The sequence below is a fragment of the Luteimonas sp. MC1895 genome (genome assembly GCF_016457215.1).
Taxonomy (GTDB): domain Bacteria; phylum Pseudomonadota; class Gammaproteobacteria; order Xanthomonadales; family Xanthomonadaceae; genus Luteimonas.
Genome location: NZ_JAEMDY010000003.1, coordinates 338,056 through 392,476 on the forward strand (window position 1 = coordinate 338,056; position 54,421 = coordinate 392,476).

52 protein-coding genes, 9 tRNA genes and 1 other RNA gene (2 of these 62 running past the window's edge) are annotated in these 54,421 nt (G+C 71.2%); 28 read left to right on the forward strand and 34 right to left on the reverse strand.

The window, feature by feature from the left end:
* The 11 genes from JG616_RS09585 to JG616_RS09635 all read right to left on the reverse strand — a co-directional run.
* Positions 1-840: the 5' portion of a DNA polymerase III subunit delta' gene (locus tag JG616_RS09585; protein WP_199359940.1), read on the reverse strand. Its footprint begins 204 nt before the window's first position; only the first 840 of its 1,044 coding nucleotides appear in the window; its start codon is at positions 838-840; its stop codon lies beyond the left edge, outside the window.
* A complete protein-coding gene (gene tmk / locus JG616_RS09590; protein WP_199392437.1) occupies positions 837-1,493 on the reverse strand; it encodes a dTMP kinase in 657 nt (218 codons plus the stop codon). Before tmk ends, JG616_RS09585 begins: the two co-directional genes overlap by 4 nt.
* Positions 1,490-2,536 (reverse strand): endolytic transglycosylase MltG, encoded by a 1,047-nt coding sequence (mltG, locus tag JG616_RS09595; protein ID WP_199392438.1) that lies wholly within the window; start codon positions 2,534-2,536, stop codon positions 1,490-1,492. Before mltG ends, tmk begins: the two co-directional genes overlap by 4 nt.
* A gap of 75 nt (positions 2,537-2,611) precedes the next feature.
* Positions 2,612-4,057 carry an aminodeoxychorismate synthase component I gene (locus JG616_RS09600; RefSeq protein ID WP_199392439.1) on the reverse strand — a complete coding sequence of 482 codons (1,446 nt, stop codon included), beginning with the start codon at positions 4,055-4,057 and terminating at the stop codon, positions 2,612-2,614.
* A gap of 37 nt (positions 4,058-4,094) precedes the next feature.
* On the reverse strand, positions 4,095-5,330 hold the full coding sequence (gene fabF / locus JG616_RS09605; RefSeq protein WP_199392440.1) for a beta-ketoacyl-ACP synthase II: 1,236 nt from the start codon (positions 5,328-5,330) through the stop codon (positions 4,095-4,097).
* 123 nt (positions 5,331-5,453) lie between these two features.
* The gene (gene acpP / locus JG616_RS09610; protein ID WP_133000863.1) at positions 5,454-5,693 is read right to left on the reverse strand and encodes an acyl carrier protein; all 240 of its coding nucleotides are present in this window, start codon (positions 5,691-5,693) and stop codon (positions 5,454-5,456) included.
* A gap of 111 nt (positions 5,694-5,804) precedes the next feature.
* A complete protein-coding gene (gene fabG / locus JG616_RS09615) occupies positions 5,805-6,548 on the reverse strand; it encodes a 3-oxoacyl-ACP reductase FabG (RefSeq protein ID WP_199359935.1) in 744 nt (247 codons plus the stop codon).
* Positions 6,549-6,604: 56 nt separating this feature from the next.
* Positions 6,605-7,549: an ACP S-malonyltransferase gene (fabD, locus tag JG616_RS09620; RefSeq protein ID WP_199392441.1), complete on the reverse strand. Its 945-nt coding sequence runs from the start codon at positions 7,547-7,549 to the stop codon at positions 6,605-6,607.
* A 188-nt stretch (positions 7,550-7,737) separates the two neighbouring features.
* On the reverse strand, positions 7,738-8,730 hold the full coding sequence (locus tag JG616_RS09625; protein WP_199359933.1) for a beta-ketoacyl-ACP synthase III: 993 nt from the start codon (positions 8,728-8,730) through the stop codon (positions 7,738-7,740).
* 108 nt (positions 8,731-8,838) lie between these two features.
* Positions 8,839-9,033 (reverse strand): 50S ribosomal protein L32, encoded by a 195-nt coding sequence (gene rpmF, locus JG616_RS09630; protein WP_199359932.1) that lies wholly within the window; start codon positions 9,031-9,033, stop codon positions 8,839-8,841.
* A 43-nt stretch (positions 9,034-9,076) separates the two neighbouring features.
* Positions 9,077-9,604, reverse strand: coding sequence for a YceD family protein (locus JG616_RS09635; protein WP_199392442.1), 528 nt, complete (start codon positions 9,602-9,604; stop codon positions 9,077-9,079).
* Between the two features lie 135 nt (positions 9,605-9,739).
* Between JG616_RS09635 and JG616_RS09640 the strand changes: the two genes are divergently transcribed.
* Positions 9,740-10,102, forward strand: a complete 363-nt coding sequence (locus tag JG616_RS09640) for a hypothetical protein (RefSeq protein ID WP_199359930.1) — start codon at positions 9,740-9,742, stop codon at positions 10,100-10,102.
* Positions 10,099-10,680 (forward strand): Maf family nucleotide pyrophosphatase, encoded by a 582-nt coding sequence (locus tag JG616_RS09645; protein WP_199359929.1) that lies wholly within the window; start codon positions 10,099-10,101, stop codon positions 10,678-10,680. Before JG616_RS09640 ends, JG616_RS09645 begins: the two co-directional genes overlap by 4 nt.
* Positions 10,681-10,684: 4 nt before the next feature.
* Here JG616_RS09645 and JG616_RS09650 read toward each other — a convergent pair whose 3' ends face one another.
* Complete coding sequence (locus tag JG616_RS09650; protein ID WP_199359928.1) at positions 10,685-12,538, reverse strand: glycosyltransferase family 39 protein; 1,854 nt, start codon at positions 12,536-12,538, stop codon at positions 10,685-10,687.
* 47 nt (positions 12,539-12,585) lie between these two features.
* Here JG616_RS09650 and JG616_RS09655 point away from each other — a divergent pair, with 47 nt between their 5' ends.
* From JG616_RS09655 to JG616_RS09670, 4 genes are read left to right on the forward strand one after another with little or no spacing between them, the layout of a single operon-like run.
* Positions 12,586-13,539 carry an AAA family ATPase gene (locus JG616_RS09655; protein WP_199359927.1) on the forward strand — a complete coding sequence of 318 codons (954 nt, stop codon included), beginning with the start codon at positions 12,586-12,588 and terminating at the stop codon, positions 13,537-13,539.
* A gap of 47 nt (positions 13,540-13,586) precedes the next feature.
* A complete protein-coding gene (locus JG616_RS09660; RefSeq protein WP_199392528.1) occupies positions 13,587-14,549 on the forward strand; it encodes a DUF58 domain-containing protein in 963 nt (320 codons plus the stop codon).
* Positions 14,542-16,488 carry a DUF3488 and transglutaminase-like domain-containing protein gene (locus JG616_RS09665; RefSeq protein WP_199392443.1) on the forward strand — a complete coding sequence of 649 codons (1,947 nt, stop codon included), beginning with the start codon at positions 14,542-14,544 and terminating at the stop codon, positions 16,486-16,488. Before JG616_RS09660 ends, JG616_RS09665 begins: the two co-directional genes overlap by 8 nt.
* Before the next feature lie 34 nt (positions 16,489-16,522).
* Positions 16,523-17,002 carry a Slp family lipoprotein gene (locus tag JG616_RS09670; protein ID WP_199392444.1) on the forward strand — a complete coding sequence of 160 codons (480 nt, stop codon included), beginning with the start codon at positions 16,523-16,525 and terminating at the stop codon, positions 17,000-17,002.
* A 3-nt stretch (positions 17,003-17,005) separates the two neighbouring features.
* On the opposite strand, the gene JG616_RS09675 is transcribed toward JG616_RS09670, so the two are convergent.
* From JG616_RS09675 to dnaX, 4 genes are all read right to left on the reverse strand, one after another.
* Positions 17,006-17,362 (reverse strand): histidine triad nucleotide-binding protein, encoded by a 357-nt coding sequence (locus tag JG616_RS09675; protein ID WP_199392445.1) that lies wholly within the window; start codon positions 17,360-17,362, stop codon positions 17,006-17,008.
* Between the two features lie 76 nt (positions 17,363-17,438).
* Positions 17,439-18,035, reverse strand: coding sequence for a recombination mediator RecR (gene recR, locus JG616_RS09680; RefSeq protein ID WP_199359924.1), 597 nt, complete (start codon positions 18,033-18,035; stop codon positions 17,439-17,441).
* Between the two features lie 28 nt (positions 18,036-18,063).
* Complete coding sequence (locus JG616_RS09685) at positions 18,064-18,384, reverse strand: YbaB/EbfC family nucleoid-associated protein (protein WP_199359923.1); 321 nt, start codon at positions 18,382-18,384, stop codon at positions 18,064-18,066.
* Position 18,385: 1 nt separating this feature from the next.
* The gene (gene dnaX / locus JG616_RS09690) at positions 18,386-20,413 is read right to left on the reverse strand and encodes a DNA polymerase III subunit gamma/tau (RefSeq protein WP_199392446.1); all 2,028 of its coding nucleotides are present in this window, start codon (positions 20,411-20,413) and stop codon (positions 18,386-18,388) included.
* A 144-nt stretch (positions 20,414-20,557) separates the two neighbouring features.
* On the opposite strand from dnaX, the gene JG616_RS09695 reads away from it, so the two are divergent.
* The 3 genes from JG616_RS09695 to ffs all read left to right on the forward strand — a co-directional run bounded on the left by JG616_RS09695 (position 20,558) and on the right by ffs (position 21,889).
* Positions 20,558-20,650 (forward strand) — tRNA-Ser (locus JG616_RS09695).
* A 347-nt stretch (positions 20,651-20,997) separates the two neighbouring features.
* Positions 20,998-21,696 carry an EAL domain-containing protein gene (locus JG616_RS09700; RefSeq protein WP_199392529.1) on the forward strand — a complete coding sequence of 233 codons (699 nt, stop codon included), beginning with the start codon at positions 20,998-21,000 and terminating at the stop codon, positions 21,694-21,696.
* A gap of 96 nt (positions 21,697-21,792) precedes the next feature.
* An RNA gene (gene ffs / locus JG616_RS09705) (signal recognition particle sRNA small type) lies at positions 21,793-21,889 on the forward strand.
* Between the two features lie 35 nt (positions 21,890-21,924).
* Here the strand turns inward: ffs and JG616_RS09710 are convergent.
* The gene (locus JG616_RS09710) at positions 21,925-22,683 is read right to left on the reverse strand and encodes an MBL fold metallo-hydrolase (protein WP_199392447.1); all 759 of its coding nucleotides are present in this window, start codon (positions 22,681-22,683) and stop codon (positions 21,925-21,927) included.
* A 2-nt stretch (positions 22,684-22,685) separates the two neighbouring features.
* Positions 22,686-23,447, reverse strand: coding sequence for a 3-deoxy-D-manno-octulosonic acid kinase (locus JG616_RS09715; protein ID WP_199359920.1), 762 nt, complete (start codon positions 23,445-23,447; stop codon positions 22,686-22,688).
* 19 nt (positions 23,448-23,466) lie between these two features.
* Between JG616_RS09715 and JG616_RS09720 the strand changes: the two genes are divergently transcribed.
* Positions 23,467-24,561, forward strand: coding sequence for a glycosyltransferase family 9 protein (locus tag JG616_RS09720; RefSeq protein WP_207748986.1), 1,095 nt, complete (start codon positions 23,467-23,469; stop codon positions 24,559-24,561).
* Here the strand turns inward: JG616_RS09720 and JG616_RS09725 are convergent.
* Positions 24,537-24,944 (reverse strand): DUF6165 family protein, encoded by a 408-nt coding sequence (locus tag JG616_RS09725; protein ID WP_199392448.1) that lies wholly within the window; start codon positions 24,942-24,944, stop codon positions 24,537-24,539. The two genes, JG616_RS09720 and JG616_RS09725, sit on opposite strands and share 25 nt — an antisense overlap.
* A gap of 109 nt (positions 24,945-25,053) precedes the next feature.
* Here JG616_RS09725 and JG616_RS09730 point away from each other — a divergent pair.
* Together JG616_RS09730 and JG616_RS09735 are read left to right on the forward strand one after the other, a co-directional pair.
* A tRNA-Ser gene (locus JG616_RS09730) sits at positions 25,054-25,144 on the forward strand.
* Between the two features lie 341 nt (positions 25,145-25,485).
* Positions 25,486-26,190, forward strand: a complete 705-nt coding sequence (locus tag JG616_RS09735; RefSeq protein ID WP_199359918.1) for a protein phosphatase 2C domain-containing protein — start codon at positions 25,486-25,488, stop codon at positions 26,188-26,190.
* Between the two features lie 69 nt (positions 26,191-26,259).
* Here the strand turns inward: JG616_RS09735 and dnaQ are convergent, their stop codons facing one another.
* The 3 genes from dnaQ to JG616_RS09750 are packed head-to-tail and all read right to left on the reverse strand — an operon-like array spanning position 26,260 to position 28,123.
* Positions 26,260-26,991 carry a DNA polymerase III subunit epsilon gene (gene dnaQ / locus JG616_RS09740; protein WP_199392449.1) on the reverse strand — a complete coding sequence of 244 codons (732 nt, stop codon included), beginning with the start codon at positions 26,989-26,991 and terminating at the stop codon, positions 26,260-26,262.
* Positions 26,992-27,026: 35 nt separating this feature from the next.
* Positions 27,027-27,473 (reverse strand): ribonuclease HI, encoded by a 447-nt coding sequence (gene rnhA, locus JG616_RS09745; protein ID WP_199392450.1) that lies wholly within the window; start codon positions 27,471-27,473, stop codon positions 27,027-27,029.
* Positions 27,470-28,123 carry a hypothetical protein gene (locus JG616_RS09750; protein WP_199359915.1) on the reverse strand — a complete coding sequence of 218 codons (654 nt, stop codon included), beginning with the start codon at positions 28,121-28,123 and terminating at the stop codon, positions 27,470-27,472. The genes rnhA and JG616_RS09750 overlap by 4 nt, the downstream gene beginning before the upstream one ends.
* A 43-nt stretch (positions 28,124-28,166) precedes the next feature.
* On the opposite strand from JG616_RS09750, the gene gloB reads away from it, so the two are divergent.
* The 3 genes from gloB to JG616_RS09765 are packed head-to-tail and all read left to right on the forward strand — an operon-like array spanning position 28,167 to position 30,825.
* Positions 28,167-28,937 (forward strand): hydroxyacylglutathione hydrolase, encoded by a 771-nt coding sequence (gene gloB / locus JG616_RS09755; protein WP_199392451.1) that lies wholly within the window; start codon positions 28,167-28,169, stop codon positions 28,935-28,937.
* Positions 28,934-29,980, forward strand: a complete 1,047-nt coding sequence (locus tag JG616_RS09760) for a lytic transglycosylase domain-containing protein (protein ID WP_199392452.1) — start codon at positions 28,934-28,936, stop codon at positions 29,978-29,980. Before gloB ends, JG616_RS09760 begins: the two co-directional genes overlap by 4 nt.
* Positions 29,981-30,009: 29 nt before the next feature.
* Entirely contained in the window at positions 30,010-30,825 is an 816-nt protein-coding gene (locus JG616_RS09765) for an enoyl-ACP reductase (protein WP_199392453.1), read from the forward strand.
* 134 nt (positions 30,826-30,959) lie between these two features.
* Here JG616_RS09765 and JG616_RS09770 read toward each other — a convergent pair whose 3' ends face one another.
* From JG616_RS09770 to tig, 8 genes are all read right to left on the reverse strand, one after another.
* Positions 30,960-32,939 (reverse strand): SurA N-terminal domain-containing protein, encoded by a 1,980-nt coding sequence (locus JG616_RS09770; RefSeq protein ID WP_199392454.1) that lies wholly within the window; start codon positions 32,937-32,939, stop codon positions 30,960-30,962.
* Positions 32,940-33,050: 111 nt separating this feature from the next.
* Positions 33,051-33,127 (reverse strand) — tRNA-Asp (locus JG616_RS09775).
* A gap of 32 nt (positions 33,128-33,159) precedes the next feature.
* Positions 33,160-33,234, reverse strand: a tRNA-Val gene (locus JG616_RS09780).
* A gap of 11 nt (positions 33,235-33,245) precedes the next feature.
* Positions 33,246-33,518, reverse strand: a complete 273-nt coding sequence (locus tag JG616_RS09785; RefSeq protein ID WP_191728308.1) for an HU family DNA-binding protein — start codon at positions 33,516-33,518, stop codon at positions 33,246-33,248.
* A gap of 164 nt (positions 33,519-33,682) precedes the next feature.
* Positions 33,683-36,109 (reverse strand): endopeptidase La, encoded by a 2,427-nt coding sequence (gene lon / locus JG616_RS09790; RefSeq protein ID WP_199392455.1) that lies wholly within the window; start codon positions 36,107-36,109, stop codon positions 33,683-33,685.
* Between the two features lie 296 nt (positions 36,110-36,405).
* A complete protein-coding gene (gene clpX, locus JG616_RS09795) occupies positions 36,406-37,695 on the reverse strand; it encodes an ATP-dependent Clp protease ATP-binding subunit ClpX (protein WP_199359909.1) in 1,290 nt (429 codons plus the stop codon).
* Between the two features lie 126 nt (positions 37,696-37,821).
* On the reverse strand, positions 37,822-38,448 hold the full coding sequence (clpP, locus tag JG616_RS09800; RefSeq protein ID WP_199359908.1) for an ATP-dependent Clp endopeptidase proteolytic subunit ClpP: 627 nt from the start codon (positions 38,446-38,448) through the stop codon (positions 37,822-37,824).
* Positions 38,449-38,472: 24 nt separating this feature from the next.
* A complete protein-coding gene (gene tig, locus JG616_RS09805; RefSeq protein WP_199392456.1) occupies positions 38,473-39,771 on the reverse strand; it encodes a trigger factor in 1,299 nt (432 codons plus the stop codon).
* Positions 39,772-39,974: 203 nt separating this feature from the next.
* Between tig and JG616_RS09810 the strand changes: the two genes are divergently transcribed.
* The 6 genes from JG616_RS09810 (at position 39,975) to JG616_RS09835 (ending at position 41,412) form a co-directional block, all read left to right on the forward strand.
* A tRNA-Pro gene (locus JG616_RS09810) sits at positions 39,975-40,051 on the forward strand.
* A gap of 4 nt (positions 40,052-40,055) precedes the next feature.
* Positions 40,056-40,132 (forward strand) — tRNA-Arg (locus JG616_RS09815).
* Between the two features lie 81 nt (positions 40,133-40,213).
* A tRNA-His gene (locus tag JG616_RS09820) sits at positions 40,214-40,290 on the forward strand.
* A gap of 66 nt (positions 40,291-40,356) precedes the next feature.
* Positions 40,357-40,432: transfer RNA gene (locus tag JG616_RS09825), tRNA-Lys, on the forward strand.
* 60 nt (positions 40,433-40,492) lie between these two features.
* Positions 40,493-40,577 (forward strand) — tRNA-Leu (locus JG616_RS09830).
* A gap of 73 nt (positions 40,578-40,650) precedes the next feature.
* A complete protein-coding gene (locus JG616_RS09835; RefSeq protein ID WP_199392530.1) occupies positions 40,651-41,412 on the forward strand; it encodes a Bax inhibitor-1/YccA family protein in 762 nt (253 codons plus the stop codon).
* Positions 41,413-41,663: 251 nt separating this feature from the next.
* On the opposite strand, the gene JG616_RS09840 is transcribed toward JG616_RS09835, so the two are convergent.
* From JG616_RS09840 to grxC, 4 genes are all read right to left on the reverse strand, one after another.
* Positions 41,664-42,998 (reverse strand): Na+/H+ antiporter NhaC family protein, encoded by a 1,335-nt coding sequence (locus JG616_RS09840; RefSeq protein WP_199359906.1) that lies wholly within the window; start codon positions 42,996-42,998, stop codon positions 41,664-41,666.
* Positions 42,999-43,225: 227 nt separating this feature from the next.
* Positions 43,226-44,239, reverse strand: coding sequence for an isocitrate dehydrogenase (locus JG616_RS09845; protein WP_199392457.1), 1,014 nt, complete (start codon positions 44,237-44,239; stop codon positions 43,226-43,228).
* Between the two features lie 212 nt (positions 44,240-44,451).
* On the reverse strand, positions 44,452-44,838 hold the full coding sequence (locus JG616_RS09850; RefSeq protein WP_199359904.1) for a carboxymuconolactone decarboxylase family protein: 387 nt from the start codon (positions 44,836-44,838) through the stop codon (positions 44,452-44,454).
* The gene (gene grxC / locus JG616_RS09855) at positions 44,835-45,110 is read right to left on the reverse strand and encodes a glutaredoxin 3 (protein ID WP_234446493.1); all 276 of its coding nucleotides are present in this window, start codon (positions 45,108-45,110) and stop codon (positions 44,835-44,837) included. Before grxC ends, JG616_RS09850 begins: the two co-directional genes overlap by 4 nt.
* Positions 45,111-45,291: 181 nt before the next feature.
* Here grxC and JG616_RS09860 point away from each other — a divergent pair, with 181 nt between their 5' ends.
* From JG616_RS09860 to JG616_RS09890, 7 genes are all read left to right on the forward strand, one after another.
* On the forward strand, positions 45,292-46,881 hold the full coding sequence (locus JG616_RS09860) for a M48 family metalloprotease (protein ID WP_199392458.1): 1,590 nt from the start codon (positions 45,292-45,294) through the stop codon (positions 46,879-46,881).
* Positions 46,882-46,968: 87 nt separating this feature from the next.
* A complete protein-coding gene (gene phoB / locus JG616_RS09865; RefSeq protein WP_199359902.1) occupies positions 46,969-47,658 on the forward strand; it encodes a phosphate regulon transcriptional regulator PhoB in 690 nt (229 codons plus the stop codon).
* A 9-nt stretch (positions 47,659-47,667) separates the two neighbouring features.
* Positions 47,668-49,026 carry a phosphate regulon sensor histidine kinase PhoR gene (gene phoR / locus JG616_RS09870; RefSeq protein WP_199392459.1) on the forward strand — a complete coding sequence of 453 codons (1,359 nt, stop codon included), beginning with the start codon at positions 47,668-47,670 and terminating at the stop codon, positions 49,024-49,026.
* Complete coding sequence (ppk1, locus tag JG616_RS09875; RefSeq protein ID WP_199392460.1) at positions 48,983-51,145, forward strand: polyphosphate kinase 1; 2,163 nt, start codon at positions 48,983-48,985, stop codon at positions 51,143-51,145. Before phoR ends, ppk1 begins: the two co-directional genes overlap by 44 nt.
* Positions 51,146-51,195: 50 nt before the next feature.
* The gene (locus JG616_RS09880; RefSeq protein ID WP_199392531.1) at positions 51,196-52,671 is read left to right on the forward strand and encodes a Ppx/GppA phosphatase family protein; all 1,476 of its coding nucleotides are present in this window, start codon (positions 51,196-51,198) and stop codon (positions 52,669-52,671) included.
* A gap of 71 nt (positions 52,672-52,742) precedes the next feature.
* Positions 52,743-53,222 (forward strand): LEA type 2 family protein, encoded by a 480-nt coding sequence (locus JG616_RS09885; RefSeq protein ID WP_199359899.1) that lies wholly within the window; start codon positions 52,743-52,745, stop codon positions 53,220-53,222.
* Between the two features lie 40 nt (positions 53,223-53,262).
* Positions 53,263-54,421 carry the 5' portion of an acyl-CoA dehydrogenase C-terminal domain-containing protein gene (locus JG616_RS09890; RefSeq protein ID WP_199392461.1) on the forward strand. 629 nt of this gene lie beyond the right edge of the window, so the window shows 1,159 of its 1,788 coding nt (coding positions 1-1,159); it begins with the start codon at positions 53,263-53,265; the stop codon falls past the right edge of the window.

Sequence of the window (54,421 nt, forward strand, 5' to 3'; positions counted from 1 at the left end):
CAGGCGCTGCAAGGCCTGTTCGTCGCCGCTCCAGGCCTTGGCGACCTCCAGCGGCGAGGCCGTGTGCGCGGCCAGCCGCGCCATGTCGCCGGCCACCTCGCGGCGCAGCGCCATGCCACCGTCGCGCAGCCAGGCATCGGCGAGGCCGGGGTGGCCGCGCGCGGCGGCCAGCGCCTCGGCGGCAGGCGCATCGGCGTGGCCCTGCCCGCGCAGCCAGGCGACCGCCTCGTCCGCGGGCGGCAGCCGGAACTCGAGGCGCTGGCAGCGGCTGCGGATCGTCGCCGGCAGCCGCGCGGGGTTGGCGCTCAGCAGCCACAGGTAGCGGCCCGGCACCGGCTCCTCCAGCGTCTTCAGCAGCGCGTTGGCGGCGGCGTCGTTCATGTCGTCGGCCGGATCGATGATCGCCACCTTGGCGCTGCCGTACTGCGGCGTGGTCGACAGGCGCGTCGACAGTTCGCGTACCTGGTCGACCGGCACGACGGTGAGCTGGCGCGGCGGCGACGGCGTCATGCGCCAGGCATGGCCGACGAAGATCGCGTCGGGGTGCCCGGGGTGGCCCCAGGGATGCGAGGGCGAACCATCGGGACGCTGCTCGACGGGATCCTTCTGCGATCGCGAGTGGTACAGCACGCAGGCGCGGCACTGGCCGCAGGGGCGCGCGGCGGGATCCGTCGACAGGCACAGCACGCGCTGCGCCAGGCGTTCGGCGACCAGGCGCTTGCCCAGCATCGGCGGGCCGCAGAACAGCAGCGCGTGGCCCATGCGGCCGCCGTCGATCGCGGCGGCCGCGTGGTCGTGCATGCGCTGCTGCCAGGGCGCCAGGGTGATGTCGAGGCTCATGCCGCCCCCGCGAAGGCCCGGAGCCGGGCGACCGCCTCGGCGACCACTTCGTCGACGGTGCGCGACGCGTCGATGACGCGGAAACGCCGCGGCTCGGCGGCCGCGCGGGCGAGGAAGGCCTGGCGCACGCGTTCGAAGAACGCCCCGCGCTCGCGCTCGATGCGGTCGGGATGCGGATCGCGGCTTTCGATGCGCGCGCGTCCCTGGGCGACGTCGAGGTCGAGCAGGAGGGTGAGGCCAGGTCGCAGGCCGACCACGCGCTGCTCCAGGACGTCGATGAAGGCCGGATCGAGCCCGCGCCCGCCGCCCTGGTAGGCGTAGCTGGAATCGGTGAAGCGGTCGCACAGCACCCACGCGCCGCGCTCGAGCGCGGGCAGGATCGTCGCCCGCACATGCTGGGCGCGCGCGGCGAACATCAGCATCAGCTCGGTCTCGGCCGCCAGCGCCTCCTCGCCCGGATGCAGCAGCAGCGCGCGGATCTTCTCGGCCAGCGGCGTACCGCCGGGCTCGCGGGTGACGACGACCTCGCTGCCGGCCGCTTTGTCGCCGGCCGCCTCGAGCGCCGCGCGCAGCGCAGCCAGCACCGTGGTCTTTCCGGCGCCCTCGCCGCCTTCCAGCGACACGAAGCGCGGATGCAGGGGCAGCGCGCTCATCGCGGCCCGTGCCGTTCGCGATAGCGCTGCACGTACTGGCGCACGGCGGCGTTGTGCGCGTCCAGCGAGGGCGAGAAGACGTGCCGTCCGCTGCCGTCGCCGACCGCCACGAAGTACAGCGCCTCGCCCTCGTCGGGGCGGGTCGCGGCGCGCAGCGCGTCGACGCCGGCCATCGCGATCGGCGTGGGCGGCAGGCCATCGCGGGTATAGGTGTTGTAGGGCGTATCGGTGGTGAGGTCGCTGCGGCGGATGTTGCCGGCGTAGGCGCTGCCCATGCCGTAGATCACCGTCGGGTCGGTCTGCAGGCGCATGCCGATGCGCAGGCGGCGGGTGAAGACGCCGGCGATCAGCGGCCGCTCCTCGGCGATGCCGGTCTCCTTCTCCACGATCGAGGCCAGCACCAGGGCCTCCTCCGCGGTGTCGATCGGCAGGTCGTCCGCGCGCGCCTCCCAGGCGGCGGCCAGCGCGCGGTCGAGATCGCCGGCGGCGCGGCGCAGCAGGTCGACGTCGGTGTCGCCGCGGTCGTAGGCGTAGGTCTCGGGCAGGAAGCGGCCCTCCGGATGCAGGCCCTCGCGGCCGAGCATCGCCATCAGCGCAGCGTCGTCGACCTCGTGCAGGGTCTGGACCAGCGGCGTCACGCGTGCCAGCGCGGCGCGCAGCTCGCGGATGTTCCAGCCTTCGACGATGGTGAAGTGGTGGCGCACGACCTTGCCGTCGCGCATGTGCTGCAGCAGCTGGCTCGCCGTGAGGCCGGGCTCGAGCGCGTACTCGCCGACCTGGATGCGGCCCCCGGTGCCGAGCTGGCGCGCCAGCAGCCGCCACTCGAGGCCACGGCCGGCGTCGATGCCCTGGGCGCGCAGGCGGGTCACCACGCTGCGCAGCGTGTCGCCGCGCTCCACCACCAGGCTGTCACCGGCTTCCACGCCCGGCAGGGGCGCATTGGCGAAGCGCTGGTAACCGCTCCAGGCCCACCAGCCGGCGGCGCCGGCGGCCAGCGCCGAGAGCAGGAACAGGGCGAGGACGATCCGCTTGAGCGCCCTCATGGCGCGCGCCGCGCGCGGTTGGAACCGGGAATCAGGTGCATGCGCCGAAGGATACCGTGCCCGCCGCGGCGCCGGTCAGGCTCCGATCGCCTGCAGCATGCCGCGGGCCTTGGCGCGCGTCTCGTCGAGTTCGGCCGCCGGGTCGGAATCGGCCACGATCCCGGCGCCGGTGCGGAAGCGCAGCGTGTCGCCGGCCACCTCCGCGCTGCGGATGAGGATGTTGAGGTCGAGGTCGCCGCTGCGGTCGAGCCAACCCATCGCACCGGTGTAGGCGCCGCGCCCGACCCCTTCCAGCTCGGCGATGATCTCCATGCAGCGCACCTTGGGCGCGCCGGTGATCGTGCCGCCGGGGAATACCGCGCGCAGCACCGCGCCCGGCGTCGCGTCCTCGCGCAGGCGGCCGCGCACGTTGCTGACGATGTGGTGCACGTGCGCATAGCTCTCGACCACCATCAGCTCGTCGACCTCGACGCTCCCCCCGCGGCAGACCCGTCCGAGGTCGTTGCGCTCGAGGTCGACCAGCATCACGTGCTCGGCGCGCTCCTTGGCATGGCCGATCAGTTCGCGGATGCGCCCGGCGTCGTCTTCGCCCGGCAGTCGCGGACGGGTGCCGGCGATGGGGCGCGTCTCGACCAGGTCGCCACGCACCGAGACCAGCCGCTCAGGCGAGGCGCTGACCACCGCGCCGGCGTCGCCGAGGTCGAAGAGTCCGGCGAACGGCGCCGGGTTGGCGCGGCGCAGGCGTGCGTACAGAGCGGCGGGCGGCAGCGGCGAGTCGAAGCGGACTTCCCAGCCGCGCGACAGGTTCACCTGGAAGACGTCGCCGGCGCGGATGTAGTCCAGCGCGCGGGCGGCGGCGGCGAGATAGGCGTCGCTTGGGGCTTCGGCGCATTCGCGCAGGTTCGGCCAGGACATGGCGCTGGCGGCGCTGTCTTCGCTGACCGCGATATCCGCCATGCCGCCGGTGTCGGCGCTGTCGGCGATGTCCTCGATGTCGGCGATGTCGGCGAGCAGCGCTTCGAGCAGCGCCTCCGCGCCCGCCTCGGCCACCGCGACCATCCCGCCGCTCGCGCGGTCGCGCAGGACCGCGGCCGGACAGCGGCAGGCCACGGCGACCGGCAGCGCGCCGGGCGGCATGGGCAGCCGCAGCACGGGCTCCACCTGCGCGGCCAGCTCGTAGCCCAGCAGCAGTGCCCAGCCGCCGCGGAAGGGCCACGGCGACACCGCGGCCGGCCGGCGGACAGCCTGCCATTCCGCGTCGAGCGCGCGCAGGAAGTCGTCGTCGATCGCGGTGGCATCGTGCGGCGCGGGGGCATCCACGCCGGCACTCGCGCCCTCACGTCGCGTGCGCCCGTCGCGGCCCAGCACCAGCCGGCGGCCATCGGCGGCCAGCAGCATGTCCCAGCGCCCGTGCGCCGTGCCCGAAGCCACCGATTCGAGCAGCAGCGGATAGCGCGCGGGCGCCCGCTGCTGCAGCGCGAGCAGGTCGAAGCCGGGCGCGAGCGCGCGGACGTGGGTCATGTGCGGGCCTCGCCGCCCCGCGGGGCGGCGCCGTGGATCAGACGCGGCGGAAGACCAGGCTGCCGTTGGTGCCGCCGAAGCCGAACGAGTTCGACATCGCGACATCGACCTGCGCTTCGCGCGCGGTGTGCGGCACGTAGTCGAGGTCGCAGCCCTCGGACGGATTGTCGAGGTTGATCGTCGGCGGGATGACGCCGGTGTGCAGCGCCATCGCCGAGAACACCGCCTCGACGCCGCCCGCCGCGCCCAGCAGGTGGCCGGTCATCGACTTGGTCGAGCTGACCATCACCTTGCGCGCATGCGCGCCGAGCACGCTCTTGATGCCCATGGTTTCGGCGAGGTCGCCGGCCGGGGTCGAAGTGCCGTGCGCGTTGATGTAGCCGACCTCGGACGGGTCCATGCCGGCGTCGCGGATCGCGGCCACCATGCAGCGCGCGCCGCCCTCGCCGTTCTCGCTCGGCGCGGTCATGTGGTAGGCGTCGCCGCTCATGCCGAAGCCGGCGAGCTCGGCGTAGATACGCGCACCACGCGCCTTCGCGCGCTCGTACTCCTCGACGACGAGGATGCCGGCGCCATCGCCCATGACGAAGCCGTCGCGGCCCTCGTCCCAGGGGCGCGAGGCGCGCTGCGGGTCGTCGTTGCGGGTCGACAGTGCCTTCATCGCGCAGAAGCCGCCCAGCGACGTCGGGGTGGTCGCGAACTCGGCGCCGCCGGCGATCATCGCGTCGGCGTCGCCGTACTGGATCATGCGCATCGCCAGGCCGATGTTGTGGGTGGCCGTGGTGCAGGCGGTGACCGCGGCAATGTTCGGGCCCTTGGCGCCGGTCATCATCGAGACCTGTCCGGCGATCATGTTGATGATGGTGCTCGGCACGTAGAACGGCGAGATCTTGCGCGGGCCGCTCTCGTGGTACTTGATCGAGGTTTCCTCGATGCCCTTCAGGCCGCCGATGCCGGCGCCGATGGCCACGCCGATGCGCTCGGGGTCGGCGGCGACGTCGAGCCCCGCGTCCTGCAGCGCCATCATCGAGGCGGCGACGCCGTAATGGACGAAGGGGTCCATCTTCTTGACGTCCTTGGCCGGGATCCACTGCGCGGGATCGAAGCCCTTGACCTCGCCGGCGATGCGGGTGGCGAACGCCGACGCGTCGAAATTGGTGATCGGGCCGATGCCCGAACGGCCGTCCACGATGCCCTGCCAGGACGAGGCCAGGTCATTGCCGAGAGGCGACAGGATGCCGAGGCCGGTGATGACGACGCGACGCTTGGACATGGGAACTCCGGACGGTTGTGCGTGCTGTGCGGTGCGCGCCGATGTGGCGCGCCGGAAACGCCCGAGGCCGCATCAGCGGCCCCGGGTTGTACATTCGATGCGGCGCTTCCGCGCCGGCTGCGATCAGGCCTTGACGTGGGCCTTGATGTAGTCGATCGCCTGCTGCACCGAAGTGATCTTCTCGGCTTCCTCGTCGGGGATCTCGCACTCGAACTCTTCTTCGAGGGCCATCACCAGCTCGACGGTGTCGAGGGAATCCGCACCCAGGTCGTCGACGAAGGAGGCGCTTGCGCTGACCTCGTCTTCCTTGACGCCCAGTTGTTCGACGACGATCTTCTTGACGCGCTCTTCGATGCTGCTCATTGGTTGTTGGCTCCGGTGGAGGCTGTTGCGGTGGGTAGTGTAAGGGATTCGGCCGGGGCTGGTATGGCCCGCCCGCCCCCTTTCGATTCAAGGGCTTGGCGCCCGGGTGCATTACGGCATGTACATGCCGCCGTTGACGTGCAGGGTCTCGCCGGTGATGTAGCCGGCGTCCGGGCCGGCCAGGAAGGCGACGGCGCGGGCGATGTCGGTGGACTCGCCCAGGCGGCCGAGCGCGATCTGCTGCGCCATCGCCGCCTTGGCGTCTTCGGGGAGGTCACGGGTCATGTCGGTGGCGATGAAGCCCGGCGCGACCACGTTGACGGTCACGCCGCGGCTGCCGATCTCCTTCGCCAGCGACTTGGAGAAGGCGATGACGCCGGCCTTGGCCGCCGCGTAGTTCGCCTGGCCGGCGTTGCCGGTCACGCCGACGACCGATGCGATGTTGATGATGCGGCCGCGGCGGGCCTTCATCATCCCGCGCATCACCGCCTTGCTGCTGCGATAGACGCTGGTCAGGTTGGTGTCGAGGATCGCCTGCCAGTCCGCGTCCTTCATCCGCATCAGCAGGTTGTCGCGGGTGATGCCGGCGTTGTTGACCAGGATCGAGATCGCGCCGATGTCGGTGCCGATCGCCTCGATCAGCGCCTCGATCGCGCCGGGTTCGGAGACATCGAGCACGCGCCCATGGCCGCCCTGCGCGGCAAGCCGGTCACCGACCGCCTTCGCGCCGGCCTCGCTGGTCGCGGTGCCGACGACCGTCGCGCCGCGCGCGGCCAGTTCGTCGGCAATCGCGGCACCGATGCCACGGCTGGCGCCGGTCACCAGCGCGATCTCGCCTTTCAGTTCGTGGGTCATTTCGTTTTTGCCTGTGTCAGTTCAAAAGCTTTGCCACGGATCTACGCGGCAAAAAATCAGCTCTTCCATTCCGCCAAGGTGGCGTCGAAGTCAGCGGCGGTGCCGAGGGCGCGGGCGTCGAGGATTTTGTCGATGCGCTTCGCCAGGCCGGTGAGGACCTTGCCGGGGCCGCATTCGGCGATGCGCGAGGCGCCGCGCGCGGCGAGCGCCTGCATGCAGCCGGTCCACTGCACCGGCAGGTAGAGCTGGCGCACCAGCGCGTCGCGGATCGCGTGCACGCCGTCGTGCACTTCGGCATCGACGTTCTGCACCACCGGCAGCGACGGCCTGCTCCAGGCCAGGCCGGACATCGCTTCCGACAGGCGATTGGCGGCTTCGCGCATCAGCGGCGTATGCGAGGGCACGCTCACCGCGAGCTTGACCACCTTGCGCACGCCCTTACCCGCCAGCAGCTCGAGTGCACGATCGACCGCCGCGGCATGGCCGCCAATGACGATCTGGCCGGGGGAATTGAAGTTGGCCGGCACCACCACGTCGTCGGACGAGGCCTCGGCGCAGGTCTCGCGCACCAGCGCATCCTCGGCACCGATGACCGCGGCCATCGCACCGGTGCCCGCGGGTGCGGCGTCCTGCATCAGCTGTCCGCGCAGGCGCACCAGTCGCGCGCCATCGACCAGCGGCAACGCACCGGCCGCGACCAGCGCGGAATACTCGCCCAGGCTGTGCCCGGCCAGCAGCGCCGGCATCGCACCGCCGGCGGCCTGCCACGCCCTCCACGTCGCCACGCCCGCGGCGAGCAGCGCCGGCTGGGTGAATTCGGTGCGGTCGAGGCGTCCGTCGGCCGCGTCCTGCGACAGCGCCCAGAGATCGACGCCGGCGCCGTCCGACGCCTCGGCGAAGGTCTCGCGGACCACGGCATGCGCATCGGCCAGGTCGGCCAGCATGCCCGGCGACTGCGAGCCCTGTCCGGGGAACACGAATGCGAGGTTGGGAACGGTCACGCGCACGTCCAATCGAAAAAAGCCGGGCGATGATAAGCGCGAACCCGCGGCTTCGTCTGTACCCGCCCGTATTGAGGCGCATCGCCAGGGATGACGCGCTGGACCAGGCAGCAGGACAAAGCGTTTGCCACGGATGAACGCAAAGGGCCGCGACGTGCGCGGCCCTTGCGTGGTGCGGTGCGGGTGACTCAGTAGCGCAGCAGCGCCGAGCCCCAGGTGAAGCCGCCGCCGAAGGCTTCCAGCAGCAGCAGCTGGCCGCGTTCGACCTTGCCCGAGCGCACCGCTTCGTCCAGCGCCAGCGGCACCGAGCCCGACGAGGTGTTGCCGTGGCGGTCGACGGTGACGATCACCCGGTCCATCGGCATGTCCAGGCGCTTGGCCGTGGCTTCGATGATGCGCAGGTTGGCCTGGTGCGGGATCAGCCAGTCGATCTCGTGGCGGTCGATGCCGTTGGCCTCGAGCGTCTCCTCGACGATCGAATCCAGCGCCTTGACCGCGTGCTTGAAGACGTCGCTGCCGGCCATGTTGATGCGCACGCCGGCGTTCTTTTCGCCTTCCTTGAAGCCGACCGACACGCCGACCGGGTTCCACAGCAGTTCCTTCTTTGCGCCGTCGGCGTGCAGGTGGGTGCTGAGGATGCCGGTTTCGGTATCGGCCTTGAGGACCACCGCGCCGGCGCCGTCGCCGAACAGCACGCAGGTGGTGCGCTCGCTCCAGTCGACCATGCGCGTGAGGGTCTCGGAGCCGATCACCAGCGCCGTCTTCACCGAACCCGAGGCGATGAACTTCTCGGCCACGCTGAGCGCGTAGATGAAGCCCGAGCACGCGGCGTTGACGTCGAACGCCGGGCAGCCGGCGATGCCCAGCCGCGCCTGGATCAGGCAGGCGGTGGACGGGAACACCAGGTCGGGCGTGGTCGTGCCGACCACGATGAGCTCGATCTCGGAGGCATCGGTGCCCGCCGCTTCCAGCGCGCGGAGCGCGGCGCGCAGGCCGAGGTCACCGGTGGTCTCGCCTTCGGCGGCCACGTGGCGCTGGCGGATGCCGGTGCGCGACGCGATCCACTCGTCGGAGGTGTCGACGAACTCGGCCAGGTCGGCGTTGGTCAGGACCTTGGCCGGCAGGTAGCTGCCGGTTCCGGCAATGCGCGCATAGACGCGCGGTGCGGAAGACTCGCTCATTTCGCTGACGGACCTCGCGTGTGCAGGGCGCCCATCATGGCGCCAGTGGCCGTACCGCGCACGGGCGCGGCGGCCAGGACATCGCCCGCCGAAGGGCGGGCGCGCGGATCAGTCTTCTTCGACGACGCGGGTCTTCGGCACGATGACCTGGCGGCCACGGTAGAAGCCGTCGGCGGTCATGTGGTGGCGGATGTGGGTCTCGCCCGAGGTCGGGTCGGTCGACAGCTGCTTGGCGCACAGCGCATCGTGGGCGCGACGCATGCCGCGGCGGGAGGGGGAGACGCGGGACTTCTGAACAGCCATGGGATTGCTCCAGCAACGAATTCGGGTGATCGGGACGATCAGGTCAATCGGTTTTCTTCTTCAGCGCCGCCAGTGCCGCGAACGGGTTGGCCTGCGCCTCCTCGTCGGCGGTGACCGGCCAGTCGCGCTCGACGCTTTCCGAGCCCGGCGACACCGGAACCACCGGCACCGCCAGGATCAGCTCATCTTCCACCAGGTCCAGGGGGCGGATGGCACCGTCCTCGCCCACCTCGAGGGCTTCATAGCCCTCCGGCAGCGCGGCCTCGGCAACCTCGGCCTCCTCTTCCCCGGCACGCAGCAATCCCAGCCGCTGCACCACGCTGACCGGAAACACGAAGCGCTGCAGCGTGCGCTGGCAGAGCAGCGGCAGCTGCGCCTCGATCCCCAGTTCCACATAGGGCACCCGCAGCGCGTCGCGGTCGAAGGACAGCGTGAACGCCACGTCGCCCTCCGCGTCGACCAGCACGTCGCGCAGGCGCGACAGGGCGGACAGCGGCAGCCGGCCGGCGAACTCGCGACGGGCTGAAACCATGCGCCAGGCGTCGAGTACTTCGGGCACGTCTGCGGACATAAGCCGCGGAATGTTATGCCTCGGACCGCCCGGTGTCAAACCCGGCCCCGCCGGCCAAACCCTTGCCGCGGCGGGCAATTTGCCACCCGCGGCGCTTCGGCGGCAGACTGCGGGCCCGTTCACGAGGCGTCCCGCTTGACCCCGATCCTGCTGCTGATCGCAACCGCCGCGGCCCTGGTGGCCTGGCTGATTCTACGCCGTCGCGGCGGACACGCGCGGCACCGCCAGGCGATGGCCGGCGTGCTCGACGCGGCCGACGCGCTGGAGGCCCGCCTGCGCACCGCGCGCAGCGAGATCGAGGCCGTGGCCGGCGAAGGCGCCGATCCGGTGCGCGACGCCATGCAGGAAATGCTCCGCCAGCGCCTGTGGCTGCAGCAGCATGGCGCCGCGGCCTCCGCCATCCAGCTGGAGGCGGTGCGCGCCTCGATCGACCAGGCGCGCGGGCGGATCGAGCAGCAGCTCGGCCGGATCGAGCGCGCGCGGGCACCGCTGTCGTGAACCCCGCGCCCGGCCTGGTCCTGGCCTCGACCTCGCCCTACCGTCGCGAGCTGCTGGCGCGGCTGCGCCTGCCCTTCGAGACCGTCCGTCCCGAGGTCGACGAAAGCCCGCGCCCCGGCGAGCCGCCGCTGGCCCTGGCCCTCCGGCTGGCCGAAGCCAAGGCCGCCGCCGTGGCCCGCCTGCACCCGGCCGCGCGCGTGATCGGGTCCGACCAGGTCGCGGACCTTGATGGCACGCCGCTCGGCAAGCCGGGGGGGCACGAGGCGGCGATCGCGCAGCTGCTGGCGATGTCCGGGCGCAGCGTGGCCTTCCGCACCGCGGTGGCGGTGGCCGTGGGCGGGGACGTCTTCAGCGCGGCCGACACCACCCTGGTGCGCTTCCGCCGCCTGGAGCGTGGGGAGATCGAGCGTTACGTCGACCTCGAACGGCCCTTCGACTGCGCCGGCAGCTTCAAGTGCGAGGGCTTGGGCATCGCGCTGTTCGAGGCGATCGAGACCACCGATCCGACGGCCCTGGTCGGCCTGCCACTGATCGCGACCGCAGGCCTGCTGCGCCGGTCGGGCCTCGCCCTGCCCTGAGGCCTCAGCGCGCAGGCGCGGCCACTTCGATCCGCTGCTCCGACCAGTCCTCGACGCTGCCGTCGCGCCCGTGCAGGCGCAGGCCCAGCCAGTGCGTGCCGCCGCTGTCCGCCGGCAGCTCCACCTCCGCCGAGAAACCGACCCGTGGATGCCCCGGATCGGTCGAGATCTTCCAGAAATGCGCGACCCCCGGGCTCGGGATGCCGTAGTCGGCCTCGGCGACCACCTCGCCATCGAGCAGGACCTCGACGCGCTCCACGCCCACGCCGTCCTTGAAGGCCCAGCCCCTGACGCCGAACACCGGCCCGACGCCCTCGCCCGACGCCGGACGGTCGATCCAGGCCAGGGCCGGCAGGGTGCACGCCGCGCCGGGGTCCCGGGCCGCGCCCTCGATGGCGAACAGCAGGAAGCGCGTGCGCCCGTGGTCGACGTTCAACACCCGCGGCGGCGGCAAGGGTCCGAAGCGGCGGCACAGCGCGTGGTAGCGCAGCAGCAGATGCTTGTATTCGATCTCGCTGGCGGCGATCACCAGCAGCACGGGACCCCCGCGATCGACGGCGCCGGTCGCTTCCAGGTCCCACAGGCGCAGCTGCGGCGCGCGGCCGTGCTGGCGGTTGACCGGATGCTCGAGTACTTCGATCCCGGCGTCGTCCAGCGCAAAGCCGAGCTCCGCGCCGACCTTGAAGTTGTCGGCCACGAGCCGCGTGCCTTCGGGCATGCCGGCGCGCACCTCGCGCACGCCGTCGGCGAGCACGTCCCAGCCGGCGAAGTTCGACGGATACCACTTCAGCGCAGCGGTGCGCGCGCGCAGCTCGGGCACCGAGACCAGGGCGTAATAGCCGAGTACCGCCGCCAGGCCGACGCCGGCGCTCGCCCAGGTGAGCACGCGCAGCCAGCGCGGCCAGCGCAGCAGCAGGGCCGGCAGCAGCGGCAGCAGCGCCACCATCCCCGGCAGCGGCCAGTGGAAGCTCACCCGCTCGGTGTCGGCGAAGAAGCCCAGCACGAAGAAGCCCAGCACTACGAGGCCGCCGCACAGGGCGATGTAGCGCACGGGATCGCGCGCGTCGCGGGCGCCCCGCCAGCCCGACCACAGCAGGGCCACGAACAGCAGCGGCGTAGCCAGCAGCGCCTGGATGGCGATGAACCAGAAGCCGTCGGCCTGCCAGGCCCAGGGATGACGGTCGACCAGCTGGAACCGCAGGCCGGCCTCGGCGTTCTCGAAGTTCCAGGCCAGCAGCGGCGTCCAGGCCGCGAGGCCGAAGGCGACCGCGATCCACAGCCGCGGGTCGCGCAGCGCCTGGCGTCCCTGCGGCAGCGCCAGCAGCGCCAGCGCACCCACGCCGATCACCGCGGCGAAGCGGTAGTGGCTGAGCGCGCCGATGGCCAGGCCAAGCGCGAGCTGCAGCGCCGCGCCGTAGCCCACGCCCCGCAGCAGCCGCGCGCCGGCATCGAGGCACAGCAGGGTCGCCAGCACCATCGCGGTGTCCGGAAGCGCCATCAGCCCCAGCGTCCCCGACAGCGGCAGCAGCAGCGTGGCGATGCCCGCGAGCCAGCCCAGACGCTCGCCGAACTCGCGCGCGGTGATCCGCACCACCAGCCACGGCGCCAGCGACGCCAGCAGCAGGAAGGGCATGCGCAGCGCGAGCGTGCCTTCGCCGAAGACCGTGGTGCCGAGCCGGATCAGCCAGGCGGTCAGCCCCGGAAGATCGGAGTAGGCCCACGCCAGGTGGCGGCTTTCCTGCCAGTAGAAGGCTTCGTCGACGAACAGCGGCAGGCGCGCGGCGACCACCGCCTTCAACAGCAGCAGTGCACACCACAGTGCGACGAATGCCGCACGCGCGTCGATCTTTTCCCGCATCCTGCAACGACCTCGCTACACTTCGAAAGAGCCATATGGAGCCCGGCATGACAGCCCAGTCCGCAAATCCGGACATGCTACCCGACACCCTGCGCGGCGCCCTGCATGATGCGCAGGCGCAGGTGAATTCACTGGTACTGGGCAAGGCGCACGCGGTCCGCTTCGCCTTCACCGCCCTGCTTTCCGACGGCCACCTGCTGATCGAGGACCTGCCCGGACTGGGCAAAACCACGCTGGCGCATGCGCTGGCCGCGACGCTGGGGCTGGGCTTCCAGCGCGTGCAGTTCACCTCCGACCTCCTGCCCTCGGACATCGTCGGCGTGTCGGTGTACGACGCGCAGGGTGGCGGCTTCAGCTTCCACCCGGGTCCCGTGTTCGCCCACGTGCTGCTGGCCGACGAGATCAACCGCGCGCCGCCGCGCACCCAGAGCGCCCTGCTCGAGGCCATGGCCGAGCACCAGGTCACCGTCGACGGCACCACGCATGCCCTGCCGCGGCCGTTCTTCGTCATCGCCACGCAGAACCCGGTCGACCTCGCCGGCACCTATCCCCTGCCCGACTCCCAGCTGGACCGCTTCCTGCTGCGGCTGCAGCTCGGCTACCCCGACCCCGAGGCCGAGCGCGCGCTACTGGCGGGCGCGGACCGCCGCGACCTGATCGCGCAGGCCCTGCCGGTGCTGGGCGCCGACCAGGTGCTGCGTCTGCGCGAGGCGGTGCTGGCGGTGCATGCCAGCGATGCGCTGGTGCGCTACGTGCAGGCGCTGCTCGAACGCAGCCGCCATCACGCCGGCGTGCGCGTGGGCCTGTCGCCGCGCGCCGGCATCGCCCTGCTGCGCGCGGCGCGCGCGCATGCTCTGCTGCTGGGCCGGGGCCACGTGCTCCCGGACGACATCCAGGCGCTGTTCGCCGCCGTGGCCGCGCACCGGCTGGTGGGCGATGCCGACGCCGGCGACGCAGCGGGCCTGGCGAAGGCGATCCTGCACGCCGTCGCGGTCGACTGAGCGTGGCGGGAGCGCGGCTGTCCGGCCTGCGGCTATCCGGGCTGCGGCTGTCCGGCGTCCGTGCACGCCTTCAGGCGCTGGCGCGTCCGCGCGGACCGGAGGCGCTGCCGGTGGTCTTCCACCGCCGCCGGATCTACGTCCTGCCGACCGCCTTCGGCGCCTTCTTCGTCGCGCTGCTGGCGGTGATGCTGGTTGGCGCGCTGAACTACAACAACAACCCGGCCCTGCTGCTGGCCCTGCTGCTCGCCGGCGCCGGCAACACCAGCCTGTTCGCCGCGCACCTGCAGCTGTCGGGCCTGGCGGTCACGGCGGTCGACGCCGAGCCGGTGCCCGCCGGCGCGCCGATGTCGCTGCGCGTGCACCTGCGCGCGGACCCGGGACGCACGCGGCGCGGACTGCGCCTGCAGCTGGGCGAGTCCAGCACCGTGGCCTCGCTGGCCGACGGTGCCGGCGAGGCCCGACTGGCGCTGCCCACCCGGCGCCGCGGCTGGCTGCATCCGGGACGCATCACCGTCTCGACCACGCGCCCCCTGGGCATCGCGGGGGCCTGGGCCTATGCCTGGCCGTCCGAGCCGCTGCTGGTCTATCCGCGCCCCGAGGCCGATGGCCCGCCGCTGCCGCTGGGTGCCGGCGACGCCGCGCAGGCGCGGCTGCACCCGGCCGGTGACGACCTGCACCACCTGCGCGCCTATCGCCGCGGGGATTCGCGCCGCGCGATCGCATGGAAGCCGTCGGCGCGCCACGGCGCGCTGCTGGTCCGCGAGTACGAACAGCCGCAGGGCGCCGACGTGGTGCTGGACTGGTCGACGCTGGCGCTCGCATACGAGGACCGCATCCGGCGCATTGCGCGCTGGGTGGACGAGGCGGAACGCGAGGGCCGGCGCTCGCTGCTGCGCCTGCCCGGGCAGGCGATCGGTCCCGGCAGCGGCCCGGCGCATCGCCATGCCTGCCTGCGCGCGCTGGCGCTGCTGCCGGGCGACGGCTCCGACGCGCGGACGACGCATGGCTGAGCCGCGCCGCCCCGGCCCTGGGCTCGATCCGCAGGCCCGCGCCTGGACCCTGGCCGCGGCGGCCGCCTGCCTGCTGCCGCTGCTGCTGCAGCTGCCGGGGCCGCTGGCGGTCGGGCTGGCCGTGGTGTCGGCGGCGGTGGGCGCCCTGTCCTGGTGGCGGCGCCTGCCCGCGCCGCTGCGCCTGGTGCTGTCGCTGGCGCTGATCGCCGTGGTGCTGGTCAATGCGCGATTCTCGCTCGGGCGCGACACCGGCTGCGCCCTGCTGGCGGCGATGCTCGCGCTCAAGCCCATGGAGCTGGCCACCCTGCGCGATGCCCGCAGCCTGCTGGGCTTCGCGCTGTTCGCGCCGTTCGCCACCTTCCTGCTCGACCAAGGGCCGGTCAGCCTGGTGCTGGGCCTGGGCGCGGCCGTGCTCGCGCTGGCGGCGATGCTGCGCCTGGCCGAGCTGGAGAGCGGCGAGACCGTCGCGCTGCGCCCGCGCGAACGGCTGCGCCGCGTCGGCGCGATGCTTGCGATCGGCCTGCCGCTCGCCCTGGCCGCCTTCTGGCTGTTCCCGCGCATGGCCACGCCGCTGTGGGGCGTGCCGGAGCGCACGATCACCCGCACCGGCCTGTCCGACACGATGCGTCCGGGCGACTGGGTCGACATGCTGGTCGACGACCGTCCGGCGCTGCGCGTCACCTTCGACGGCGCCGCGCCGCCGACCTCGGAGATGTACTGGCGCGGGCCGGTGCTCTGGGACTACGACGGCCGGGAATGGAGCGGCTCGCGCTGGTTCAGCGCGCTGCCCGCGGCGACGGTCGAACATGGTCCGCGGCGCTACAGCTACGAGCTCGAGGTGGAACCCACCGAGCGGCGCATGCTGGTCGCCCTCGAGCTGCCACTGGGCGTGCCCGACGGCGTGCGCCAGGGCTACGACCACACCCTGTCCACCCGCCGCCCGCTGACCTCGGTCACGCGCTGGCGGATGAGCTCCGCCGCGCCCACGACCTTCGATGTCGGGCTGCGGCCGATGCTGCGCCAGGCCGCGCTGCGCCTGCCCGATGGCTTCAACCCGCGCACCGTGGCCCTGGCCCGGCAATGGCGGGCCGAAGCCGGCGAGGGTGCGCAGGCCGATGCGGCGATCGCCAATCGCGCGCTGGAGTGGATCCGAGCGGAGTTCGGCTACACCTTGTCCACCCCGCTGCTCGGGCGCCACGCCGTCGACGAGTTCCTGTTCGAGCAGCAGCAGGGCTTCTGCGAGCACTTCAGCTCGGCCTTCGTGGTGCTGATGCGCGGCGCGGGCGTTCCCTCGCGGGTGGTGACCGGCTATGTCGGCGGCTATCGCAATCCCTTCGGCGACTACTGGATCGTGCGCAACTCGGACGCACACGCCTGGGCCGAGGTGTGGCTGCCGGGACGTGGGTGGGTGCGCGTGGATCCCACCGCGGCCGTGGCGCCGGAACGGATCTACGACACCGTCGCCGACCGCGCCTCGCGCAGCCCCGGCGGGCTGCAGGCGCTCGCGCCGATGTTCGACATGGGCGACTGGATGCGGCGCGGCTGGAACGACCTCGTGCTGGGCTTCGACGCCGAACGCCAGCAGCGCATGCTGCAGGCGCTGGGCGGCGACGACCTGGGCAGCCGCCAGCTGGTCCTGCTGTTCGCGCTGGTCGCAGGGCTGGCCCTGGCGGGGATGCTCTGGATGGTCGCCCGCGGCGAGCGCGAGCGCGATCCCGTGCTGCGGGCCTGGCACCGGCTGGGCGCGCGCTATGCGCGCCTTGGACTGGCCAGGCAGCGCCACGAGACCGCGACCGACTGGGCGGCACGCGTCGTGGCACTGCGACCGGCTTCGGCGCCACTGCTCGCCCTCAGCGCGCGTTTCAGCGATTGGCGCTACGCTCCCGCGCAGGACGAGGCGCGCGGGCTGCTGCGCGACCTGCGCGCCCACCGCCCCTGATGCCGGCCCAGGCCCGGACCGATCGGAGATCCCCATGCGCATTCCCCTCCTCGCCCTCGCGGCCGTCGCACTGCTCGGCGCCTGCGCCTCGCAGCCGAAGCCGCTGCAGGGCGAATACACCACGCTGACCCCGCGTGAGGCGGCCGAAACCGAGGCCACCGGCAGTCCCGTGCGCTGGGGCGGCCGCATCGTGCAGGTCGAACCGCGCGCCGACAGCACCTGCTTCGAGATGGTGTCCACGCGCCTGGACCACTACGGCCGGCCCTACTGGGCCAGCGATGACACCGGCGGGCGCTTCATCGCCTGCCGCGCCGGCTTCTACGACCCGGCGATCTTCGAGGTCAACCGCGAAGTCACCTTCACCGGGCGCCTGGCGGGACACGAAAGCCGGAGCATCGGCGGCTACAGCTACCGCTTCCCGCTGGTCGCCGCCGACATCGTCTACCTGTGGCCCAAGCGCGAGCGCAACCTGATCACGCGTCCGGCACCCTGGCCGTGGTGGGGCTACTGGTAGGCGTCAACCGCCCTCTGCAGCGGTACCGAAGCGCCCGAGCGGCGCTCCCGCCAACAGGTGCAGGTGGATCTGGAACACCGTCTGCCCGCCGTCGTCGTTGCAGTTCATGACGATGCGGTAACCGTCCTCGGCGTAGCCTTCCCGCTTCGCATACGCGGCCGCCGCCAGCGCCAGGCGGCCGACAACGTCCGCCTGCCCAGCCTGCAGGTCGTTGAGCGTGGCGACGTCGACCTTGGGCACGAACAGCACGTGCACCGGCGCCTGCGGCGCGATGTCGCGGAAGGCGATCAGGTGCTCGTCCTCGTAGACGATGTCGGCAGGGATTTCGCGCCGGATGATCCGGTGGAAGATGGTCGTCATCGCTGTCGCACCCGCAGTGGAGGTGCGGCCAATGCTAGCGCGACGCACCGCGCGATGCGGCGCGACGCGGAGTGCCTCAGGCCATCTCGCCGCGGCTGCCGAAGGCGTGCGACAGCGTGCCGCGGTCGACGTATTCCAGCTCGCCGCCCAGCGGCAGGCCGTGCGCGGGCCGGCTCGGTCGCACGCCGTGCTGGCGGGCCAGCTGCGCGAGGTAGTGCGCGGTGGCCTCGCCCTCGACCGTCGGGTTGGTGGCGATGATCAGTTCCTGCACCTCGCCCTGGGCCAGGCGCTCGGCCAGCAGGTTGAGTCCCAGCTCGCGCGGGCCGATGCCATCGAGCGGGCTCAGCCGCCCCTGCAGCACGAAGTACAGGCCGCGGTAGCCGGTCGCCTGCTCGATCGCCAGGCGGTCGGCCGGCGATTCCACCGCGCACAGCAACTGTCCGTCGCGCGAGGCGCTGGCGCAGGTCGGGCACAGCGGCGTCTCGCTGAAGTCGCGGCAGCGCTCGCAGTGGCCGATCTTCTCCATCGCCTCGCCCAGCACGTCGGCCAGTCGGCGGCCGCCCTCGCGCCCGCGTTCGAGCACGTGGTAGGCCATGCGCTGCGCGGTCTTCTGGCCGACGCCGGGCAGCACCCGGAAGGCCTCGACCAGCTGTTCGAGGAGGGGAACGCTCATGCGGCGCGGCCGTCCGGGCGATTCAGGGTCAGAACGGCATCTTCATGCCGGGCGGGATCGGCATGCCGGCGGTAGCCGCGCCCATCCGCGCCTGCGACTCGGCGTCGACCTTGTTGCTGGCGTCGTTGAAGGCGGCCGCGATCAGGTCCTCGGCCATCTCCGGATCCGTCAGCACGCTCGGGTCGATGCGCACCTTGCGGCATTCCTTGGTCCCGCTGAGGGTGATGCTGACCATGCCGCCGCCGGAGCTGCCGGTGACTTCGAGGTTGGCCAGTTCGGCCTGCGCCTTCTGCAGGTTTTCCTGCATCTTCTGCGCCTGCTGCATCAGCTGGGCGATGTTTCCACGCATGTCAGTGCTCCTGTTCCTGGATCGGTCGTATCGAATCCGGCACCACGCGCGCGCCCTGCTCCATCAGGCGGCGCACGTGCGGATCGTTGTGGAAGGCGGCCTCGGCGGCGCCCTGGCGCTGATCGCGCTCGCGTCCGGTGCGCGCATGCAGCGTGTCACCGACCGGCGCGCCGGCTTCGAAGCGGATCTGCGGCGGCGCGCCCCAGCGCGTGCCGAGCGCCGAGGCCAGCTGCTGCACCAGGAACGGCGCGCGCAGGTGGTCGTCGGATTCCGGCAGCGACAGGCGCAGCGCGTCGCCGTCGAGGGCGACGAAGGCCGAGTTCGCCGCCAGCTCGCGCACGGGGCCGCGGAGGTCGAGTCCGGCGACCAGGTCGGGCCAGCTGTCCGCATCGACCTGCATCGACGTTGACGCCGTGCTGGCCGGGGACGCGGGCGCGTGTTGCGTGGAGGCGCTGGCCGGAGATGCGGGCGGTGCGGGCGGTGCGGGCGGGATCACAGGCGCAGGCGTCGCCGGCACAGGCGGCGCGGGCGCCCGCGCCGGAACCGCCGCCGGGCTGCCGGATGTGGCACGCGGCGGCGGCGCCCGGGGCGGCTCGACCCGCTCCGGAGCTTCCTCCGGCCAGGGCGGCGGGTCGTCGAACGACGCTGCCTGCCTTGCGGGCGGCGGAACGGGCGGCGTGCGCCGCGGGCCCGGGTTCGGCGCCGGCTCGGGTTGATGCATCTGCGGCTCTGTCTGCGGCTCGGGCGGCAGCGGCGACGCGGGGGACGCGGCAGCGCGCACCGGCGTGACAGCGCGAGCCGGTGCCCCGCCTTCCAGCGCGGCACGCGCAGCCGCCGCCGCGGACCGACCCGCACCCGTGCCTGCACCGGTGCCGGCAGTTCCCGTCGCCGAGCCGCCTCCAGCCGGGGCCGCGCTGCCACCGCTCTCGCCGGGACGGAAGGCCAGCATCCGCAGCAGGCTCATTTCGAAACCCACCCGCGCGCTCGGCGCGAGACCGATGTCGCGACGGCCCGACACCGCCATCTGGTACCAGAGCTGCACCAGCTCGGGACGCAGCAACGATGCCAGCGCGTCGAGCTCGACACCGTCGGCCTCGACCTCGCTGCCGGGAACCAGCTGCCGCACCTGGATGCGGTGCAGGGCTTCGGCCAGCGCGTCGAGCACCCCGCCCCAGTCGGGCGAAAACCCGGCCAGCACCTCGATGGTCGCCATGAGCCCTGCGCCGTCGTCCTGCGACAGCGCGGACAACAGCCCGGCCACCTGGGTGCGGTCCACCGACCCGAGCATCGTGGCGACCGCATCGTCGGTCAGCGCGGCTCCGGCTCCGGTGCCGGCGCCGGCGCCGCTGTAGGCGATCGCCTGGTCGAGGAGCGACAAGCCGTCACGCATGCTGCCGTCGGCGGCCCTGGCCAGCTGGCGCACCGCGCCGGGCTCGGCCTCGATGCCCTCGGCGACAAGGATCCTGGCGATCTGGCCGCGGATCTGCTCTTCCTCGAGCCGCTTCAGGTTGAACTGCAGGCAGCGCGACAGCACCGTCACCAGCAGCTTCTGCGGATCGGTGGTCGCGAACAGGAACTTGACGTGCTCCGGCGGCTCCTCGAGCGTCTTCAGCAGCGCGTTGAACGCCGCCTTCGACAGCATGTGCACTTCGTCGATCAGGTAGACCTTGTAGCGGCCGCGCGACGGCATGTACTGCGCGTTGTCGATCAGGTCGCGGACGTTGTCGACGCCGGTGTTCGACGCGGCGTCGATCTCCAGCAGGTCGATGTAGCGGCCGGCGTCGATCGCCTGGCAGGTCTCGCACTCGCCGCAGGGATCGCTGGACGCGCCGCGCTCGCAGTTGAGGCTCTTGGCGAAGATCCGCGCGATCGTGGTCTTGCCCACGCCGCGGGTGCCGGTGAACAGGAAGGCGTGATGCACACGGCCGGAATCGAGCGCATTGACCAGCGCGCGGACCACGTGTTCCTGGCCCACCAGCTCGGCGAACCGCTTCGGGCGCCACTTGCGGGCGAGGACGAGGTAGGACATGGGGCCATTCTGCCACGCGTGCCACGCCGGCCGGACCCGCGCCGCGGGCCCGCACGCATTCCTTGTCGACCCGGCCCCCGCAGGGCTAGAATTGCCGACCCCGTGCGGCCATGCCAAGGCAGGCGCGACGCCCGGGTCAGGTGCGGAGAGGTGTCCGAGTGGTTGAAGGAGCACGCCTGGAAAGTGTGTAAGCGTCTAAACCGCGCTTCGGGGGTTCGAATCCCCCTCTCTCCGCCAGATACAAAAAGCGCCCCGCACGGGGCGTTTTTTGTATCTGGCGGAGAGAGGGGACTTTGATTCAACCATCCGGTTCGACCCGGAGGCGCGCAGCGCCGTAGGGCGCCCGGCCGCGGGCAGGGCCATCCCCCTGCACCTCCCCGCGAACAACCTGCCCTCGCCGGAACCTGTCGCGCGATGGCACGCATTCGCGCGCCCGCCACCGGCCCATGTGCCATCGTCGCCTCCGCTCCCCTTGTCACGAACGGCTCGCCCGCATGTACCTCGAACGCTTCTTCGGCGACGTCGCATCGCCCCACCCCTGTGCCAGCTGCACCGGCGACCAGCGCCTGGACTTCGAAGTCCGCATGGCCTTCCAGCCGATCGTCGATGCCCGCGACCGCTCCGTGTTCGGCTACGAGGCGCTGGTGCGTGGCGCGGATGGCGCCAGTGCGGCCGAGGTGATCGCGCGGGTGCTGCCGGAACAGCTGTACCGCTTCGACCAGACCTGCCGGGTCAAGGCGATCGAGACCGCCGCGCGCCTCGGCCTGGGCCAGCGGCTGTCGATCAACTTCTTTCCCAATGCCGTGTACGAGCCCGCCACCTGCATCCGCCTGACGCTGGCCGCGGCGCAGCGCTGCGGGTTTCCCACCGAGCGCCTGCTGTTCGAGACCGCAGAGTCCGAGCAGGTCCGAGACCACCGGCACCTGACCCGGATCTTCCGCGACTATCGCGATCGCGGCTTCCTGACGGCGATCGACGACTTCGGCGCGGGTTACGCCGGCCTGAACCTGCTGGCGGATTTCCAGCCGGACGTGCTGAAGCTCGACATCGGGCTGGTGCGCGGCGTCGAGACCAGTCCGGCACGCCAGGCGATCATCGGCGGGGTGATGCAGATGGCCTCGGCGGTGGGCTCGACGGTCATCGCCGAGGGCGTGGAGACCGCCGGTGAATACCGCGCCCTGCGCGCGCTTGGCGTGCCGCTGTTCCAGGGCTACCTGTTCGGCCGGCCGGCACTCGAGGCGCTCGAAGGAATCACCCCGGCCGTCTGGGACGGCCTCGACTGACCGGCGCGCCGCGATGGCGGCGCGCCGGTGCAGCGGCTACAATCCTGCGCCTGCCACCGCTTGCGGCGCGCAGCATGTTCCAAGTCCATGGTGGCCCCGTCGGCCCCTCGCGACGCTAGGTCGAAAACTCCGCCAGGGCCGGAAGGCAGCAACGGTATCGATCGACGCGGGTGCCGAGGTCAGTCGGCGGGGCCACCGCCTGTCTGGCGACAACCCAGCGCATCGCGCTCAGGGTGCAAGCGCGGGGTGCGGACGGGGTTCGGCCAGCGTGAACGCCTCGCCCGGCCGGGCCACGCGGTGGCCGCGCGCGCGCAGCGCGTCACCGTCGGCCTCGCTGGCGTAGTGGTAGAGCACGCAGCGCGACAGCAGGTCGGACGGGTACTCGCGCTCGAGGTCGTCGATGCCGGTGTGCGAGGGATTGCCCGCAAGCCCGCAGTCGTGCGCCACCAGTTCGCCCTCGCCCGCCGCCCCGGCCAGCACTTCGGGGATCGGCCGCGTGTCACCGGTCCAGGCCAGGCTGCCGCGCAGGCGCAGGCCGAACGCGGTGCGCGGCCAGTGGTGGCGCGATTCGAAGACCTCCAGGCGCAGTCCGTCATGCCAGAACGCATCGCCCACCGGCACCACGCGGAAGGCGTCCCAGAAGTTCGCGCCGCCCTCGGCCAGCGCGTTGGGGTAGGCCGCCACGCGCCGGTGCAGCAGCGGCAGCACGTCGACCGGGACGTACAGCGGCATCCTCCCGCGGCGCCCGGGGTCGAAATAGTTGGCGACGAACAGCCGCTCGAACCCGGCGACATGGTCCAGGTGCACGTGGGTGACGAACATCGCCGGTGGCGGCGCGCCGTAGTGGGCGAGATAGGCCGTCAGGCCCTCGGCGCCGCAGTCGATCGCGAGCCACGGCGCACCGTTGCGCTCGATGGTCGCCATCGGCGAGCCCAGCGCCACCGCCGACGCGCTGCCCACGCCCTGGAAGCGCAGCGTCCATCCCATGCTCAGAAGCCCTTTTCCCAACGCGCGTCGTAGCCGGCGCGCAGCCGCGCGAAGTCCGCGCGCACGTCGGCCTCGCTGCGCGCGCCGCGCAGCTTGAGCAGCGAGCGCTGCAGCCGGGCGAGGTTGCCTTCGCGCCAGGCGGTTTCGGGGATGTGCAGGCGGCCGCGGTCGAAGTCGATCAGCCAGCCCTTGCCGGCATCGTCGTAGAGGATGTTGTGCGCGTTGAGGTCGGCATGGTCCAGCCCTTCGCGATGGAAGCGTGCGATCAGCGTCCCGGTCTCCGCCCAGGGCACGGTGGCGGGATCACCTGCCGCAAGGTAGGCCAGCGAGCGCACGCCCACCAGCCGCTCCATCAGGATCGCGGCGCGATAGGTCATGCCTTCGCGCACGTACGACGCGGCGATCGGCTGCGGCACGGGCAGCCCGCGCCGGAGCAGCTCGCGCAGCAGCCGGAACTCGACGAAGCTGCGCACGCGGTGCGCGCCGCGCCACAGGTGCCGGTCGCGGCTGAGCGACGCCACCGCGCCACCGCGCAGGTACTGGCGCAGCACGGTGGGGCCGTTGCTGGTGTCGTCGATGAACCAGGCGCCGCCGCGCCCGCTGCCCGACACGGCCACGGCACGCGGGCCCCAGGCCGCGGGATCGAACCAGCGCGGATCCGCTTGCCGCAGCTGCGTCTGGTCGAACAGAATCGAGCCCGAGCCGCGCCCCTCGGGTCCGGCGCGGAACGGCGTCAGGGTCTCGGTGGCGTCGAACACTGCCATCCCCCGGAGTCTAGCAAGCTTGCCGCAGCCCCATTCCGCTCCCCCGCGCTCGATCTGCCTGCTGCGCCTGTCCGCGCTGGGGGACGTGACCCATGTGCTGCCACTGGTGCGCACGCTCCAGCGCGCATGGCCGGAGGTCGCGCTGACCTGGATCATCGGCAAGGGCGAGCAGCGCCTGCTCGACGGACTGCCCGGCGTCGACTTCGTGGTCTACGACAAGAAGACCGGCCGCGAGGGCATGCGCGGCCTGCGTCGCGAGCTCGCCGGCCGCAGGTTCGACGCGCTCCTGCTGATGCAGCTCGCGCTGCGCGCCAACGTGCTATCGCGCGCGGTGCGGGCGCCGCGCCGCATCGGCTACGACCGCGCACGCTCGAAGGAACTGCACGGACTGTTCGTCAACGAGCGGATCCCGGCCGACACCGGCGGGCACGTGCTGGACGTGCTGGGCGCCTTCGCCCGCCCGTTGGGGCTGCGCCAGGAGCAGATCGAGTGGAACCTCCCCGTGCCCGACGACGCCCACGCGTGGGCGCGCGCCCAGTGGCCAGACGACGGCCGCCCGACGCTGGTGGTATCGCCCTGCTCCAGCCATCCGCTGCGCAACTGGAGCGCCGAGCGCAACGCCGCCGTCGCCGCGCACGCCGCCGCGCAGGGCTGGCGCGTGGTGCTGTGCGGTGGGCGCAGCGGGCTGGAGCGGGACACCGCCGACGCCATCCTCGCGCAGGCGGGCGTCCCGCTGCTCGACCTGGTGGGCAAGGACACGCTGAAACAGCTGCCGGCGCTGCTGGCACGCGCCGACCTGGTGATGACGCCGGATTCCGGTCCGACGCACATCGCCAATGCCATGGGCACCAAGGTGCTCGGCCTGTATGCGGCCACCGATCCGGCCCGCAGCGGTCCCTACTCCGACCGCCGCTACTGCGTCGACCGCTACGACGAGGCCGCGCGCCTCTACCTGCGCCAGCCGGCCGCGGCGCTGCGTTGGGGCACGAAGATCGAGCGCGAAGGCGTGATGGACCTGATCAGCGTGGACGATGCGATCGGCGCGTTCGAACGCTACCGGGCCGACCACCCGCGCCGAGCGACGCCAGGTCAGCCCGCGGGTCCGCCCGCGTAGTCCTGGTAGGACTTTTCCTCGACGTAGCCTGAGCCCAGGGCGAGGTTGATCGCCTTCTTGATCCGCGCCCGCTCGTCGTTCTGCAGGTAGACGCTGCGCGCCAGCTCGACGAAGTCCTGGTCGAAGGCCTGCGCGCGCTCCTTCAGCCGCACCTCGTCCTCGATCTCCCACAACCGCTCGTTGACCGCCTTGAGCTCCGCGCGCAGGCGCACGATGTCGCCGCCGGCGGCCGGATGCGCCATCCAGGTCTTCTCCAGCGCCGACAGCTCGCGGCGGACATTGGCCAGCTTGGCCTCGTCGCTCATCCGTTCGGACTTGATCTGCAGGATCGAGATCTTGTCCAGCAGCTCGCCGAAGGAGACGGGGACGGTGATTTCGGACATCGGGGGACCGCCGGTACATCGGAGGGCCGGCCAGTGTAGCGCCTCGCCTTGTCGCGGCCGCCCGCCGCCCGTATCATTGCGCCCCCGGTCCTCGTGGTCGGGACACCCCGGAGAGGTGGCAGAGCGGTTGAATGTACCTGACTCGAAATCAGGCAGGCGTTTATAGCGCCTCGGGGGTTCGAATCCCCCCCTCTCCGCCAGATACGCAAAAGCCCCCGAAAGGGGGTTTTTGCGTATCTGGCGGAGAGGGGGGAGTTTGATTCAACCATCCGGTTCGACCCGAAGGCGCGAAGCGCCGTAGGGCGCCCGGCCGCAGGCCGGGCCATCCCCCCGGCGCAATCCCCCCTGGACATTCCGGGCTGCGGTTTCCCTGCCCAGCGACAGCCCTGCACCATCGACCAATCGCACGCGCCGTCCACAGCGCGTATACCATCATCCGCATCCGCCGCCGCCTTCCCTCGTACTGCATGCCAGCTGACCTCAATCGACTGCCGCCGCCGTTCTCCCATCCAGCCCTCCCGGGAACCGACGCGGCCTGCGCATGATCGAATTCGGCCATCTCACGCACGTCGGCCTGCGCCGCGAGCTCAACGAAGACACCTACTACGGTGACAGCGAACTGGGGCTGTGGCTGGTCGCCGATGGCATGGGCGGCCATGAATATGGCGAAGTGGCCAGCGCGCTCGCGCGCGAGGCGATCGTGCGCGAGACCCGGCAGGGCACGCCGCTGTCGCAGGCCATCCGCATCGCCGACGAGGAGATCATCACGGCCTCGCGCCGCCGCCAGGACGCGCTGCCGATGGGCACCACGGTGGTGGCCGCGCGGGTGAACGGAAGCCGCTTCGAGGTCGCCTGGGTCGGCGACAGCCGCGTCTACCTCTGGCGCGACGGCAAGCTGGCCCAGCTGTCCCAGGACCACAGCTACGTGCAGGAGCTGATCACCCAGGGCGCGATCAGCATCGACCAGGCGCGCAGCCATCCGCAGCGCAACGTGGTCACCCAGGCCCTGGGCGTGACCGAACCGCAGGCACTCAACGTCGAGACCATGTCCGGCGAGCTCGCCCCCGGCATGCAGCTGCTGCTGTGCAGCGACGGCCTCACCGAGGAAGTGGACGACCGCGCGATCGCACGCGTGCTGGCGCACGGCGAATGCAGCGCACAGGAATGCGTGGACGGGCTGGTGGCTGCGGCCCTCGATGGCGGCGGCTCCGACAACGTGACCGTGGTGCTGGTCCGGCGCCACTGACGCCCGCCGGCGCCGACTGCGGCGCACGGGCGGGGACGCACACCGGCCCGCGCCTGCGCGACATCCGCTTCAGGCGATCTCGGCCGCCCGCGTCGCCTCTTCGGGTTCATCCCACAGCGCCAGCCCGGCGCGGCCGCGGATCGCCGCGACGCGTGCAAGATGCGCCGCCACTTCGTCCTCCAGCACCGCGACCCGCGGGCGGGGAGCCAGCGCTCCCGCGCGCGGCAGGTCGAGGCGCACCACCGCCTGGCCCGCCGGCGACGGCCCGGCCAGGCCGAGTTCGGTCTGGCCCGCGGTCAACGCGAGGTAGACCTCGGCCAGCAGCTGGGCATCGAGCAGCGCGCCGTGCAGTTGGCGGTGGGCGTTGTCCACGCCCAGCCGCCGGCACAGGGCGTCCAGCGAGTTGCGCTGCCCCGGGAAGCGCTGGCGCGCCAGCTCGAGCGAGTCGAGCACCGAGGCGCACCCGCCGATGGTGCGGCCGCCGTCCAGCAGCGACAGCTCGTGGTCGAGGAAGCCGACGTCGAACGCCGCGTTGTGGATGACCAGTTCGGCGCCGGCGATGAAGGCGAGGAACTCGTCGGCGATGGCCGCGAACCGCGGCTTGTCGGCCAGGAAGTCGAGGGTCAGCCCGGTCACCTCCTGCGCGCCAGGTTCGAACTCGCGATCCGGGTAGATGTAGTGGTGCCAGGTGCGGCCGGTGGGACGGCGTTCCACCAGCTCGACGCAGCCGATCTCCACGACGCGGTTGCCCTTGCGCCATTCCAGGCCGGTGGTTTCGGTGTCGAGGACGATCTGGCGCATCGGTGGGTCGGCTTGCCTCTGGTTGTCTGGTCGGTTCAACGCGCGGCGGCGCGGAAGCGGATGGCCTCATTGCGCGCCAGGACATCGACGCGCTCGTTGTCCGGATCGCCCGAGTGCCCCTTCACCCAGCGCCAGTCGATGGCATGGCGGACGGTGGCGGCGTGCAGGCGCTCCCAGAGGTCACGGTTCTTCACCGGGTCGCCGCCGGCGGTCTTCCAGCCGCGACGGACCCAGTTGCGCATCCATTCGGTGATGCCCTTGCGGACGTACTGCGAGTCGGTGTGCAGGGTGACTTCGCAGTCCTCGGTCAGGGTTTCCAGGGCGACGATCGCCGCCATGAGCTCCATGCGGTTGTTGGTGGTCTCGGCCTCGCCGCCGACTAGCTCCCGCTCGCGGGCGCCGTAGCGCAGCAGCGCGGCCCAGCCGCCAGGGCCGGGATTGCCCAGGCAGGCCCCGTCGGTGTGCACCTCGATCGCCTTCATGCCGTGGCGGCCCCCCGGGCCACCGGCAGCAGCCGGCGCGGACGGATCGGGGTCAGCGGCAGGCTGCGCTTGTCCGCGCGCAGCAGGTAGGCCGCACGCAGGCCAGCACCCTCGCGGCGGCGCGCCTCGACCACCGGCTCCCAGAGCGGCCCCATGCCCTCGGACACCGCACCGGGTTCAAGGCCGGCGCGGCGCAGCAGGCGCCGCCAGGACAGGGGCTCGGCGGCGCGAAGGCCGTGACCGCGCCAGCGCCAGCGATAGGGCGACAGCGGGTTGAGCGCGAACAGCAGGACTCGGCCGCCGGGCAGGAGCAGGCGCTCGACCTCTTCCAGCAGCGCGCTGCCGGGCGCGCCGGGCGCCGCCACGTGCTGCAGCACGACGGTCCCGAAGGTCCCGCTGGGCAAGGGCAGCGGCAGGCTGCAGGCCACGTCGCCCCCGAAGCGCTCGCCGCGCGGGTACAGCGCGAGTCCGCGCCCCCCTTCGGGGCGCTCGGGCGGCAGCGGCGCCAGCCACAGCCAGTGCTGCGCCGGGCGCTCGGCCAGCGCGCCCACGATGGCGGAGCGTTCGCTGTCGAGCAGCGCCGCGCCTTCGCTGGAGGCGAACCAGGCCTGGGCGGCGTCGGGTTGACCGGGTCGGGAACGGAGGGGCATGGTCGCCATTCTAGACGCCAGCTCCGGCCCACGCGCCCTGCACATGACTCCGGTTCCGATCCCGGCCTTCGCCGACAACTACATCTGGCTGCTGCCCGCCGGCCCCGACCGGGGCTGCGTGCTGGTGGATCCCGGCGACGCCGCGCCGGTGCTCGAGGCGGCGGAAGCCGGGGACTGGCAGCCCGACGCCGTGCTGCTCACCCATCACCACGACGACCACATCGGCGGCGTGGCCGCGCTGCGGGCGCGCTGGCCGGGGCTCGAGGTGATCGCGCCGGAAGACCCGCGCATCCCGTTCGCCTCGCGCCGGGTGTCCGGCGGCGACCACATCGACGTGGCCGGGCATGACTTCGAAGTGCTGCCGGTCCCCGGCCATACCGTGAGCCACATCGCATTCCAGGGCCATGGGCTCTTGTTTTGCGGCGACACGCTGTTCAGTCTCGGTTGCGGCCGGCTGTTCGAGGGTACGCCGGCGCAGATGCTGGCCTCGCTCGACCGGCTGGCGGCGCTTCCCGGAGACACCCTGGTGTGCTGCGGGCACGAGTACACGCTGTCGAACGCCGCCTTTGCGCGGGCGGCCGACCCCGACAATCCGGCGCTCGAGCGCCGCAGCGAAGAGGTGGCTGCCTTGCGCCAGAACTCCCTGCCCACGCTTCCCGTCACGCTCGCCGACGAGCGCGCCTGCAACCCGTTCCTGCGCGTGGACGCACCCGCCGTGCGCGCGTCGATCGCCGCCTGGGCCGGCCATGACGCGCTGGGCCGCGTCGATGCCTTCGCCGCGCTGCGGCGCTGGAAGGACGGATTCCGCGCATGAGGGCGGGCGCCCTCGCCGCGGCGGCGCTGTTGCTGGCGCTGACTGCGGGACCGGTCGCGGCTGGCGATGCGGTCGCGGGCGATGCCGCGGCCGGCGATGCAGCGGCCGGCAAGGTGGTGGCGGAGGCCAGGGCGGCCGTGGACCCGCCGGCCCCGGGCCCGGGAGCTTCTGAAGGCACGCCTGTCGCCCCTGCACCCACCGGCAACGCGGCGGCCGTGCCCGCGGCGCTGCCGGCGACCAGCGGAGTCGCGATCTACCAGCGCTTCGTCGAGGGCCTGGCCCAGCCGGCCTGCGAGGACGCGAGTCCCCGCTGGCGTCAGCATTTCGCCCACGTCCCCGACCAGCTGGTGTCCACCGAGGGCGAAGTGCTGCCGCTCTTCGGTTACGTGGTCGAGGCGCTGCGCGCGGCGCACTTGCCGACCGAGTACGCGCTCATTCCCTTCGTCGAAAGCGGCTACCGGCCCGGCGCGCGCAGCGGCAGTGGTCCGGCCGGCCTGTGGCAGTTCATCGCGGTGACCGCGCGCAACCACGACATCCCGGTGCGCAGCGGCTACGACGGCCGCCTGTCGCCGGTCGACGCCACGCGCGCGGCCGTGCGCTACCTGAAGACCCTGCATGGCATGTTCGCCGGCGACTGGCGACTGGCGGTGATGGCGTTCAACGCCGGCGAGTACCGCGTGCTCGGCGCCCTGCGCCGCCACGGCCAGCGCGCGGCCGACGCCGATCCCGAAGGCCTCGAAAGCCTCGCCGGCATCACGCGCTCCTATGTCCGCAAGCTGCATGCGCTGTCCTGCCTGATGGTCGAAGCCGGTCGCGACGCGGCGTGGACGGAGTCGCTCGATCGCCCGGTGGCGCGCCTGGTGGCGGTCGACCTGGACAATGAGCCCGCGGGCCTCGACGGCTATGCCAGGCGCAACGGCCTGGATCCGGCCCGCCTGCGCCGGCTCAATCCGGCGCTGTCGACCGGCGCGCCGCCCGGCCGGAAGATCCTGGTGCCCCGCGCCGCCGCCGCGACCCCGGCGGCAGCCGGCGTGGCAAACTAGCCGGCCCACTCCACCGGGTCGAACACACCATGGGATTCCTGCAGGGCAAGCGCGCACTCATCACCGGCATCGCCAGCCAGCGCTCCATCGCCAACGGCATTGCCGAGGCCATGCACCGCGAAGGTGCGGAGCTGGCCTTCACCTACCAGAACGAGAAGCTCAAGTCGCGCGTCGAGGACGTTGCGGCGCGCCTGGGCGGCGGCCCGGTCTTCCCGCTGGACGTCACCGACGACGCGCAGATCGATGCCCTGTTCGCCGACCTCGGCAAGCACTGGCCGGACGGCTTCGACATCCTGATCCACGCCATCGCCTTCGCCCCGCGCGAGGCGATCGCCGGGCAGTTCCTGGACGGCCTGACGCGCGACGCCTTCTCGATCGCGCAGGACATTTCCGCCTACTCGCTGGCCGCGCTGGCCAAGGGCGCGCGCCCGGCGATGCAGGGCCGCAACGGCGCCGTGCTGACCCTGAGCTACCTCGGCGCCGTGCGCACCCTCCCCAGCTACAACGTCATGGGCGTGGCCAAGGCCAGCCTCGAGGCGACGATGCGCTACCTGGCCTACAACCTCGGCCCCGAAGGCACCCGCGTCAACGCGATCTCCGCAGGCCCGATCAAGACCCTGGCCGCAGCGGGCATCGGCGGCTTCCGCAAGATCCTCGGCCACGTCGAATCGCATGCGCCCCTGCGCCGCACGGTCAGCATCGAGGACGTCGGCAACGTGGCCGCCTTCCTGTGCTCGGACCTGGCGTCGGGCATCACCGGCGAGGTCACCTACGTCGATGCGGGCTACAACATCGTCAGCATGACCGGCCTGGAAGAGCCTGCGGGCGACGCCACCGCGGAGTGAACCCGGCCACCGCGCCGCCGCGCCCTGCGGCGTTGCGGATGGCCTGGAACGAAGAAGCCCGGCAGTGCCGGGCTTCTTCGTTTGTGCGGTGTGGGAAGCCGCGCGCAGGGAGCGGCAGCGCGGCGCCGCGGGCCTTAGAGGCGCGCTTCCACGGTGGTGACGCGCATGCGCTGGCGCAGCGCCCGCATCAGCGCCATGGCATCCTCGTCGCCCGCCATGCGCGCGAGCTGGGCCTGCAGCATCGTGCGTTCTTCGGCGCTGGCCGAGGCGACGTCGCCCGGCGTGACCTTTTCCACCGCATAGACGACCACGCTGCCGTCCTCCTGCAGGACCCGGCCGGCCGAGACCTTGCCGTCCGCCGGGATCGGCGCGGCGAAGATGGCCTCGTTGGCTTCGGCCGACGGCATCGGCATGCCGCGCGGCGTACCCGGCATCGGCATGTGCATCCAGCCCTGCGCAGCGGCCACCTCGGACAGCGGCTTGCCAGCCGACACCTCCGCCACCGCGGCATCCGCCTGGGCCAGCACGGCCTTGCGTGCGCGGTCGGCGCGCACCGCGGCCACCACCTCGTCGCGGACGTCGGCCAACGGGCGCTCGCGCTCCGGATCGTGCGCGGTGACCCGGATCAGCACACTGTGGTTGGTGCCCAGCTCGATGGGATCGCTGACCGTGCCGTCCTGCACCAGCGCGTCGGAGAATGCGGCGCGCTGCACCAGCGGGTTCGCGGCGATGCCTTCGCCGCCGCCACGGATGAACGGTCCTACCTTCTGCACCGGAAGGCCCGCTTCGCGCGCGGCCGGACCCAGCGAGCTGGGATTGCGGTAGACCTGGTCCACCAGGCGGCCGATCAGGTCGTTGAAGGCGCGCTCGCCGTCGCTGACCGCCTGGGTGGCGGCGAGCTGCTCGCGGGCGTCCTCGAACGACACTTCCTGGCCTTCGCGCACCTCGCGCACCAGCAGCACGTGCCAGCCGAAATCGGTCAGCACGGGCGCGCTCGGCACGCCGGGCTCGACGGCCGCCACCGCGGCATCGAAGCTCTCGCCCATGATGCCGCGCTCCAGCCAGCCGAGGTCGCCACCGGCGGCCTTCGAGCCTTCGTCGTCGGATTCCTGCCCGGCGATCGCGGCGAAGTCGGCGCCCTCGGCGCGCGCCTTTGTGGCGATCGCATCCGCGCGCGCCTTGGCCGCGTCGCGCGCGGCGGCGTCGGCACCTTCCGGCACGCGCACCAGGATGTGCGAGACCAGGCGCTGCTCGGGCTCGACGAAGCGCGCCTTCTCCTGCTCGTAGCGGGTGCGCAGGGTCGCCTCGTCGGCCGGCTGGGCCGCAGGCACGTCCCCGGGGCTGATCTCGACGTACTCGATGGAGACCTGCTCGGGCGCGCGGTATTCGCCGCGGTGTGCGTCGTACCAGGCCTGCAGCTCGGCCGCGGAGACCGCGGCGGTGTCGGCTGCGGGCGCCGGGAGCAGCGCGACCGATGCATCGCGCTGCTGGCCAAGCAGCTCCATGATGCGGGTGACCTGGCCCTCGCTGGCGAACGCGGTCGCGGCGACGCGGCTCGGCAGCAGCACCATCTGCAGGCGCGCGCGGAGCTCGTCCTGGTGCTGGCGCGGCGTCTGCGCCGGCACCCGCGACTGCAGCAGCATCTGGTAGCGCTGCGGATCGAAGCGGCCCTCGACCTGGAATTCGGGCATCGCCTGCAGCACGTCCCGCACCTGGTCGTCGCCCACGGCGACGCCCGCGCTCTCGGCGGCGAGGCCGAGCACGGCGCGGTCGATCAGCTGGTCGAGCACGGCCAGCTTGCTGTCCACCTGCTCGAACGCGCGCGCGTCGAATGCCTCGCCCTGGGTCGCGCGCGCCTGCTGGCGCGCCATCTCGAATTCCTGGCGGAACTCCTCCGGCGTCACTTCGCGCGACACCCACACCGCCTTGCGCACCGGCCAGACGTCCGGCGCCGAACGCCACCACGACGGCGGGGATTCGACCTTCGCCGCGTAGTTCGCGGAGTTCTGGAACAGGTACTGCTCCATGCCGAAGAAGGCGAACGGGATCGCCAGCATGATGACGATCGCGATGGCGATCCAGCCGGAGGTCTTGTCTCGAAGTGCTTGCAGCATGTCAGGGCGCGCGTTGGACGTAGCCGCGCAGTCTAGCGCATGGCCGGGCGCTGCGGCCCCGCGGCGCGGAAAAGAAGAAAGGCGCCCTTTCGGGCGCCTTCCTGGTGTGACTGGCGGAGTGGACGGGACTCGAACCCGCGACCTCCGGCGTGACAGGCCAGCATTCTAACCAACTGAACTACCACTCCGCGTCGTCGAACCTGTTGCGAACGTCAGACCCTGGTGGGTGCTGAGGGGATCGAACCCCCGACCCTCTCCGTGTAAGGGAGACGCTCTACCGCTGAGCTAAGCACCCATGCGGGCCGCTTAGTTTACTGCATCCTTCAGCGCTTTGCCAGCCTTGAAGACAGGATTTTTCGAAGCGGCGATCGCGATCTCTTCACCGGTACGCGGATTGCGGCCGGTGCGCGCGGCGCGCTCCTTGACCTGGAAGGTACCGAAGCCCACGAGGGCCACGGTGTCGCCCTGCTTCAGCGCCGTGCCCACCGACGACAGCACCGCGTCGACAGCGCGCGCGGCATCGGCCTTGGACAGGTTGGCCTCGTCGGCAACGGCCTGGACCAGATCATTCTTGTTCATCTTTTCGGTGCTCCTGCGCAGCACAAGGCCGCTCGTGTGGTGGCGGGCGTGCGGGCGGTGTTGACCGCCGGCGGCTCCGGGTTCGCGTGCGGCCAGCGGCCGTCGATGCGAGCGCGACTTTATACCAGCGCGCCCGCACCCACGCAAGAAAAACGTGCGCTCCGTCAGTGCTTGACCGCCGCGCGCGACGACGGCTTACGGGTTGCGCGCGTGGTCTGCGCGACCACCGCGCCGGGTTGCTTGACCGGCGGCAGCGGGCGTTCCAGCGCGAGATCGAGCACTTCGTCGATCCACTTGACCGGCACGATCTTCATGCCATCGGTGACGTTCTTCGGGATATCGGCAAGATCCTTGCGGTTTTCCTCCGGGATGATGACGGTGGTGATGCCGCCACGGAGCGCCGCGAGCAGCTTCTCCTTCAGCCCGCCGATGGCGGTCACCTTGCCACGCAGGGTGATCTCGCCGGTCATCGCCACGTCCGCGCGCACCGGCACCTTGGTCAGCGTCGACACCAGCGAGGTCGCCATGGCGATGCCCGCGCTCGGACCGTCCTTGGGCGTCGCGCCGTCGGGTACATGGACGTGCACGTCATGCTTCTGCAGGAAGTCGAGCTCCAGGCCGAAGCGCTCGGCGCGCGCGCGCACCACCGACAACGCCGCGGACGCCGACTCCTTCATGACGTTGCCCAGTTGGCCGGTCAGCGTCAGCTGGCCCTTGCCCGGGACCAGCGTCGATTCGATCTGCAGCAGGTCGCCGCCGACCTCGGTCCAGGCCAGGCCGGTCACCAGGCCGATCTCGTTGTCCTGCTCGGCGCGACCGAAGTCGTAGCGCTGCACGCCCAGGTACTTGTCCAGGTTCTTGGAGTTCACGCTGAGCGCGCGCGGCTTCTTCTTCTGCGGGCCGGCCAGCGCGACCTCCTTCACCACCTTGCGGCAGATCTTGGCGATCTCGCGTTCGAGGCTGCGCACGCCGGATTCGCGCGTGTAGTAGCGCACGATGTCCTGGATCGCCTCCTCGGCCACCTTGAGCTCACCCTCGCGCAGGCCGTTTGCCTTGATCTGCTTCGGCAGCAGGTAGCGCATGGCGATCTTGATCTTCTCCTCCTCGGTGTAGCCGGGGATGCGGATCACTTCCATGCGGTCGAGCAGCGGACCGGGGATGTTGAGCGAGTTCGAGGTCGCCACGAACATCACTTCCGACAGGTCGAGGTCGACCTCGAGGTAGTGGTCGTTGAACGCGTTGTTCTGCTCGGGATCGAGCACTTCGAGCAGCGCCGAGGACGGGTCGCCGCGGAAGTCCATCGACATCTTGTCGATCTCGTCGAGCACGAACAGCGGGTTCTTCGCCCCTGCCTTGTTGAGGTTCTGCACGATGCGCCCGGGCATCGAGCCGACGTAGGTGCGGCGATGCCCGCGGATCTCGGCCTCGTCGCGCACGCCGCCCAGCGACATGCGTACGAACTTGCGGTTGGTCGCCTTGGCGATCGACTGGCCGAGCGAGGTCTTGCCAACGCCGGGCGGCCCCACCAGGCACAGGATCGGCCCCTTCATCTTGGACACCCGCGACTGCACCGCGAGGTATTCGAGGATGCGGTCCTTCACCTTCTCCAGTCCGTAGTGGTCGGCGTCGAGCACGTCCTGCGCGACCTTCAGGTCCTTGCGCACCTTGCTGCGCTTCTTCCACGGCACGCCGAGCAGCCAGTCCAGGTAGTTGCGCACCACCGCGGCCTCGGCCGCCATCGGCGACATCTGCTTGAGCTTGTTGAGTTCGGACTTCGCCTTGGTCTCGACGGGCTTGGGCATGCCGGCTGCGGCGATCCTGCGCGCCAGCTCCTCCAGGTCGTTGGGCGCGTCGTCCATGTCGCCCAGTTCCTTCTGGATCGCCTTCATCTGCTCGTTGAGGTAGTACTCGCGCTGCGACTTCTCCATCTGGGACTTCACGCGGCCGCGGATGCGCTTTTCCATCTGCTGCACGTCGATCTCGCCGTCGACCAGGCCGACCAGCATCTCGAGGCGTTCGGCGGTGCCGAAGGTCTCCAGCAGCTTCTGCTTCTCGCCCAGGCGCACGCCCAGGTGCGCGGCGACGGTGTCGGCCAGGCGCGAGGGTTCGTCGATGCCGGCCAGCGTCTGCAGCAGCTCGGGCGGCAGCTTGCGGTTGGTCTTCACGTACTGCTCGAACAGGCCCATCAGCGAACGGGCGATCGCCTCGATCTCGCGCGCCTCGCGGTCGTCGACCGGCTCCACCACCGTGCCCGTGCCCGCGAGCGTGCCGTCGACCTCGCGCACGGTGTCCACGGTCGCGCGCGCGACGCCCTCCACCAGCACCTTGATCGTGCCGTCGGGAAGCTTCAGCAGCTGCAGCACCTGGGCGAGCGTGCCCACCGGGTGCAGGTCGTCGGCACCCGGATCGTCGGTCTCGGCGGATTTCTGTGCCACCAGCAGGACCCGCTTGTCACCCTCCATCGCCAGGTCGAGCGCGCGGATCGACTTGTCGCGACCCACGAACAGCGGGATGACCATGTGCGGGAACACCACGACGTCGCGCAACGGCAGGACCGGCAGGTCGATGGTGGTGGGCTGGGAGGTGCTCATCGGGACTCCTGGGATGGCGGGCGGCTGGTTGCCGCATGCGTCCCGTTATGGGGCCCGACGGTGGTCCTTGCAAGCACTGCCGAGTGTCGCCCGGACAGGTCGCGGGGAAGCTGGCGTTCAGTCTGGAGGCAGGCGGAATTCGCCCGCGGGAATCCCTGCAGGAGCGGCTACAGCCGCGATCGCGATCCGGGATCCACGGCTCGTCGGGGATCTACCACTCGTCCGCGAGCGCGACTTTCCGCGATCGCGGCTGTAGCCGCTCCTACAGGATCGAGCGGGTGCAGGCCCGGGACGGATCAGTCTCCGGATGCGGCCTTGGCCGGCGGAGCGGCAGGCGTCTCGTAGATGAGATAGGGATCGGACTTGTGCTCGATCACCGACTCGTCGACCACGACCTTGCTCACGTTTTCCTGCGACGGCAGGTCGTACATCGTGTCCAGCAGCACCGATTCGACGATGGTGCGCAGGCCACGGGCGCCGGTCTTGCGCTTGAGCGCCTTGCGCGCGATGGCGGCAAGCGCGTCGGGCCGGAACTCCAGTTCCACGCCCTCCATCTCGAACAGCTTGCGGAACTGCTTGGTGATGGCGTTCTTCGGCTCCGACAGGATCTTGACCAGCGCGGCCTCGTCGAGCTCCTCGAGCGTCGCGACCACCGGCAGGCGGCCGACGAACTCGGGGATCAGGCCGAACTTGATCAGGTCCTCGGGCTCGACCTCGGCCAGCACCTTGCCGACTTCGGCCTTGCGCTCGGAGCTCTTGAGCTTGGCGCCGAAGCCGATGCCGCCGGCCTCGGTGGACCGGGCCTGGATGATCTTGTCCAGGCCGGCGAACGCACCGCCGACGATGAACAGGATGTTGCGGGTGTCGACCTGCAGGAATTCCTGCTGCGGATGCTTGCGGCCACCCTGCGGGGGCACGCTGGCGACGGTGCCTTCGATGAGCTTCAGCAACGCCTGCTGCACGCCCTCGCCCGACACGTCGCGCGTGATCGACGGGTTCTCGCTCTTGCGCGAGATCTTGTCGATCTCGTCGATGTACACGATGCCCTGCTGCGCCTTCTCGACGTCGTAGTCGCACTTCTGCAGCAGCTTCTGGATGATGTTCTCGACGTCCTCGCCGACATAGCCGGCTTCGGTCAGCGTCGTGGCATCGGCCATGGTGAACGGCACGTTCAACATGCGCGCCAGGGTCTCGGCCAGGAGCGTCTTGCCGGAGCCGGTCGGGCCCACGAGCAGGATGTTCGACTTGGCCAGCTCGACCTCGTCGTTCTTCTGCCGGCTCTCGATGCGCTTGTAGTGGTTGTACACCGCCACCGCGAGCGTCTTCTTCGCCCGCTGCTGCCCGATCACGTACTGGTCGAGGACCTCGAGGATCTCCTTCGGCTTGGGCAGCGAGCTGCGCGCACTCTGCGCCTTCTCCTCGAGTTCCTCGCGGATGATGTCGTTGCACAGCTCGACGCATTCATCGCAGATGAACACGCTCGGGCCCGCGATCAGCTTGCGGACCTCATGCTGGCTCTTCCCGCAGAACGAGCAGTAGAGGATCTTGCTGCTGTCGCCGGAACGGCCCTGTCTGTCTTCGGTCATGCCTTCGCCAATCGGTGTATCGGAGTGTCGGGTCGAGAATAGCACCCGGGCCCCTTGCCGCAAGCGCGGCGGGGCCCGGGCCGCCGTGGACGGACCGCGGCGTGGCGTGGCCGGTCGGCCAGCCGGTCAGGCGGGCTGGATCGAGTCTTCCGGGCGGCGCTCGAGCACCTGGTCCACCAGGCCGTATTCACGCGCGGCCTCGGCGCTCTTGAAGTTGTCGCGCTCGGTGTCGTGCGCGACGGTTTCGATCGACTGGCCGGTGTGGCGGGCCAGGATCGCGTTCAGGTTCTGCTTCATCGACAGGATCTCACGGGCGTGGATCTCGATGTCCGTGGCCTGGCCCTGGAAGCCGCCCAGGGGCTGGTGGATCATCACCCGCGAGTTCGGCAGTGCGTAGCGCTTGCCGGCCGCGCCGGAGGCGAGCAGCAGCGCGCCCATGCTGGCCGCCTGGCCGACGCAGATCGTGCTCACGTCGGGCTTGATGAACTGCATGGTGTCGTAGATCGCCATGCCCGCCGTGACGATTCCGCCCGGCGAGTTGATGTACAGGTTGATGTCCTTCTCGGGGTTCTCGGCCTCGAGGAAGAGCATCTGCGCCACGATGACGTTGGCCACGTGGTCGTCGATCGGGCCCACGAGGAAGATCACCCGCTCCTTCAGCAGGCGCGAGTAGATGTCGTACGCGCGCTCGCCGCGGCTGGTCTGTTCGACCACCATCGGAACGAGGTTCAGGGCCCGGGTCTGGATGCTCATGTCAATCCTGTGTCAGCGGACGCGTCACGCCTGCGGCGCGATCGCCTCCTGGAAGGTCAGCTGCTGGTCGGTGTGTTCGGCGCGCTCGGCGATCCAGTCGATCACCTGCTCCTCCATCACCCGGTTCTGCAGTCCACCCATAAGCTGGGGATCGTTCCGGTACAAGTCAATGACCTGCTGCGGCTCTTCGTAGGTCGAGGCGATCAGGCGCAGGGTCTCGTCCAGGCGCTTGCGGTCGAGCACCAGCTGGTGCTTGCGCGCGACCTCGCCGACCAGCAGGCCGACCAGCACGCGCTTGCGCGCAGGCTCGATGAAGTTCTGGTGCGCGTCGGCCGGGGGCTGCGACGGGCGGCCCTGGCGGCGGGCCTGCTCGGCCACCTGCGCGACCAGCGCATGGGCCTCCTGCTCCACCAGGTTCGGCGGCAGCTCGACCGAGGCGAAGGCCTCGACCAGCTGCTCGCCGACGGCGCGGCGCAGGCGGTTCATCAGCGCGCCCTTCAGTTCGCGCTCGAGGTTGGTGCGGATATCCGAGCGGAACTGCTCCATCTCGCCGCTCTTGACGCCGAAGCTGCGGATGAACGCCGCGTCGGCCTCGGGCAGCATCGCCTCGGACACCTGCTCGGCCTTCAGGTGCACCCGGGCGGTCTTGCCGGCGAGCTCGGGCACCCGCCACTCGGCCGGGAACGCCACCTCGATGTCCTTCTCGTCGCCGGTGGACATGCCGACCAGCGCCTGTTCGATGTCGGGAAGCATCGCGCCCGAGCCGATCACCGAGACGCCGCGCTCGACGCCTTCGGCCGGCAGGCGCGCGTCCTCGACCTCGGACCAGGTCTCGATGTCGACGGCGTCGCCTTCCTTCGCCGGGCGGTTGACCGCCGACCAGCTGCGGCGCTGCTGGCGCAGGTTCTCGATCATGCGGTCGATGTCTTCCTCGGTGACCTCGGCCACCGCGCGCTCGACCTTCAGGCCCGAGACGTCGAGGTCGCCGAAGTCCGGCACCACCTCGAAGGTCGCCACGTAGGCCAGGTCGTCGCCCTCGGCCGGCTCGATCTTCGGCTGGCCGGCGATGCGCAGCGCGTTGTCGCGCAGGGCGCCATCGAAGCCCTCGCGCAGCAGGCCGTCGCGCACTTCGCTGCGCACCTGCTGGCCGAAGCGCTGCTCGATCACCTTCGCGGGCACCTTGCCGGGGCGGAAGCCCTTGATGCGCGCGGTGCGCGCCATCTCGCGCAGGCGGCCACCCACCTGGTCCTGCAGGCGGTCGGCCGGCAGGTTGATGGTCATCCTGCGCCCGAGGTTGCCGACGGTCTCGACTGAAACTTGCATACCCACTCCTGCCGCCGCGGCGATGGCCGCGGGCATTGATTGTCTGGTTGGCCGGCCTGCCGGGCTGTGCCCGCGTCCGGCGACGGAACGGGATATTTTGGCGGAATCCGGCGGATGCCGCCAGCACCGCGCGTTGACACCTCCCGGGGCGCTCCCGACAATGCCCTGCGGACGGCCTGCCTGCGGGCCCGCGCCGCATCCGTCGGGGTATAGCGCAGTCTGGTAGCGCGCCTGCTTTGGGAGCAGGATGTCGGGGGTTCGAATCCCTCTACCCCGACCACTCCGCGCCCGTAGCTCAACCGGATAGAGCACCGGCCTTCTAAGCCGGTGGTTGCAGGTTCGAGTCCTGCCGGGCGCGCCATGCCGGTCCGCACACGTGGCACTTTTCGGCGTGACCGCGCTACAATGGCCGGCCAGCCGGCAATGTCGGCAGGTTCCAATGGTGGATGTAGCTCAGTTGGTTAGAGCACCGGATTGTGATTCCGGGGGTCGCGGGTTCAAATCCCGTCTTCCACCCCAGTTTCCCCCCGCATGGCAGTCAAGTGTTGATCGACCGGCCATCGGTTTGGTAGGATTTCCCGCTCGGGGCCGTTAGCTCAGTTGGTAGAGCAGTTGACTCTTAATCAATAGGTCCAAGGTTCGAATCCTTGACGGCCCACCAAACCCGAAGCGCCCGGCCCTGCCGGGCGTTTTTTTGTCCGCGGGACGGCTGCGGGCCAGCGCGAAAGTGGCGGAATTGGTAGACGCCCTGGTTTTAGGTACCAGTGCCGCAAGGCGTGGGGGTTCGAGTCCCCCCTTTCGCACCACCCCGACGCGTCCGCCGCGCGGCGCCGTGTATCCTCGCCCCTGGCAATGTTCACTGAACCCCTGGGGGAATCCATGCGCAGCGGCAATCCGGTCCTGTCCGACTCCACGTTTCTCGACCTAGGCAGCGGCACCGTGGTGTCGCGTGACGCCGGGGCCATGACGATCAACGGCACGGTCAACAAGACCGCCTTCCTGCTGTTGCTCACCGTGTTGACCGCGGCCTTCGCCTGGAGCCAGGCGTTTACCGCCGCCGGCGAGCTCGCACCCGGCTTCTCCATCTATGTGTGGGGCGGCGCGATCGGCGGCTTCATCCTGGCCCTGGTCACGGTGTTCAAGAAGGAATGGGCGCCGGTCACCGCGCCGATGTACGCCCTGGTGGAAGGTTTCTTCCTGGGCGCGATCTCGGCGCTCTACAGCCACCTGTACGAAGGCATCGTCATGCAGGCGGTGATGCTGACGTTCGGCACCCTGTTCGCGCTGCTCTTCGCCTACCGCTCGGGCTGGATCAAGGCCACCGAGAACTTCAAGCTGGGCGTGATCGCGGCCACCGGCGGCATCGCGCTGGTCTATCTCGCGACCATCGTGCTGGGGCTGTTCGGGATCAACATCCCGATGATCCACGACAACGGCATCGTCGGCATCGGCTTCAGCCTGTTCGTCATCGTGATCGCGGCGCTGAACCTGGTGCTGGACTTCGACTTCATCGAGACCGGTGCCGAGCAGGGCGCGCCGAAGTACATGGAGTGGTACGGCGCGTTCGGCCTGATGGTCACCCTGGTGTGGCTGTACATCGAGTTCCTGCGCCTGCTGGCCAAGCTCCAGTCGCGCAACTGAGCCCTCTTCGCCGAAGGTTGATTCCCGAAGGGCGCCCCATGGGCGCCCTTCTTCTTGGGCGCCTTGGAGCAACGGTGGAACAGCGATTGCCACGGATTTGCGCGGATCAAAGCGGATTCGCGCGGATACGGCAGGAGCTGGGCCTGGCCTGTCGCGGCATCAGGCGCTCGCCTTTTCCCCACGCTTTGCTCTATCCGCGTAAATCCGCCTTGATCCGCGCAAATCCGTGGCAAGGCTTCTGCTGTTGGCAGCTACGCCGGCCCCCGGTCCTCCATGTTCGCCCGGGCCGAAAGTTGCCGGCGGGGCCAGGCCATGAACGCCATGGCCACCACGGCCAGGATCCAGCAATAGAACACCGTGCCGGACAGGGCCAGCGGAGAGACCGAGGCCAGGCCGGCGGCAAGCAGGATCTGCGCGCCGTAGGGCAGGATCCCCTGGGGCACGCAGGCGAAGATGTCGAGGACGCTGGCGGCCCGGCGGGGGCTGATGCCGTGGCGCCGGGCGATGTCGCGCGCGACGTCGCCGCTGACCAGGATGGCCACCGTGTTGTTGGCCGTGAACACGTCCGCCGTCGCCGAAAGCGCAGCGATGCTGAACTCGCCGGTCCGGCGGCCGGCGTGTCCGCGTGCAAAGCGCGCGATCACGCGTGCCAGCCACTCCAGCCCACCCGCGGCCTTCATGAGCGCGCCCACCCCGCCGATCAGCAGCGACAGCAGCAGGATTTCGGTCATGCCCTCGAAGCCGGTCCAGATGTCACCGGCGAGATGCGCCAGGTCATAGCCGGGCGCCAGCAGGAGGCCGAAGATCCCCGCGAGCGCCAGCCCGATACCCAGCACCAGGATGACGTCCAGCCCGCTCAGGGCCAGGACCAGCACCAGCACGTAGGGCAGGACCAGCCAGGCGGAGACCGGTTCGTCGGTCGTCACCGGCGCCGGGTCGCCCAGGAAGGCCAGCAACGCGATGGTCAGCAGCGCAGCAGGCAGGGCGATGCGGAAGTTCTCGCGGAACTTGTCGCGCATCTCGGCGCCCTGGCTGCGGGTGGCGGCGATCGTGGTATCCGAGATCACCGACAGGTTGTCGCCGAACATCGCCCCACCGATCACCGCGCCGAGCACCAGCGCGCGGTCGAGGCCGGACGCGTCGGCCACGCCCAGCGCGATCGGCACCACGGCCGCGATCGTGCCCATCGAAGTGCCGATGGCAAGCGAGATCAGCGCCGCCACCACGAACAGCCCAGGCAGCAGCAGGCCCGCCGGCACGGCGCCGATGCCGAGCGAAACCACCGCATCCACCGCGCCGATCGCCTGCGAGACATAGGCGAAGGCGCCGGCCAGCAGGAAGATCAGGCACATCGTCATGATGTTCGGGTCGCCCATGCCGCGGAGCAGGGTTTCGCCCGGCTTCACTCCGCGGCGGTGGGCGATCCAGGCGGCCAGCGCCAGCGCCGGCAGGATCGCGACCGGTGCACGCAGCTGGTAGAAGCCCATCTCTTCGCCCTGCAGCGTGAAATAGAGCCCGCTGCCGAAGAACAGCGCGAGGAACAGCAGCAGCGGCGTCAGCGCGAGCGCGCTGGGGCGGGTTTCCATCGCTCTATCCGCATGAAAGGATTGGCGATTGTGGGGGCCTCGGCCGGGCCGTGTCGAGGCGCCGCCCGGGACGATGGTGTTCCAGAAACGAAACGGGCGCCGAAGCGCCCGTTTCATCAAGTCCCGTGCCCTCTCCCTGCAGGAGTGGCTACAGCCGCGATGCCATAACGACTCCCGGCTGTCTCCGCCCAAGTGCGGCTGCGAGAACCAGCCGGCTGGCGCGTTGCTCAGACCGCCAGGCGGCTCGCAATCGCCTGCGCGAAGGACATGGTCGTGCCGCTGCCACCCAGGTCCGGGGTCAGCGAATCCTTGGCTTCCAGCGTCGCCACGATCGCCGCGCGCAGCTGCGCCGCGCGGTCGGCCATGCCGATGTGGTCGAGCATCTGCGCCGCACCCAGCAGCAGCGCGCAGGGGTTGGCAATGCCCTTGCCGGCGATGTCAGGTGCCGAGCCGTGCACCGCCTCGAAGATCGCCGCGTCGTGACCGATGTTGGCGCCGGGGATCAGGCCCAAGCCGCCGATCAGGCCGGCGCAGAGGTCGGAGATGATGTCGCCGAACAGGTTGGTGGTCACGATGACGTCGAACTGCTCGGGACGCATCACCAGCTGCATGCAGCAGTTGTCGACGATCATCTCGTTGCACTCGATGTCGGGGTATTCCTTGGCCACGTCGCGCGCGGCGTTGAGGAAGATGCCCGAGGTCGACTTCAGGATGTTGGCCTTGTGCACCACCGTCACCTTCTTGCGGCCGACGCGGCGCGCCAGCTCGAAGGCGTAGCGCACGATGCGCTCGGAGCCCTTGCGGGTGTTGCGGGTGATCGAGACCGCCCAGCTGCCGTCCGGCGCGGTTTCCTGGCCTTCGGCGGTGTAGGCGCCCTCGGTGTTCTCGCGCACGGTGATGATGTCCACGCCCTCGGTGAAGCGCGAGCGGGTGTTCGGGAACGAGGTCGCCGGCCGCACGTTGGCGTACAGGTCGAAGTGCCGGCGCAGCTGCACGTTGATCGACGAGAAGCCACCGCCCACGGGCGTGGTCAGCGGGCTCTTGAGCGCGACGCGGTTGCGGGCGATGGAGTCCAGGGTCGCCTGCGGCAGCAGCTCGCCGTGCTTCTCGAGCGCCACCAGGCCCGCGTCGGCCTCCTCGTACGCGAGCCCGAGCTTCATCGCATCGAGCACGTGCAGGGTGGCGTCCATGATCTCCGGGCCGATGCCATCGCCGCGGATGACCGTGATTGTCTGGGTCATTGTGTAGAGGTCCATGCTGGGGGGACGCCGGGCACGAGGCGGGGCGTCTGGGACGGAATGCATCGCCCGATTATGCCAAACGCAGGCCCGTCCTGCCGGCTGCGGCGGCACGCGGGCGCGGCGCACGTCGTCGTCTTCCGGCCGGAGCACCCCCATCGGACCAACCGGCAGCGCCACCTTGGCGGGCGCCTCGACGGCGTCCGCCCCGGCGATCAGTCGTGCGAATGCTCCGCCGGCGCATCGGCTCCGGCCTCCAGCTGGTCGAGGAAATCGACCGCGCGGCGCAGATGCGGGATCACGATGCTGCCGCCCACCACCAGGCCGATCGAGAACGCTTCGAACATCGCGTCGCGGCCGATCCCGGCATCGCGGCACTTGGCCACGTGGTAGCTGATGCAGTCGTCGCAGCGCAGGACCAGCGAGGCCACCAGCCCCAGCAGTTCCTTGGTCGCCACGTCGAGCACGCCGGCCTGGTAGGCCTGGGTGTCGAGCGCGAAGAACCGCCGCACCACCTGGTTGGGCTCGGCCAGGATGCGCTCGTTCATGCGCTCGCGGAATTCACCGAAGGCGCGGACCCGGTCCGCGTCGCCGCCGCTCATGCGCCCTTGCCCAGCAGCGGCTCGAAGCCGCCCGCGCGGTGCAGGGCCATCATGTCGTCGTAGCCGCCGACGTGGTGGTCGCCGACGAAAATCTGCGGGACCGACGTACGGCCAGCCAGGCTGACCATGCGCTGGCGCTCGGCGGGGTCGAGGTCCACGCGCACCTCCGACCATTCCAGGCCCTTGCTGCGCAGGAAGTTCTTGGCCGCGACGCAGTAGCCGCACACGGCGCTGGTGTACAGGGTGATCTGGGGGGAAGCTGGGTCGTTCAAGTCGGTCTCCGGAAACTTGCGGGGGCTGCGATGGTCTGATTGTGCGGCCCCCGGGCGTGAAATCCAGCGCAGGCTGCTGGCCCGCAGCGTCGCGGCCGCATGGATTAACGGGCTATTCACTCCGCCGGACGGGCCCGCCCCCATGCTGTCCTCCACCCTCGACAGGACCTTCCGCCTCCGCATGCGCCTGCTTCCCGCCGCCATCGCCCTGGTCCTCGTCCTCGCGTCCGCGCCGTCGGTCGCGCAGCAGCGCCTGCCCGACATCGGCTCCTCGGCCCATACGCTGCTGGCCCCGGCCCAGCAGGAGGAATACGGGCAGATGCTGCTGGCGCAGCTTCGCCACTACGACTACGTGCTGGACGATCCGCTGGTCGACAGCTGGCTGCGCGGACTGGGCAACCGTCTGGCGGCGGCCAGCGACCAGCCTGCCCAGCCCTTCACCTTCTTCATGATGAAGGACCGCTCGATCAACGCCTTCGCCACCCTGGGCGGCTATATCGGCACCAATGCCGGCCTGGTGCTGGCGGCGGAGAGCGAGGACGAGGTCGCCGGCGTGCTGGCGCACGAGGTCGCGCACGTGACCCAGGCCCATGTGCTGCGCGGCGTGGAGCGGGCGCAGCGCGACAGCGTCCCGCTGCTGCTGGCCATGCTGGGCGCGGTGGCCGTGGCATCCCAGTCGGGCAGCAGCTCGGCGGGTGATGCCGGCATGGCGGCGATCGCCAGCGTGCAGGGCCTGGCCGTCCAGCGGCAGATCGACTACACCCGCTCGAACGAATCCGAAGCCGACCGCCTCGGCATGCGCACGCTGTCGCGCAGCGGCTACGACACCGCGGCCATGGCGCGGATGTTCGAACGCATGCAGGCGATGTCGCGCACCAACCAGGGCGGCGAACGCGAGCGCCTGCCCGACTACATGCGCTCGCACCCGGTCACCACGACCCGCATCAGCGAGACCCGCCAGCTCGCGGAGCAGTACGACGGCCGCGCGGGCGGCACCTTCGCCACGTCCGGCCTGGCCGGCAACAATCCGCTGCTACCCCCCGGGCTGCGTCCGGTCGCCGTGCCCGCCGGGGCGGCGGAGGACGCCACTGGCAACGCGCAGTTCGGCTGGGTGCGCGAGCGCCTGCGGGTCCTGAGCGCCAACACGCCCAGCGAGGCGATCAGCGAGTACGGACGGCTGGGACGTTCGGTGGCCCTGGATGACGCGCAGCGCTATGGCCTGGCCGTGGCCCAGCTGCTGGCCGGCAACGGCGCCGAGGCCGCGCGTGGCTTCGAGACGCTGCTGGCCTCGCATCCCGACGATACCTGGCTGCAGCTGGGCCTGGCCCAGGCCGAGGCGCGCCAAGGCCGCCACGCCGCCGCCGACGCCCGGTTCGAACGCCTGGTGCGGAGCATGCCGCGCAACCGCTCCGTGGTCCTCGCCTATGCCGAGGTGCTGGCCGAGCGCAACAACCGCGAGGCCGGGCGCCGCGCGCAGGACATCCTGCGCCCGCTGAGTGCCAGCGCCGGCGACGATCCGGTGTTCCAGCGCACGTTCGCCCGCGCCAGCGAAATCGCCGGCGACTCCGTGCGCGCCGGCGAGGCCTGGGCCGAAAGCGCCTATCTGAACGGTCGCGCCGAGCAGGCCCTGGTGCAGCTCAACACGCTGCGTCGCCGCGACGACCTCGACTACTACGCGCGTGCGCGCATCGACGCCCGCATCGCGTCGATCACGCCCACCGTGCTGGAACTGCGCCGCCAGGGCATCCGCGATCCCGACCTGCGCAAGTAGCCGCCAGCGGAGTCCCGTGACAGTGTCACCGCACTGTCACCAAACCGTCGTCTAATGGCGCTTGACCCCACTGCGAGCGGTGACCGCGTGCAGAAGCGCATCCTCATCGTCGACGACGAACCCGCCATCCGCGACATGGTCGCCTTCGCCCTGCGCAAGGGCGATTACGAGCCGGTGCATGCCGGGGATGCCCAGCAGGCGCAGGAGGCGATCGCCGACCGGGTTCCCGACCTGATCCTGCTGGACTGGATGCTGCCCGGCACCACGGGCATCGAGCTCGCCCGGCGCTGGCGCCGCGAAGCGCTGACGCGCGAGGTACCGATCATCATGCTCACCGCCCGCGGCGAGGAGAACGACCGCGTCGGCGGACTCGAGGCGGGGGTCGACGACTACGTGGTCAAGCCCTTCTCGGCGCGCGAACTGCTGGCCAGGATCCGCGCGGTGATGCGGCGCTCGCGCGACGACGACGAGGACGGCAGCGTTTCGGTCGGCGGCCTGCGCATCGACGGCGCCGCGCACCGCGTCTTCGCCGGCGACGAGCCGGTGTCGATCGGCCCCACCGAATACCGCCTGCTGCACTTCTTCATGACCCACCCGGACCGCGTCTACATGCGCTCGCAGCTGCTCGACCACGTCTGGGGCGGCAGCGTCTACGTCGAGGAGCGCACGGTCGACGTGCATATCCGCCGCCTGCGCAAGACGCTCGAGCCGTTCGAACTCGACGGCATGGTGCAGACGGTGCGCGGCGCGGGTTACCGATTCTCCGCCTCGGTCTAGACTGGCGGCATGCCGCCAACCCTCCAGCCGCCCTGGCAGCGGACCCTGGCCACGCTGGCCCTGGTCCTTGTCGCCTCCCTGCTCGCCGGGCTGGCCGTGGGCCATCCCTGGCCGGCGCTGGCGCTCGGATCGCTGGCGCTGCTGGCCGGCCACCTGCTGCGCCTGCAGCGGATCACCCACCTCCTCGACGCGCGCGTGCGGCTGCCGCCTCCACGACCCGGCGGCGGCGCCTGGACCCAGGTCGAGCGCCTGCTGCACCGCGCGCGTGGCGAGGTGCGCGGCCGCGAACGCCGACTGGTGGAGATGATGCGCGCCTATCGCGCGATCGCCGCCGCGCTGCCAGACGCGCTCGTGGTCGTGGACCGCAACACCCAGCGCCTGATCTGGTGCAACGCTGCGGCCGGCACCCTGCTCGGCCTGCGCTATCCCCGCGACAAGGGCGCGAGCCTGGTCGAGCGGCTGCAGCCGCTGCCGCTGTCGCACTGGCTGAGCGCCGGCCGGCATGCGGAGCCGATCGTCGACGCGGCTTCGCCCGCGGATCCCGCGATCCGCATCAGCCTGCGCCTGATTCCCTACTCCGATGCACTGTGGCTGCTGGTCGCGCGCGACGTCGGCAAGCTGATGCGGCTGGAGCAGATGCGCCGCGACTTCGTCGCCAACGTCTCGCATGAACTGCGCACGCCGCTGACCGTGGTGCATGGCTATCTCGACATGCTCGATCCCGCCGACAGCGGGGAGTGGGAGCCGATCATCGGCGAGATGCGCCGGCAGTCGCAGCGCATGACCCAGCTGGTCGAGGACCTGCTCGCGCTGTCCCGGCTGGAGGCGCAGGACGCGCTCGTCGACGAGGACGTCGCGGTCGGGCCGATGCTGTCCACCCTGCGCCGGGAAGCCGAGGCGCTGAGCCAGGGTCGGCATGCGATCGTGGTCGAAGACCTGGCCGGCGTCGACCTGCTCGGCTCGGGCCGCGAGCTGCACAGCGCGTTCTCCAACCTCGTCGCCAACGCGGTGCGCTACACCCCCAGTGGCGGGCGCATCGCGATCCGCTTCGCGCCCGCCGAGGCCGGAGGCGTCGCGCTGACGGTCGAGGACAGCGGCTACGGCATCCCCGAATCACACCTCCCGCGGCTGACCGAACGCTTCTATCGCGTCTCCAGCAGCCGCACCCGCGAGACCGGCGGCACCGGCCTGGGCCTCGCCATCGTCAAGCACGTCCTGCAACTGCACCAGGCCCGGCTGGACATCACCAGCGAGGTCGGCCGCGGCAGCACCTTCACCTGTCGCTTCGGCGCGGGCCGCGTCATTCCGCGCAGCAAGGATTCCCATGAGCACCCGCAAGACCCGCACGCCTCCCGCCAGCACGCCTGAGCGGCGCGCGCCCCGCGCCAGGGCCGCCGCCGCGGCCGCGCCGGCGGCCATCCCGCCGCCCGCGGACGATCCGCTGCGCGATCCCGCGCTGTACCTCAACCGGGAGCTGTCCCAGCTCGACTTCAACTTCCGCGTGCTCGCCCAGGCCGAGGACGCGACGATCCCGCTGCTCGAGCGCCTGCGCTTCCTGTGCATCTCCTGCACCAACCTCGACGAGTTCTTCGAGATCCGCGCCGCGACCGTGCGCCATGCGCAGGACTTCGAGGTGCCGCTGGCGCCGGACGGCCTGTCGCCGGCGACCGTGCTGCGCCGCATCCACGAGCGCACCGCCGAGCTGGTGGCGGCGCAGTACGCCTGCTGGAACGAGATCCTGCGCCCGGCGCTGGCCGACGCCGGCATCCGGGTGCTGGCGCGCGAGACCTGGAACACGCGCCAGCGCCGCTGGCTGCGCGCCTACTTCCGCGAGGAGATCCTGCCGGTGCTGTCGCCGCTGGGCCTGGACCCGGCGCATCCGTTCCCGAAGATCCTCAACAAGTCGCTCAACCTCGTGGTCGTGCTCAAGGGCAAGGACGCGTTCGGCCGCAGCGGCCACCTGGCCATCGTCCGCGCGCCGCGCTCGCTGCCGCGGATCATCCGCCTGCCCGAACGCGTCTCGGGCGGCGAGCATGACTTCGTCTTCCTCTCGGCGATGCTCTCGGAGTTCGTCGAGGACCTGTTCCCCGGCATGGCGGTGCGCGGCGCCTACCAGTTCCGCGTCACGCGCAACTCCGAGCTGATCGTCGACGAGGACGAGGTCGAGAACCTCGCGCTGGCGCTGCGCGACGAGCTGGTCGGCCGCGGCTACCTGCGCGCGATGCGCCTGGAGATCGCCGCGGACTGCCCCGAGCCGATCGTGCGCGACCTGCTGCGCAACTTCGACCTGCCCGACAACGCGGTCTATCGCATCAACGGGCCGGTCAACCTCAACCGCGTGATCCAGGTCTACAACGAGGCCGACCGTCCGGAGCTCAAGTTCCCGCCCTTCCAGCCGCGCCAGCTTGCCGGCAGCGACGCCCTGTTCGAACGCATCGCCGCCCGCGACGTGCTGCTGCACCACCCGTTCGACGCGTTCACCCCGGTGCTCGAGCTGCTCAAGCAGGCCGCGGCCGATCCCGGCGTGCTCGCGATCAAGCAGACGCTCTACCGCACCGGCCGCGATTCGCCGATCGTCGAACACCTGGTCCAGGCCGCGCGCAACGGCAAGGACGTGACGGTCGTGGTCGAGCTGCGCGCACGCTTCGACGAGGAGGCCAACCTCGGCCTCGCCGATCGCCTGCAGGACGCCGGCGTGCAGGTGGTCTACGGCGTGGTCGGCTACAAGACCCACGCCAAGATGCTGCTGGTGGTGCGCCGCGAAGGCCGCCGCCTGCGGCGCTACGTGCACATGGGCACCGGCAACTACCATAGCGGCACGGCGCGCGCGTACACCGACCTCAGTCTGATGACCGCCGATCCGGACATCGGCGGCGACGTGCACCAGATCTTCCAGCAGATCTCCGGCCTCGCCCCGGCGATCCGCCTCAAGCGCCTGCTGCAGTCGCCCTTCACCCTGCACGCCGGCGTGCTCGAGCGCATCGAGCGCGAAGCCCAGCTCGCCGCCGCGGGGCGCCCGGCGCGGATCATCGCCAAGATGAACGCCCTGAACGAGCCGCAGGTGGTGCGCGCGCTGTACGCCGCGTCGCAGGCCGGCGTGCAGATCGACCTGGTCGTGCGCGGAGCCTGCACCCTGCGCCCCGGGGTGCCCGGCGTCTCGGACAACATCCGCGTGCGTTCGATCGTCGGCCGCTTCCTCGAGCACACGCGCATCTACTGGTTCGGCAACGACGGCACCCCGGAGACCTGGTGCGCCAGCGCCGACTGGCTCGAGCGCAACCTGCTGCGCCGGGTCGAGACCTGCTTCCCGATCCTCGATCCCGCGATCGCCGCGCGCGTGCGCAGCGAGGCGCTCGAGACCTACCTGGCCGACAACACCAACGCCTGGGAAGTGCAGGCCGATGGCCGCTACGTGCAGCTGTCGCCCGCGGAGGGAGCGGCGCCGCACTCGGCGCAGTCGGCGCTGCTGGCGGAGATCTGCGGGTGAGCCCGGCGTCCGCCGCCGCCTCGCAGAGCCTGCCGCTGGTCGACGGCGACATGCTCGCCGCGATCGACCTCGGCTCCAACAGCTACCACATGGTCGTGGCGCGCTACACCCTGGGCCAGCTGCGGATCGTCGACCGCCTGCGCGAAACGGTGCGCATGGCCGAGGGCCTGGACGCCCGCGGCGGCCTCGATGCCGGCGTCCGCCAGCGCGCGCTGCAGTGCCTGGCGCGCTTCGGCCAGCGCATCCGCGACATCCCCCCGCACCGCGTGCGCGCGGTGGCGACCAATACCGTGCGCCGGCTGGCCGCGCCGCAGGCCTTCCTGATGCCGGCGGAAACCGCGCTCGGCCACGCGATCGAGATCGTCGCGGGCCGCGAGGAGGCCCGCCTGGTCTATCTCGGCGTCGCGCATGCGCAGCCGCCCAAGGCGGGACACCGGCGGCTGGTGCTCGACATCGGCGGCGGTTCCACCGAATGCATCATCGGCCGCGGCTTCGAGACCCTCGAGCGCGAGAGCGTGCAGCTGGGCGCGGTCGCCGGCACGCTGCGCTATTTCGGCAACGGCCGCCTGTCCAGGCGCAAGTGGCGCGACGCGGTGATCGAAGCCTCGGTGGAGTTCCAGCAGTTCGCCGCGACCTATCGCAGCCTCGGCTGGCAGGAGGCGATCGGCGCCTCGGGCACCAACAAGGCGATCGGCGAGATCTGCGCGGCGATGAAGCTCACCAAGGGCGCGATCACGGCCGACGCCCTGCCGGTGGTGCGCGACGCGCTGCTGCGTGCCGGGCACATCGACGACATCAGCCTGCCCGGGCTGTCGGAGGAGCGGCGCCCGATCATCGCCGGCGGACTGCTGGTGCTCGAAGCGGCTTTCACCAGCCTCGGGCTGCAGCGGATGATGGTCAGCAAGGCCGCGCTGCGCGAGGGCGTGCTGTACGACATGGTCGGCCGTGCCGGCGACAAGGACCCGCGCGAGGCTTCGGTGGACGCGCTGGTGCTGCGCTACGGCATCGACGTGGCCCAGGCGCTGCGCGTCGAATCCAGCGTGCTCAAGCTGTTCGACCAGGTGGCCGCCGCCTGGCAGCTTACCCCCGACGACCGCCTGATGCTGTCCTGGGCTGCGCGCCTGCACGAGCTTGGCCTGACGATCGCGCACAGCCAGTACCAGGTGCACGGCGCCTACATCCTGGCCCACTCGGACATCGCGGGCTTCTCGCGCCAGGAGCAGGAGTTCCTGGCCGCGCTGGTGCGCGCGCATCGCCGCAAGGTGCCCAAGAGCGTGTTCGAGGCCCTGCCCGACCGCCTGCTGCCGGCCGCCCGCCAGCTGTCGGTGCTGCTGCGCCTGGCGGTGCTGCTGCATCGCGGCCACGAGCGCCCGGACATTCCCGGCCTCGACGCCGTGGCGCGCGGCGACGTGCTGGAGCTGCGCCTGCCGGCCCGCTACCTCGACGAACGCCCGCTGCTGCAGGCCGACCTCGCCGGCGAGCCCGCCGAAACCGCGGCGCTGGCGCTGACGGTGCGGATCACCTGACGCGCCGAGTCCACCATCCGCCACCGTATCGAGCGGTGCTATGCTCCGGCGAGCGCACTCCGGAGGCGGCAATGGCACGTCGAATCACGCTTTTCGCACTCGGGCTGGCCGTCGCCGCGCTGGCGGCCTGCTCCAGCGGTCCCGCCCGCCGGGTCTCCGAACCCGCCGCCAGCATCCAGCAGCTCGCCGTGCAGGCCGACGGCAGCTGGTCGGTCAGCCTGCGCCTGCAGAACTACAGCAGCGTGCCGATGCGCTTCGACGCGGTCGACCTCGCGGTCAGCGTCGGCGGCCAGGCCGCCGGATCCCTGACCGACGCCCCGGCGCTCGAGATCGGGCCCGAATCGGCCGACGTCGTCGCCGTGCGCATGCAGCCGGCGTCGGCGGCACGCATGCTGCTCGCCGATGCCCTGGCGGCCGGCCGCGGCGTCGACTACGCGCTCGACGGCACGATCAGCGCCGCGCCCGCCGACCGCGGCGGCGCCCGCAGCTATGCCGTGAAGCGCACGAGCGCGCTCAGCCCCACCCCGGGCCTCCCCGGCGTGCTGCGCTGACCGCCCCTCCCATCGCAGACAGACAGGATCCCTGCCGCACATGAGCCAGTACACCGCCCCGCTCGCCGACATCCGCTTCGTCCTCGACCACGTGCTGGATGCCCAGGCACAGTTCGCGCGCCTCGGCCACGCCGACGCCACCCCCGACGTGATCGACGCCGTGCTGGAAGAGGCCGCGCGCTTCAGCGGCAGCGTGCTGGCGCCACTCAACGCGGTCGGCGACCAGCAGGGCTGCCACCACGATCCCGCGACCGGCGATGTCACCACGCCCGACGGCTTCAAGGCCGCCTACGCGCAGTACGTCGACGGCGGCTGGCCGGGGCTCACCGCCGCGCCGGAGCACGGCGGCCAGGGCCTGCCGCACCTGGTCGGCACCGTCGTCAGCGAGATGATCAACGGCGCCAACCTCGCCTGGGGCAACTTTCCGCTGCTGTCGCACGGCGCGGTCGAGGCCCTGCGCCAGCACGGCGAGGACTGGCAGCGCGAGGTCTTCCTCAAGCCGCTGATCGAGGGCCGCTGGACCGGCACCATGTGCCTGACCGAACCGCACTGCGGCACCGACCTCGGCCTGCTGCGCACGCGCGCGCAGCCGTCCGGCGACGGCTATGCCATCACCGGCACCAAGATCTTCATCACCGCCGGCGAGCACGACTTCACCGACAACATCATCCACCTGGTGCTGGCGAAGCTCCCCGACGCGCCCGCGGGTGCGAAGGGCATCTCGCTGTTCGTGGTGCCGAAGTTCAAGGTCGCGCGCGACGGCAGCGTCGGCGGGCGCAACGCCGTGCGCTGCGGCTCGATCGAGCACAAGATGGGCATCAAGGGCTCGGCCACGTGCGTGATGAATTTCGACGGCGCCGAGGGCTGGCTGGTGGGCGAGGCGCATGGCGGCCTCAAGGCCATGTTCACGATGATGAACTCCGCGCGCCTGGGCGTCGGCCTGCAGGGCATCGGCCTGTCCGAGCGCGCCTGGCAGAACGCGCTGCGTTATTCGCGCGAACGCCTGCAGTCGCGTTCGCTGACCGGCCCCAAGGCACCCGACAAGCCGGCCGATCCGATCATCGTCCACCCTGACGTGCGCCGCATGCTGCTCTCGGTCAAGGCACTGACCGAGGGCAGCCGCATGCTGGCGATGCATGCCGGCAGCCTGCTCGACGTCGCCACGCATGCCGAAGACGCGGGCGAGCGCGAGCGCGCCG

What these genes read in the sequence shown, in the direction of transcription:
- tmk (WP_199392437.1), bottom strand. Translation starts at nt 1,493, where the DNA reads ATGAGCGCGCTGCCCCTGCATCCGCGCTTCGTGTCGCTGGAAGGCGGC.
- mltG (WP_199392438.1), bottom strand. Translation starts at nt 2,536, where the DNA reads ATGAGGGCGCTCAAGCGGATCGTCCTCGCCCTGTTCCTGCTCTCGGCG.
- JG616_RS09600 (WP_199392439.1), bottom strand. Translation starts at nt 4,057, where the DNA reads ATGACCCACGTCCGCGCGCTCGCGCCCGGCTTCGACCTGCTCGCGCTG.
- fabF (WP_199392440.1), bottom strand. Translation starts at nt 5,330, where the DNA reads ATGTCCAAGCGTCGCGTCGTCATCACCGGCCTCGGCATCCTGTCGCCT.
- acpP (WP_133000863.1), bottom strand. Translation starts at nt 5,693, where the DNA reads ATGAGCAGCATCGAAGAGCGCGTCAAGAAGATCGTCGTCGAACAACTG.
- fabG (WP_199359935.1), bottom strand. Translation starts at nt 6,548, where the DNA reads ATGACCCACGAACTGAAAGGCGAGATCGCGCTGGTGACCGGCGCCAGC.
- JG616_RS09625 (WP_199359933.1), bottom strand. Translation starts at nt 8,730, where the DNA reads ATGAGCGAGTCTTCCGCACCGCGCGTCTATGCGCGCATTGCCGGAACC.
- rpmF (WP_199359932.1), bottom strand. Translation starts at nt 9,033, where the DNA reads ATGGCTGTTCAGAAGTCCCGCGTCTCCCCCTCCCGCCGCGGCATGCGT.
- JG616_RS09635 (WP_199392442.1), bottom strand. Translation starts at nt 9,604, where the DNA reads ATGTCCGCAGACGTGCCCGAAGTACTCGACGCCTGGCGCATGGTTTCA.
- JG616_RS09650 (WP_199359928.1), bottom strand. Translation starts at nt 12,538, where the DNA reads ATGCGGGAAAAGATCGACGCGCGTGCGGCATTCGTCGCACTGTGGTGT.
- JG616_RS09655 (WP_199359927.1), top strand. Translation starts at nt 12,586, where the DNA reads ATGACAGCCCAGTCCGCAAATCCGGACATGCTACCCGACACCCTGCGC.
- JG616_RS09665 (WP_199392443.1), top strand. Translation starts at nt 14,542, where the DNA reads ATGGCTGAGCCGCGCCGCCCCGGCCCTGGGCTCGATCCGCAGGCCCGC.
- JG616_RS09670 (WP_199392444.1), top strand. Translation starts at nt 16,523, where the DNA reads ATGCGCATTCCCCTCCTCGCCCTCGCGGCCGTCGCACTGCTCGGCGCC.
- JG616_RS09675 (WP_199392445.1), bottom strand. Translation starts at nt 17,362, where the DNA reads ATGACGACCATCTTCCACCGGATCATCCGGCGCGAAATCCCTGCCGAC.
- recR (WP_199359924.1), bottom strand. Translation starts at nt 18,035, where the DNA reads ATGAGCGTTCCCCTCCTCGAACAGCTGGTCGAGGCCTTCCGGGTGCTG.
- JG616_RS09685 (WP_199359923.1), bottom strand. Translation starts at nt 18,384, where the DNA reads ATGCGTGGAAACATCGCCCAGCTGATGCAGCAGGCGCAGAAGATGCAG.
- dnaX (WP_199392446.1), bottom strand. Translation starts at nt 20,413, where the DNA reads ATGTCCTACCTCGTCCTCGCCCGCAAGTGGCGCCCGAAGCGGTTCGCC.
- JG616_RS09700 (WP_199392529.1), top strand. Translation starts at nt 20,998, where the DNA reads ATGGCCTTCCAGCCGATCGTCGATGCCCGCGACCGCTCCGTGTTCGGC.
- JG616_RS09710 (WP_199392447.1), bottom strand. Translation starts at nt 22,683, where the DNA reads ATGGGATGGACGCTGCGCTTCCAGGGCGTGGGCAGCGCGTCGGCGGTG.
- JG616_RS09715 (WP_199359920.1), bottom strand. Translation starts at nt 23,447, where the DNA reads ATGGCAGTGTTCGACGCCACCGAGACCCTGACGCCGTTCCGCGCCGGA.
- JG616_RS09725 (WP_199392448.1), bottom strand. Translation starts at nt 24,944, where the DNA reads ATGTCCGAAATCACCGTCCCCGTCTCCTTCGGCGAGCTGCTGGACAAG.
- JG616_RS09735 (WP_199359918.1), top strand. Translation starts at nt 25,486, where the DNA reads ATGATCGAATTCGGCCATCTCACGCACGTCGGCCTGCGCCGCGAGCTC.
- dnaQ (WP_199392449.1), bottom strand. Translation starts at nt 26,991, where the DNA reads ATGCGCCAGATCGTCCTCGACACCGAAACCACCGGCCTGGAATGGCGC.
- rnhA (WP_199392450.1), bottom strand. Translation starts at nt 27,473, where the DNA reads ATGAAGGCGATCGAGGTGCACACCGACGGGGCCTGCCTGGGCAATCCC.
- JG616_RS09750 (WP_199359915.1), bottom strand. Translation starts at nt 28,123, where the DNA reads ATGCCCCTCCGTTCCCGACCCGGTCAACCCGACGCCGCCCAGGCCTGG.
- gloB (WP_199392451.1), top strand. Translation starts at nt 28,167, where the DNA reads ATGACTCCGGTTCCGATCCCGGCCTTCGCCGACAACTACATCTGGCTG.
- JG616_RS09760 (WP_199392452.1), top strand. Translation starts at nt 28,934, where the DNA reads ATGAGGGCGGGCGCCCTCGCCGCGGCGGCGCTGTTGCTGGCGCTGACT.
- JG616_RS09765 (WP_199392453.1), top strand. Translation starts at nt 30,010, where the DNA reads ATGGGATTCCTGCAGGGCAAGCGCGCACTCATCACCGGCATCGCCAGC.
- JG616_RS09770 (WP_199392454.1), bottom strand. Translation starts at nt 32,939, where the DNA reads ATGCTGCAAGCACTTCGAGACAAGACCTCCGGCTGGATCGCCATCGCG.
- JG616_RS09785 (WP_191728308.1), bottom strand. Translation starts at nt 33,518, where the DNA reads ATGAACAAGAATGATCTGGTCCAGGCCGTTGCCGACGAGGCCAACCTG.
- lon (WP_199392455.1), bottom strand. Translation starts at nt 36,109, where the DNA reads ATGAGCACCTCCCAGCCCACCACCATCGACCTGCCGGTCCTGCCGTTG.
- clpX (WP_199359909.1), bottom strand. Translation starts at nt 37,695, where the DNA reads ATGACCGAAGACAGACAGGGCCGTTCCGGCGACAGCAGCAAGATCCTC.
- clpP (WP_199359908.1), bottom strand. Translation starts at nt 38,448, where the DNA reads ATGAGCATCCAGACCCGGGCCCTGAACCTCGTTCCGATGGTGGTCGAA.
- tig (WP_199392456.1), bottom strand. Translation starts at nt 39,771, where the DNA reads ATGCAAGTTTCAGTCGAGACCGTCGGCAACCTCGGGCGCAGGATGACC.
- JG616_RS09835 (WP_199392530.1), top strand. Translation starts at nt 40,651, where the DNA reads ATGCGCAGCGGCAATCCGGTCCTGTCCGACTCCACGTTTCTCGACCTA.
- JG616_RS09840 (WP_199359906.1), bottom strand. Translation starts at nt 42,998, where the DNA reads ATGGAAACCCGCCCCAGCGCGCTCGCGCTGACGCCGCTGCTGCTGTTC.
- JG616_RS09845 (WP_199392457.1), bottom strand. Translation starts at nt 44,239, where the DNA reads ATGACCCAGACAATCACGGTCATCCGCGGCGATGGCATCGGCCCGGAG.
- JG616_RS09850 (WP_199359904.1), bottom strand. Translation starts at nt 44,838, where the DNA reads ATGAGCGGCGGCGACGCGGACCGGGTCCGCGCCTTCGGTGAATTCCGC.
- JG616_RS09860 (WP_199392458.1), top strand. Translation starts at nt 45,292, where the DNA reads ATGCGCCTGCTTCCCGCCGCCATCGCCCTGGTCCTCGTCCTCGCGTCC.
- phoR (WP_199392459.1), top strand. Translation starts at nt 47,668, where the DNA reads ATGCCGCCAACCCTCCAGCCGCCCTGGCAGCGGACCCTGGCCACGCTG.
- ppk1 (WP_199392460.1), top strand. Translation starts at nt 48,983, where the DNA reads ATGAGCACCCGCAAGACCCGCACGCCTCCCGCCAGCACGCCTGAGCGG.
- JG616_RS09880 (WP_199392531.1), top strand. Translation starts at nt 51,196, where the DNA reads ATGCTCGCCGCGATCGACCTCGGCTCCAACAGCTACCACATGGTCGTG.
- JG616_RS09885 (WP_199359899.1), top strand. Translation starts at nt 52,743, where the DNA reads ATGGCACGTCGAATCACGCTTTTCGCACTCGGGCTGGCCGTCGCCGCG.